Genomic DNA, 54441 nt, shown 5'->3' on the forward strand with positions numbered 1-54441 from the left:
GGGCTGAGGGGGTGGGAGGAAGCCGCACAGTGTCCCACCCGCCCCAAAGCGTTCTTCTGGCGGAGGACGATCAGAACCTCCGCCAGGGCCTCGCCGAGCTTCTGGCGCTGGAGGGCTTCGCCTGTCTTTCCGCGCCCGATGGGGACACGGCGCTGGCGCTTGCTCGCGATCACGCGCCGCTCATCGCCATCGCCATCGTCGATGTCACGATGCCGAAACTGGACGGCTTCGCCCTCTGCCGGAAGATCCGCGAGCATGACCCGGCCCTACCGATTCTGATCCTCTCCGCGCGGGACACGGAGACCGATCGGGTGCTCGGTCTCGAATACGGCGCCGACGATTTTCTGACGAAGCCGTTCGGCGCGCGCGAGCTTCTGGCGCGCATCCGCGCGCTCCTGCGCCGCGCCGCGCTTTCCCCAGCGCGGCCCCCGCCCACGGCCCGTTTCATCCTCGGCGACATCGAGGTGGCGCCGGAGGAACTGCGCGCCTACCGGGGCAAGCGGCGCATCGACCTCACCAAACGCGAGGTGACGCTGCTCAGGATCCTTCACGACCGCAAGGGCCTGGTCGTCTCACGCAACGACCTCTGCGACCTCTGCTGGGGACGGGATTACATGCCGAACAGTCGGGCGGTGGATCAATACATCTCGGCGCTCCGCCGGAAGATCGAGCACGATCCGGCCAACCCGCGGATCGTCCGCACCGTGCACGGGTTCGGCTATCGCTTCGACGGGTAGAAGGACCCACCCGTCGTGCATATTTCTTGAAATCGGCAGACTTGCGCCTGACATCCCGATGCCAGCGCACGTGTAACATCCCTTCATCTGCCATGACGAGGAGGACGCGATGATGTTTAGACGCGCGAACGCGCTCATTCTGCGGGCGACCCTGCTGGGTTTCGTTCTAGCGGCTTCGGCATCGGAGGCCTTCGCCGGCGATACCGTCGTCGATGACCACGGCGTGCTCAATCCGCAGGAATTTTCCATGGACGCCGTGATGCGCCGCATTGAGGAGAAGCGCGCCACCAATTTCGACTGCATTGCCGGATACGAGGCAGCGAAAGCGGGAATGCACGTCTACGCCGAGCGCATCTTCGCCTACTGCGCCGAAAAGGGTGTCACGGGCGCTCTCCCGTGGATGGCCTGGATAGAGGAGAATGGTTATACGCACCCGTCCAACCCGGCAGCCGCTGCGGAGTGGGACAGGCGCAGCGCCGAACTGGGCTCTTCCGTGGGAGAGCTCAATTTCGGTCTCGACCTGTTGCGCGGACACGGCGTCGCGCGTGATCCCCTCCTCGGCCGCCGTTACATTGATCGCGCCGCCGAGCACGGAGACGAAACGGCCCGCAGGCTCATCGAGAACGGCTACGATCCCGATTTGGTGACGCCGGATGCCGACAAGGCGCGCTACCGTAAGCCTGTCTTCTAGGGCGGGTCGGCATCGCCGCAGATAACGGCGCCAAGTGTCCTCCCGTCGGCGCCCGAAGGAAAGGTGGGAGGCGCTCGAGCACTGCGTCGGGGACTTTCCGCAGCGGGAAATGGCCGACGCCCGGCAGAACGTGGTGGCTTTAGGCACCGCTGAGGCCGGCCTCAAGCTCGGGACGCCGGGTCGGGCTGACACCGGCGCGCTTTCAGTTGGGCGAGACCGACATCCAGGGCAAGATCAGCCGATGCGGCGACGAACTCGCCCGCACGGCGCTCTATGAGGCGGCGCATACGCTGCTCGTGAGGAGCCAGAAATGGTCGAGCCTGCGGGCGTGGGGAATGAAGATCGCCAGGCATCGCGGCATGGCCCGCGCCCGCGTCGCGGTCGCCCGCAAGCTCGCCGTCATCCTCCACCGCATGTGGAGCGACGGTTCGCAGTTCCGCTGGGGCAAAGACCCCGCCAATGGAGCCACGGCCGCTGCATGACGCCGCAGAGCCGAAACGGGAGGGCCAGACACCACGCATGACCCCGCAAGGGTGAACCGGATCGTTCCCGTGGGGACGATGGGCAAGGCGATCTCGTTGAGAGTCCAGAACCTGGGCAAACCCAAGGTCGTGAAACAGATTGAGACGCCTCGCCCTCCTGACCCCATCATGCGGCGGCCCAGCGCCGACCGCGAAGAGAAGCGTGTGACCCATGGGGCGACACGAGCCGGAGAAGCCAAGACGGGGCGACCAGAACGAGCAGCTTGACCTCAACGACCCCAATCAGAGAAGGGCTCTTAGCCGGTTCTTCGAGGTGTCCGCCCGGGACGAGAGGTGCGTAACTCGCGGCGCGAAGGATCTGGAAATAAACAAGGTCAACCGAACGAGGCGTGGCTTGCTTTCACATCCACCTATCTGAGATGGTTTCTGTGGTGGATGTCGCGCTGAGGTCGGAAATGATCCGTTCGAGACGCTCGGTATCGCGAGCGTCGAGGAAGGCGCAGGCCGTCTGTACCATGGCCGCTTACCGCCTGTTCCGATTCATTCACGTATCTTGCTGCGAACGCGCTGAAACTGTACCTTTAGGCAATATCCGTCAAGGCTCTTTCGTGCAAACTACCAGTGCGCAGGGTTCAACCCGCGCAAAAAATGGAAAAAAAAGCAGCCCTAAACAGATTTAGGGCGCAGGGATGAACGCAAGCTAATTGAGGCGCTCACGGCCGCTCTGATGCGTTAGGGGCCCGCGTAGTGACGCTGGGCGAACTCGCTTGGGCGGTTCCCAGAAGATTCCGACATGGCGGAAGCAATCGCGCAAGACCGCAGAGCGCGGCCAGCGTGGGTCATAGCAGGGATGCAGGAGGACTAAGAATGCAATCAGTAAAGCCGAGCGGCCACAGCATTATGGAAAATACGAAGCGCGCAGTCCGCGCGCCGACTTCGGTCGAGGCTCAGGAAGTCCATCGCTATCTGATGGATTTCAAGTGGGAGTTTGAAAAAAACCGTACAAAATACGGCACGAAGTATGAAATGGCGAATTTGACCAAGGAACAGTTCAAGCTTACCGCTAAAGAATATGCTCGGATGGAGGCAATTAAAGAGGAGCGGCAGTTCGGAACCCTGCTCGATGGGCTCGACCGTCTCGACGCCGCGAACCGGGTCCATCCCCGATGGGCGGAAGCGATGAAGGTTTTCGCCAACTTTCTGGAATGCGGTGAGTACAATGCGATCGCAGGCTCCGCCTTGCTCTGGGACTCCGCACAGTCTCCCGAGCAGAAAAATGGATATCTCGCCCAGGTGATCGACGAAATTCGGCACAGCAACCAGACGGCCTACGTCAATCACTACTTTTCGAAACACGGCTCTGACGCTGCCGGGCACAACAATCCTCGTCAGTTGCGCAGCGTTGGCCCTGCCTTCCGAGGGATCAAGCGCGCGTTCGGCGACGGGTTCAATGCCGGCGATCCGGTCGAATGTTCCATCAACCTTCAGTTGGTGGCTGAGGCTTGCTACACTAATCCGTTGATCGTCGCTTTGACGGAGTGGGCCGCCACAAACGGCGATGAAATTACGCCGACCGTCTTTACGTCGATCCAGACCGATGAGATGCGCCACATGGCGAACGGGTATCAGACGATCGTGTCTGTGATCAATGACCCGAAAGCCAAGCTGCATCTCAACACCGACCTCAATAACGCTTTCTGGACTCAGACGAAATACTTCACGCCGATCTTGGGCTATCTGTTCGAATATTTCAGCAGATACAAGGTGGAGCCGTGGTATAAGACTTGGAATCGGTGGGTGTATGAAGATTGGGCGGGGATCTGGCTTGGCCGCTTGGCCAAGTATGGAGTCACATCGCCGCCCAGCCTGCGAGAGGCGAAGCAGGACGCCGTCTGGTCGCACCATGATGTCGCCATTCTCGCGTATGCCCTCTGGCCGTTGCACCACTGGCGGCATGAGCTTCCAGACGAAGTCGACATGGCTTGGTTCGAGGAGAATTATCCTGGCTGGTACGACCGTTACGGGCGCATTTATGACGAATGGCGTAAGCTAGGCTTTGAAGATCCGAAGAGCGGATTTCTGCCGTCGGCTTGGCTGATCGAGAATGGCTACATTCCCTATGTGGACCACGTGTCTGGCGTGCCGTTCTGTCCGAAGCTCGCGAAGGGTGCGTGCGATCTTCGCATCCTGGAGCGCAATGGCCGGCGTTACGCTTTCTCGGACACCTATGGCGAGCAACAATTCCTGCTCGAGCCCGAGCGCTACGAGGCGCAGGATTTCCTCACTCAGTTTGAGGGGTGGGAACTTTCCGAGGTCATCCGCGCAGGCGGCGGATTGCGCAGTGACGGCAAGACAATGATAGCACAGCCCCATTTGCGCTCGGACAACATGTGGACCATTGATGACATTCAGCGAATTGGGATGAAGATTCCGAATCCTCTGAAGATGCACTGACGCGGAACTGCACCGGCGCCGTCAAAGGCGGCGCCGGTGCTCAGATCTGAAGAGAGGAAACCAAGATGAAGCAGGGGCAGTCAATTCGGGCGGCGTTCGAACCCGAGCGGATCATGGAAATCCGGAAAGTTTCGCCAGCGGAGCCGCTGGAGAAGCAGCGCACAATGAGTTATTATGTCGTGCCGGAAGGCAAGCGGTTGACCGAGTATGAGCAGTTGACGGCCTATGCGCAGCAGAGCGCCGACTATGCGGGCGGCGGCATTGAGGTCGGTGAGTATCAGCAAAAGCATGCCGGCGGCCGTGGCGCCTATGCGAACGAAACCACGGAGGTCATCAATCGCGACTGGTTCAAATTTCGGGATCCCGATCGCCGCTGGTTTTATCCCGCGGTCAAGGCCAAGGCGGAAGATGGGCGCACTGCAGACCGGTTCATGAAAGCGGCTTCCTCTGAGGGGCTTGTTCGGTTAATCGAACGTGACTGGATTGGTTTCCTCGATGTCGATTTTGGGGCGTTGACTTTTTACGAATACGGTTTGTTCAACGCGCATTCATCAGCCACGAAAGATTCTATTTCGGATTTCGTAAAGACCTGGGTTGCTCTAACAGCATTTGATAAGAATGACGCTGCGCAGATGGTGCAGACAGAGCGCGTGTTTCTGAGCAAGCAGATAGAAAACTTCGACGCCGACTTGGTGCGGGCGAAAGAAGTGTGGACCAAGAGCCCGATCTATGCCGGCATTCGCGAGGCGGTCGAACGCCTTTGGGGCGACACGTATGACTGGGGAGAAATCCTTTGGGCGTCGCATGCGATCATTGATGCTATTTACGGGCAGTTCGTTCGGCGGGAGTTCTTTCAGAGAATCGCGCCAGCGTATGGCGATAACATCACGCCTTGGTTTCTAAGTCAGGCGAGCGGCTACGCCCAAACCGCCAAGGGGGGTGTGCGGCGGCTGTTCGGAGACAATCTTGCGAACGATCCCGATTTCGGGTTGCACAACCGGGCGGTGATACGTGCCTGGACTGACAAATGGCTTCCGGTCACCCTCGCAGGACTTAGAGGATTTGTCGGAATCTATGCTCAACTTCCGAATGCTTCCGAGAAAGTCGCAGGGCGCAGCGTCGTAGAGGAAGGCGTTGAGCGCGTCATGCAGGATTGGGCGACCGACTTCGCTCACCTGATTGGATACGAGGCGGATGTCGCCGGTTTGGTGGCCGAAGTGATGAGCGGCATGGACCCAGCGCTGGCGTATCGATCTGACGCTACGAAGTCCATTCAACCTATTTCGTGATGTTACGGCGAAGGGGATACCGGCATGAGCGGACGTGGATCGAGCGAGGGCCTGAACTCTAAAAATGGGCAGGCGTTTATCGACGAATTCCTTGATGAAAAAAACATGACCGTCAAGGAATCGCGTGATGTTGTACTTGTTCTAATGAAAAGTGAGGAAATGGAAGTCGTCGTCGACGACATCATCCTTGGGGAGCAAAAGAAGTCGAATCCATCAATCGTGGTGGAAGATCACGCTAGTTACTACTGGATCAAAGCCGATGGGCAAATTGTCATTGATGTAGATATAGTGGCGGATATCATGGGGCGATCGTACAATGTTTACGACTTCCTGGTAAACGTGTCCTCGACCGTTGGTCGAGCATTCATTACCGGTAACGTGTTCACGCTGACGACGGAGCTTGTCGGGCTCGATGAAGCGTTGGTATAGGGAAGGAAACAAAATGGCGTTCACGAACCACTGCCTACGCGACGGAGACCGCAGTCTATACGACAATGATACGCGTCGTAGCTGGCGGGACCGCATCGCAGGGCTCAGCAATCTCGACGAAGCGGTAGCGCTTTTGACGGAGATCCGCACCAAGCACGTCGGGACCGAGCGCGAGACGTACGATTTGGAGTACGACTCATTGTGGATCGAAGCGGAGGCCGAAAGGCGCGTCGCTTCGCTCAAAAGCGAGAAATTTCACGGTAAGGATTTGCTCGACAGGTGCGTGTGTGGCGCTGCGGCGGCAGATGTTTACCGTGATTTGCGCCACCGCATTGACGCCGCTGGCGAATGTCAATTCACGCTAGAAGGTTTGGCTGCGGAATTTCGACGCAAGTTCAAACCTCCTGTGATGCCGGTCAACGCATGGCTCGAACTCGACAGCTACTTAAGCAAGCGGTTGCTCGAGACCAGGGCGAAGGTCGCGGATATCTCGGCCATCGACGTCGCCGAATGGCGCGCCAAGCGAGGCTTTCGTGTGCTTGTCGAGGGGCACGGGAACGCGATGACGGGTGAAACGACCTGACGCGGCAACAAGCGATATCCCGGAGGCGCAAATGCACAACGGCGAAACGGCTGATCTACCATTGTCGGAAAAGCAGAACGCGGAAACAGCCTTTCGAGGCGTGTGTACGGACTTTGGTTTTGCTTGGCAATGGCAGATCTTGCGTGGAGACGACGTGGTTCACGAAGGAGCCGCGTTGAGCGAAGCCGCCGCGTGGCGAGCCGTGAAATCAATGATACGCGTCTTCGGGAGCCTTGACAAAAACTCCGAGACCAACAGGCCGCAAACGGCCGTTTAGGGGGAAACTTATGCACCTGATTAGAGCGACGCTTGAGGACGGAGAGCACTTGCAATTCGAGTGCGATGACGCCGAGGACGTCCTTTCCGCGGCGTTGCGGAACAATATCATTCTGCTCTCGGAGTGCCACAAAGGGATTTGTACGACCTGCCGAGTGCATTGTTCAGATGGCGAATTTGAGTTGGGCAGAGGTGTAAGTGTTTATTCTTTGCCGCCTGAAGATCAAGACGAGGGCTTTACATTACTTTGTCAGACGTATCCGCGGTCGGATCTGGAAATTCAACTACCATACGGACTCGACCGCGTTTCGTTCGGCACGTCCCGGATCGAGGAGATCTACGAGGCAAGAATCGCGGTGATCGAGCGGTTCACGGAACATGTGGTCTCAATTTTCTTGGAACTGCGAGACGAGTTTGGCAAGCCTCGCGATTTTCGCTGGACTCCAGGGCAATATATAAAGCTCCGAGTACCGGGAACTGGCGAGTGGCGCAGTTATTCGATGGCCAATATCCCTGACGGAAGTGGGCGAGTCGAATTGATGGTGCGTTTGCTTGAGGACGGCGTCTTTTCCAATTACCTTCGAGAAAGAGTGAAGGTCGGGCAAGTCGTAGAGATAAAGGGTCCCTACGGAGAGTTTCAGGTCCACGCCAGTGTGAGTCCGCGCTACTTCGTCGGCGGCAGCACCGGTTTGGCTCCCCTGGTTTCCATGCTCAGAGGGATGGCCGAAGCCAACGATCCAGCACCCTGCAGACTGATTTTTGGGATGCGCAGCCAGGAATTCTTCTTTTACGCGAAGGAACTGGCGGCCCTGGCTGGGGCTCTGCCAGCGCTGTCGCTTGAACTTTCGCTCGAAACGCCGGATCCGGAATGGACTGGCCGCGTCGGTAACGTAGGCGAGGTGTTGTCGGTAATACTCAATGAAACTGGGGAAAAGCCCGATATTTACGTGTGCGGACCGGGACCGATGGTTCGGTTCGTAGAGGAGATTTGTCACGCTCGCGGAGTGCGGTCGGACCGTGTGTTCAGCGAGAAATTCTTGGCGTCAGGCTAAATGAGACGCGTAGGCCCCCTTCAGAACTCTACGGCAAGCAATTTCATGCGGGAAGTCGCGTGCGCGCTGGATGAGTCGCTGCGCGAAACCCGCGAGACGCAGGATCGTCTGGCGGCCGCGATAGGCGAGCAGAGGGTTGAGGAGCTACGAGAATACTGGCTTTCCGAACCGGACAGCGACGCAACTGCGGCTTTCCTTCAAAGAGCTGCCTACCGGGAAAGGCAGCTTGTGGCGGTCTGGGCCAAGCTCCGTAGGCTCGAGCATCTGAGGGTTGCGGCGGGGCGGGGAGTCATGAAAAGTTAGGTTTCGAGAAAACGGTTGGCAGTCTGAAGTGGGGAGCAAACCCTAACGGCGTGAGGCAATCATGCGATACGAAACGAAAGACAGGGAAGCAGAGCCGAGGAACGATAGAGAGGTGCGATGTTTTCTAAAGGACCTCGCGATTTCGTTCGACGACGCATGGAATAGTCTTCAGCGAAGAGAAGTAGAGTTGAAGAGCTGCCTCGGAGTCGATCGCGTCAGCGAACTTTGGAAGTTGAGGACCACTGAGCGCCGAGGAACGGAAGAGATCAACGAGCTATTGTCGGGCGCCACATATCGCGAACGCGATCTAGTGAATCTATGGAGCAGGCTGGAACGACTTGCGGCGATGCGGGCAAAAGCTGGACGAACCTCCCTCGTCATGTGCAGCGTTGATAGTGGGGAAGCTATCGCGCCGAGACTTCTCAGTGCAGAGGGGCCACGACCTTGAGCAGCATCGTATGTTATAACTCGGCAGCTTCGCGGGCGCTTTTGGGGGGGATGGGCGATCTTGCCAAAGCGGCAGCGAGTTCCCTCGGCCCGTGTGGGCGCACCGTTCTCATAGAGCACGTTGGTAAGCTGACCCCCAATGTTGTTAAGGATGGCTCGGCGATCTGCCGTGCAATCGAATATCGGGAGCCGGAAAAAGAGGTCGGGCGCAAATTGCTCGCGCTGCTTGGGAAGGAAATTGAACGCGATTTTGGCGATGGAGTTAGCGGAACGCTTGTCGCGACGGCCGCGGTTCTTGAAGCCGTAGTTCGGGCTCTCGCAGCTTATGTTGAGCCTAAATCGATTGTCGAAGGATTGCGGCTAGGCGTTGAAGATGCACGTGCTGCGCTAGAAGATTTGCGGCGACCGGTGACCGTAGATCGTATCAGGAGGATTCTCCCGAACGCGGTCTTTAGCGAAGGGGCAATTGCAGTTCTCGTCAGCGACGCCTTCCGCGAGGTCGGTGCCGAAGGAGATGTTCGCGCAGAGATTGCCGATACCATCGAAGATAGTCTGGAGATTGTTCAGGGCGCCCGCTACGAAAAGGGGTATCTGTCGTCGGCTTTTGTTACCGACAAGAGGAGCATGCGCGTCGAGTTTGACGCTCCGCTGGTGTTGCTGACTGACCGGGTGCTGGACGACTTTGGGGCGATTGCACCAGCGTTAGCGGTGGCGGCCGAGAAGGAACGGCCTATTGTGGTGGTTGCGGGGGGATTTGATGAAAACGTGCGGGCAGGTCTAATCATGAACAATGCCCGCGGGCGCGTTCGCTGTGCAGCGGTGCAGGCGCCTGCCTACGGCGAGACGCTGAGCGACTTCGTGGCCGATCTTGCAGTGTTGACGGGGGCTCGGGCGTTTCTTGAGGGACGAGGTGACTCGTTAGCCACGCTTGTCGCCGGCGATCTTGGTGGGTGCGAGCGAATCTTTATCGATGAAAGGTCCACTCTGATTCGAGGGGGTCAAGGGAGCGAAGAGGCTCTGCGTCAGCGCATCCACGAAGTACGCGCACAACTCGCTTTCCACGAACACAAGACCAAATCGTTCACCTCCAAGATGGGTTTGCAGGAAACAGCAGGAGATAGGATCAGGTTTCTTCAAGGAAAGTACGCGGAGATTTCCATCGGCGGGCGTAATGACCTTACAATTAAATACAGACTTGCGTTGGCAAACAAGGCAATCGGCGTGACACGCGTGTTGCTGCGAGGGGGAGCAGTTCCAGGAGGAGGTACAGGACTATCGGTAGCGGCCCGTAGACTTCGGGACCGGGCTCGAATATCGGTCGATCCGGGCGTCAAGAGCGGGTTATTGGCGCTTGCAGAAGGTTTGGCTAAACCGCAAAAAGTGATTCTGCGAAATGCTGGCGGCGAGACGGCGGGGGGCGAGTCGCTTGGACGCTGGTCCGGACTTCCTTGGGCTGGAATCGATGCGACAACGGGCAATGAAGTTGATCTATGGGCGGCTGGAATTGCCGATCCTTTTGAACTCGCGATCAAGGTCGTAGATTGCGCTGCAAGCCTCGCCGAGATGATTTGTCGGACAGGAGCGCTGCTCGTCAAGTCGCCGGTGGATATCGGGTTCTCGCCGGAAGAGGCGGCAGCCACCCGGGAGGTAATGTAGGGCTAAGCTCGCCCCGGCGGCCCTTTAGGGTTGCAGCCAGCGCGGTCCTTTATGTTGGGGCAATTTCGCCAAAGTGAAAGAGATTGAGGGAGAAACCATGAACAAGCCTGAATTCGTTCGTCCAACCGCCGCGCCTTTCAAGGAGCGCTATGGTAACTTCATCAACGGCCAGTGGACCGAGCCGGTCAGCGGGCGCTACTTCGCCAACCACTCCCCGGTGAATGGTCAGCTTCTTTGCGAGGTCGCCCGCTCGGAGGCCGCCGACGTGGAGTTGGCGCTTGATGCCGCCCATGCCGCCAAGACGGCCTGGGGCCGAGCCAGTGTCGCCGAGCGCGCTTTGCTCCTGAACAAGATCGCCCAGGTGATGGAGGACAATCTCGACCTCCTCGCCCGCGCCGAAACCTGGGACAACGGCAAGCCGATCCGCGAGACCCTGGCTGCCGACATCCCCCTCGCCATCGACCATTTCCGCTATTTCGCGGGCGCCATCCGCGCCCAGGAAGGCGGCATCTCCGAGATCGACCACGATACGGTGGCCTACCACTATCACGAGCCCCTCGGCGTGGTGGGGCAGATCATTCCGTGGAACTTCCCCCTGCTAATGGCCACCTGGAAGCTGGCGCCTGCGCTTGCCGCAGGCAATTGCGTGGTGATCAAGCCGGCCGAGCAGACCCCGGCCAGCATCCTGCTCCTCGCCGAGCTGATCGCCGACATCCTGCCGCCCGGCGTGCTCAACATCGTCAACGGCTTCGGCCTGGAAGCGGGCAAGCCTTTGGCCTCGTCCAACCGCATCGCCAAGATCGCGTTCACGGGCGAGACCACCACGGGCCGGCTCATCATGCAGTATGCCAGCCAAAACCTCATTCCGGTGACGCTGGAGTTGGGCGGAAAATCACCCAACATCTTCTTCGCCGACGTGGCGGATCAGGACGACGAATTCCTCGACAAGGCGGTGGAAGGCTTCGTCATGTTCGCCCTCAACCAGGGCGAGGTGTGCACCTGCCCGAGCCGCGCCCTCATCCATGAGAGCATCTATGATCGCTTCATGGAGAAGGCGCTCTCCCGCGTCGCCGCCATCAAACAGGGCGACCCGCTCGATCCCACTACCATGATCGGCGCGCAGGCCTCCTCCGAGCAACTGGAGAAGATCCTTTCTTACATCGACATCGGTCGCCAGGAAGGTGCCGAGGTGCTGATTGGCGGCGATCGCAGTGCGCTGCCCGGTGACCTCGCTGGCGGCTATTACGTTAAGCCCACCGTGTTCAAGGGCCACAATAAGATGCGGATCTTCCAGGAGGAGATCTTCGGCCCGGTGGTTTCGGTGACCACCTTCAAGGACGATGAGGAGGCGCTCGCCATAGCCAACGACACACTCTACGGCCTCGGCGCCGGCGTGTGGACCCGCGACGGCAACCGCGCCTATCGGGCGGGCCGTGCGATCCAGGCCGGGCGCGTGTGGACTAATTGCTATCACGCCTATCCGGCCCATGCGGCCTTCGGCGGCTACAAGCAGTCGGGCATCGGCCGCGAGAACCACGCCATGATGCTCGATCACTATCAGCAGACGAAGAACCTGCTGGTGAGCTACTCGCCCAAGAAGCTCGGCTTCTTCTGAGCGTTCTCTCACCTTAACAAAGAGAGCACGTGTCCGCTTAGTTAGCGACGCAAGCTAAGCGGGCCGGGGTCATGGATAAAGGCGCGGCCTTGGGGGCGCCTTTATCCTGCCCGGTGGGGCGAGACCCCGATCGTTCTGCCGGGCTCTGTTCAGTAAGCTGTCACCGGAGAATCAGATATGACCGACAAGATCGATCTAGAGCTGGTGACGGCCACCGATACTGCCCGCGCGCTGATCCGCGAGCTTAAGGTGCAGCACGGCCCTTTGATGTTTCATCAGTCAGGTGGCTGCTGCGACGGCTCTTCGCCCATGTGCTACCCGCGCGGCGATTTCATCGTCGGTGATCGGGATGTGCTCTTGGGCGAGATTGATGGTACGCCTGTCTATATTGGGGGCGACCAATTTGAGAGTTGGCGTCACACGCAGCTCATCATCGACGTCGTCCCAGGTCGAGGCGGCATGTTTTCACTCGATAACGGTACAGAGAGACGTTTTCTGGCCCGTTCGCGAACCTTTTCCGGAGACGAGATGTGTAGGGTCGATCGCGTCTCGAGATGAGGTGGATTCATTTACCTTCGTCGCCGATCCTGAAGCAACACATCAAAGCACCACCTGAACCGCCCCGAGTTTTCTAGACGCCTTCGGCTTTGGCTTTGTGCTGCCGTTCGAACTCGATTGGCGACAGCATCCCGTTCCGTGCGTGCTTCCGGGTGGGGTTGTAGAAGCCCTCGATGTAGCCGAATAGTTTCCGTCGTGCCTCGGCCCTTGAGGCATAAAGGCGATGACGGACCCGCTCGGTTTTCGGGGTGTGGAGGATGCTCTCGGTGGGCGCATTGTTCAAGCAATCTCCCTTGTAGGTCCTGGATGGCGAGATGTCCGCGGCGGTCATCGACGAACTCTACCTAAGTCTGAAGGAAAACCGTCGTCGCAAAGCGCTTGCTTGACAATTGTGGCTCTTCTATAAATAGTTATATTGGCTATTGAAGCGATAGGAGACTTTCGACCGCGATGGAAGGCAGGGGATGAGCTGTCGATTTGGAGACGGTTTCGGAGCGTCATCTCCATTTTGGGGCAAAGCCGAAACTCAGCGAAATTATAGCAAGTCTAAATGTTCTTCAATGTCAAGCCAAACAACAAATGACTATGGAAACAGCGAGGGCATCCAATGATAAAAGTCAGCCTCCCTGATTGCAGGTGGCAGAAATGTCTCGAACATGCAATGTACTTGACTTCCGTGGCCGGGCTTCTCGCCCTTCTCTCCGACGGGGCAGGCGCAGCGGACTTCCCGTCTGCGGTCAAGACGCCGGCGACAGACACCTGGAATCCCTGGCTTCTTCGTGTGCGGGCCATCTATGTGTTGCCGGAAGACGGCGGCTTGGTTAATGGTGTACCCTTTTCGGATCTCTCCTATTCTGATATGGTGGTCCCGGAATTAGATATTTCTTATTTCATTGATAAAAATTTCGCTGTTGAAACCATCGTCGGAACGACCGCACATACGATCTATGGTCAAGGCTCTCTTGCCGGCTTGGATGTGGGCGAGGTGTGGATCCTACCGTTTACAGTGACCATCCAGTATCATTTCGATGGATTTGGCAAATTTAAGCCATACGTTGGCGCTGGACCAAACTACACAGTATTTTACAATCAAAGCGAGCACAATGTCGCCGGTCTCGACGTGAAAAACGCATGGGGTTTTGCGTTACAGGCGGGATTTGACCTTATGATTGATCAACACTGGGGAATTAATGTTGACGTAAAAAAAGTTTTTGTAAAGCCAAACTTTGATGTCGTGGTTGGGGGCAGCCACTTGACCGGCACCGCGGACCTCAACCCCTGGCTAATAGGCACGGGCGTTAGCTACCGCTTTTAGCTGGCAGGCGAAGAGTCTGTAGCAGCGGCCTCTCTCCGGGTTCGATTCCGTGGATGCCGCTCCGTCCGGCATCCACCAGCGCGACATGCGGGTTTCGGCCGCGCCCTCAGAAGCTCCCGACCAGCGAGTCCAGCACGATCACCACCACGAGGGCGAGGAGCCATAGCTCGTGTCGCGCCCCACCCGCTCGCCCCGGATCTCCAGGACCCCCATCTGGTTGATGGAGCCAGCGAACGCTGGCGCGCCTTCAGCCTTTTCCGCCGGCATGGATTCGCCGGTGATGCGTGACTGGTCCACATAGGAATGGCGGCTGGCCACCGCCCCGTCCACGGGCACCTTCTCCCCGGGGCTCACCAGCACCAGGTCGCCCGCCACCACCTGTTCCAGCGGCAAGGTAAGGATCTGGTCGTCGCGCCTTACCTTGGCCGTCTTGGGCACGAAGTCCACCAGGTCGCGGATGGCGCTGCGCCCACGCGCCACCGTGAGGTGCTCCAGTTCCTCCGCCACCAGAACGAACGCCGTAACCACCAGAGCTGTGAAGATCTCGGCGATGGCGGCGGCGGCGAGGATGGCGATGCTCATGGACAGTTCCATGGTCATCCGGCGAGCCAGCAGATTCCGGATGGCCTCGCTCAAGATCGGCCAGGCGGCATAAGCCAGGGCGACAAGACCAACGATGCTGACGGAGGCAACGGGTTCGTACACCTTGAACCAAACGGCGGCTGCACCGAGCACGGCGACAACGATCCGCACTATCGCCAAGCGGTCAAACGGCTGATGCGTGCATACGGGGTCGCTGCATCCATTCGACGGCACAGTGGCCGCCAGTGCCCGTTCGAGATTCGCCGTAATTTCCCGGGCGTCCATCTTCCATTCCAGACTTGGTCAGTCGCGTCATATTTTAGAAAATTTCTAAACTAGATGGGGCGTCAAGCGCAATGGGCAAATGGTCGCCTCTGAGTCAGATTGAAGGGCGTCGGACGCATGAGGCCTCACGCCCGCATCACTGGACCGCTTTCCCGAAAGACAAGACGGATGCGCGCGCCGGCCCCGTGGGCATTCTCGATCCGCACCACGCCGCCGTGCAGCGTCATGATGGTGAAGACGATGGCGAGCCCCAGCCCGGCGCCTTCGGGCTGGCTCCGGTCAAGGCGGCGAAAGCGCTGCAGAACCTCGGTCCTGCGGTCTTCCGGTATGCCCGGCCCGTGATCGCGCACATCGAGCTGCGGGCCGGGGCCGACGGTGACCTCCACCCGGGTGCCCGCAGGGGTATGGGTCAGGGCGTTTTCCACCAGATTGCGTAGCGCTCGGCCGATGGCTTCGCCATGCCCGTGCACCGCCACAGCGCCCTGATCCATAAACGAGATGGAGTGCCCGCGCGCGAACGCCAGCGGGGTGAGTTCTGTCACCACCTCTCGGGCGATGGCGGCGAGATCGGCGCGCCGGTCCGGGTCAAGCTCCAGCGCGGTGGCGTGGGACATGTCGAGCATCTGGTTCACCAGCCGCTTCATGCGCTGGGCATCCACCTCCAGCTTGGCTTTCTCCGGGCTGTCCGGCAGCTTGCCGATGGAGAGCATCATCACGGCGAGCGGCGTACGCAGCTCATGGGCGGCGTCGCCGGCGAAATCCTTCAGTGCGCGTACCGAGCGCTCGATGCGCTCCAGCATGGCATTCACCGCGCTCACCAGCGCCGCAACCTCCCGGGAGGAGGCCTCCGCCTCTATGCGGGTCTCAACCTGGGCGGGGTCGATGGCGTTGATCGCGGTGATGGTCCTTTGCAGGGGACGCAAGGTCGATCGCACCACGGAGAAGTTGAACAACAAGAACATCAAAGACAGCAGCAGCAGCGGAAAGATCACGTGAAAGCGGATCTCATTGAAAATCACCGGCACGAACGGCTGGAAGCCGTGGCCGAAGATGGCCACCGTGATCCAGAACGGATGCTGCTCCACTGCGACCCGGCGGGTGCCGCTCAGCAGGAAGCGCTGGCCCCAGCTTTCCCGCTGGGTACGGATCACCAGGAACGAGGCGGGCGGCTCGTCAGCGATCTTCAGGTCGCCGTCATTAAAGCGGGCGATGACGCCGCCCCCGAGCTCATGGATCAGGAAGGCGCGGCGCGTTCCCGCCGCGATCGGCTGGCGCAGCGCTTCAGGCACCGCGCCATCGACCAGCATTTGAGGAATGTCGCCGGCGATGCGATCCGCCTCGGCGGTCACCAGCAGTTGGTCAAGCTCGTTGGGGTTGCGGACATACATCCACACCACGGCCGCCAGCTCCACCACCAGGAACACGAGCCCCACCAAGGCAAGTCGGACCGAAAGGCGGAAGAAAAGCGTGCGGGGCGTGCCGGAAGCCGGGCCATGCGTCATCGCGGGGCGCCCCGTTCCACCTGTCCTGTCTGCGCCGCCGATGCGAGCATGTAGCCGATGCCGTGGGCCGTATGCAGGACCACCCGCGCTTTCTCGGCGGCCAGGCGTCGCCGCAGGCGGGAAACCACCGCCTCCAAAGCATTGGGCGAGACCTCGCTGGAAAGGGCGTACATGGTGTCCTCAAGGCTGGCCTTGCTGACCACATGGCCGGCGCGGCGCATAAGGCGTTCCAGCAGGTCGCACTCGCGCGGCGGCACATGGATCACCCAGCCGGAAATCCGCACCTCCCGCGCGATGGTATCGAACTCGAGGTTCTCGACGTTCAAGGTCGTGCCGAGGCAACCGCCGGGGCGGCGCAGCAGGGCACGGCAGCGGGCCGCCAGCTCGGGCATGTCGAACGGCTTCACCAGATAGTCGTCAGCGCCCGAATCCAGACCTCCCACCCGGTCGCCAAGGCCGTTGCGGGCGGTGATCACCAGGATGGGCGTCGTGTTGCCCGCGCGCCGCACGGCGCGGACGAAATCGATCCCGTCCCCGTCCGGCATGCCGAGATCGATGAGGAAAAGGTCGTATCGGTCGAGTGCCACGCTCTCGCGCGCGGCACTCAAGCTGCCGAAGCGGTCGAGCACGAAGCCCTCCGCTTCCAGACCTTCCGCGATCAGGTTCGCGAAGCGGGGATTATCCTCGGCGAGCAGGACCCGCATGGTCGATGTCCGTTCCAGACGCGTGGCGTTTGCGCCCCGTAATCATGGCGAGAGGCAGGTTTTCCCGGTGGACCACGCTCTCGGCGATCGCCGAGAGCACGTGCACTGCCGCCATGGCGAGAATAAGATTGGCCGTGATCTCGTGCGCCTCCTGCACCCATTCCACGCCCCAGAAGATGTCGAGAGTCTGCATCCACCCGGTGAGGCAGGCGAGCGTGATGAGGCCCATGAGCGCCAGCGCCATGGCCCCGCCTGCCGGATTATGCCCCACATACCGCCGGTTGCGACGGGCGACGACGGCGCGCAGGTGGGACAGGACCGCCCATGGCGAGGTAACGAAATTGGAGAAGCGGGCGTGACGGCTGCCAATGACGCCCCACACGATCCGCACGGCCAGCGCCGCGGCGATGACATAGCCGACATAGCGATGGGCGCTCTTGCCGCCCTCCAGCGCAAAGCTGTTCAAAATGATGCCCAGCACCACCGTCCAGTGGAAGAGCCGCACCAGCGGATCCCACACCGGCACAGTGTCCGGGCCCGCACCCGCGGGTCCAGCGACGGTGCGAGAGGTGGTGGGCGCTTGATATGGGGAGGACATGGCTCAGTCCACGTTGTTCTCGACGATCTCGCTGGTCACTGGATTGAAATATACCTCTGCTTTCTTGCCGTCCTTGTTGTAGCCATAGATCTCGTAACATCCAGACGTTGTCTTTTTGAACACCTTGATATTCTTGAAACCCATCTCGGCAATCTTCTGCTTCATGACCTCCTCGCTCAGCCACTTTTCTTGCGGCTCCCTGGTGCAGGTGGGACTGGCCAGGGCGGCGGAGGAGAGAAGGCACAGACCGGCGGCGGTGGTCAGAAGTACATTGTGATACATCGGCTTCACCTCATGCTCTGGGAGACGGGACGGGGCCGGCCTCGCTCGGTGCCTTCTGTTAAAGAGTGGTGCTGACAAAAGCCTGACGAGAAGCAATGGCGCGCCGAACACGACAACACCCAGGATGAATGCGTTCGAATACTTATCGTCGTCAGGACTTGGTCAGGTCGCGCGCCTATTGAGGAGGTCGCCGCTCCGCTGGGCGACACCTTGATTTCCTGGGAGACCGATCCATGACAATCATTCGCAACCTTTTCGTCGCCGGTGCGCTCGTCGGCGCCTCGCTCGCCGCCGCCCCTGGCTTTTCGGCCGAGACGCTGAACCCGCAGACCCAGAAGAATCTGGAGGCGGCCATGCACGGTGAAGCCTTCGCGAACCTGAAGTACCAGGCCTATGCCGAGCAGGCGCGCAAGAGCGGCCATCCCGAGATCGCCAAGCTGTTCGACGAGAGCGCCAATGTGGAGGCCAACGAGCATTTTGCCCGCGAGGCCGATGCCCTTGGCCTCGTCAAGACCGACGAGGCAAACCTGCTCGACGCCTCGGCGGGTGAGCGCTACGAGAACACCGAGATGTACGTGAATTTCGCCAAGCAAGCGGATGCGGTGGGGGACAAAAAGGTCGCGGAACTGTTCCGGCAGATCGCGGCGGATGAAGGCGACCACTACGCGGCCTACAAAGCCGCGGCCGAGAAGCTGCGCGCTGGAAAGTGAACCAATTGAGCGGCGTCATATATCATGGCGCCGCTCGTATAAATTATCATCAATATATAATGACATATTGAGACGGATCATTTATTTGAAGGATAGATTTAAATACCGCGGCCTGCGACGGCCTCTGCAATCCACACCTTCTGACGAACGCGACACGCCGCCCGGAGCAAGATCAATACGGAACAGCACGTCGTCGGCCTTGAGCGGGGCGTTCGGCGCAACCGGCGCCTCGCCCGGCACGATCGCGACCGATCGGTGCCCAGCCGCTACCGGCTTACCATCGGTGTCGGAGCCGCTTGATCATCGCTGATCCTTCATATCTCGGTGCCGGCCACTGGCCGCTCCGCCAACGCAAAACTCTGAAGCTTTCGGGCTTTATTGCAGTCGACGTCCGCCGTGGTGATGACTGCCATGAACGCTGCCCTGACGATCTCTTTCCGTGTGGCCTCAGGGAATTCCTGTCGCACCGCATCAAACAGCTGCTTCGGACTAAGGTCAGGCGCAGCCAGCCGAACCAGTACGGCACAAATCTCCTGAACGCGTTTCGTAGCCATGAGAGACGCATCCTTCAACATCATGCTCGATGGCATGCAGAATGCCTTCCGAGCCCGCCGGGCGCAATGACCACTTTCGCGAGATCGGGCGCATGTCTCGTCCCACCAGGTGGCGCACACTTAAATCGAGCTTGGCGTAGCGCCTTCGGCAGCTACGGATCACTTTAGCTCTTTCCGAACGGATTTTGCTGCTTGAAATCGAGCGCGCGTGCGCTCGTCGGCGCCGGGACCTGGCCTGAAACGCAGATCCTCCGGGCCGACCTCCGCGCCATCTCTGTCAACCAGCTTGACCCTAGGCAACCGGCGACCACATTGGTCCGTCACCACCACAGGCGGGCGGTTCTCGGAGGCGAATTGGTCACCTCATTGCTGAAGGGCGACCAATGCCGGAGCAAGCGCGCGGCCCTTCTCCGTAAGGCTGTAGATCGGGCGCGCCAACGCGCCGCCTCGCAGCAAGACCCCAGCCGCACAGAGGCGCTCGAGCCGATCCGACAGCGTATTTCGCGCCATGCCAAGGCTGCGCTGAAACTCGGAAAACCTCTGCGCCCCCAGGAATGCGTCGCGAATGATGAGGAGTGTCCACCAGTCGCCAACGTCATTGAGCGCGCGGGCGAGCGAGCAGTTGAACGTCGCGAGATCGGTCTTTCCTGGCACGGTTGCACGTTGGAATTATTGCAGTTATAGTCTCAGTCTGCAACTATTTTAGAATTCGGACAAGCGCCATGACCGAAGGCAGGCAGGTCGAGACGAAAGATGCCGCCAGCGCCGCAATCCGGATTGGCGGCGCCGGGGTGGTGCTCGGCGCAGTCATGATTGCCGTCGTCAGCGGACTCTATGCGGCGTCGCCCACGGCGGCGACGATGCCCGTGGTGACGGCGCGGCTGCCGGAGGCGCTCGAAGCCCTGAGAGCGAGCGACGGCATGCAGCTGTGGTGGATTGGCGTGGTGGGCTTGACGGGGGATGTCATCTTCGCTGCGGCCGCAATGATGGTCGCCTTTGGTCTCGTACTGCGCGGGCAGCCGATCAAGGCGGCGGGATGGCTCGGGATCGCGCTCAGCAATATCATCTTCGTCAGTGTCGACGCGCTCGTTGGACGAACTTTGGTGGCGGCCGCTTCGAGCGGCACTTCGGAGGCCGGGTTTGTCGCGACCAAGAGTTTCTCCGATGCTCTGTTCATTTCGGGAACCTTCGCCTTCGGAGCGGGGACATTGCTCCTGTTCGGGCCAGTGCTGATCCGGAGTGGAACGTTTTCATCGCGCGCGATCTCGTTCCTCGGAATCGCCGTCGGATTGCTCGGTGTCGGTGCTGCGCTGATCTGCCTGTTCGGCGCCGACGCGGGCCAACTGCTGGGTCTTGTGATCGCCGCAGGCTCGGCGATCTTTCTGATTGTCGGCATGCGAGCGGCGAAAGACGCCCTTGCCTAGCCCGCATTATGCAGCGCTTTGAGCTTTGTGCCGCTTGCGGCGCAGTTTTTGGGTGATGCGATCGAGAGTTTTTGGTCACACCGACGCGCATTTCCGTCACCGGCGGCGTGGCCAGAGTTCGAAGAGGAAGGGTTTGCGGGTTGACGGGACAGGTTTGGTTTTCGGGGCGTGGCGCCGCGCCGCTCAGGTGGCGAGGCGCGGGATTTTTTCGAGTGCGAAACGCAAGATGTCCTGTCCGCAGCACGATGTCGGCAAATGAATCCTGATCATCGTCTTCATCTCGACGACGCGCGCGGCGATCTTGATCAGCCGCAGGCGCAGCGTGTCGAACTGCGCGACGCGCCACATCGATCGCCGCGGCATTGACTGGCGCAAGCCCCACATCAACCAGTAGGCGCCGGCGTGCAGGAACAAACGCAGCTGGTTGGCGCTGGCCTTCATGCAGGACGTGCGGTCCGCCGCCAGATGCGTCTTCCAGGATTTGATGTGATTCTCGGCCTGACCTCGTCGGCAGTACACGTCCTCGTAAAGCCTGCGCGCGTTGCGGGTCGTCAGATTGGTGACGACAAAGCGCGTATCGGGTCCGTCCGCGCTGGCCTCGACGCGGGCGATGATGCGCTCGACGCGGCTCCAGCTTTGTGCGCCGTCGAGGAACTCCTTGAAGCGTCGAACCTTGCCGTTTTTGGGCGTAGCCTCGAACGTCGCCGTCGCTTTGGCCTTGAGGGCCAGGATGTGCGCTCGCAACGTCGAGGTCGGCGCCACGCCGAAGACGAAGTCGAGACCGTTGGCGCGGCAGAAGTCGATCGTCTCCGGCGTGCAATAATGGCTATCGCCGCGCAGCAGGATTTCGGTCTTGGGCCAATGGCTGCGAACGGCGAGCAACAGGCGGCGCAAGAAGGCCCTGATCTCCTTGCCGCTGGGCCGGCTGGCGGGACGCAGAATGGCGGTGACGAAGCGACCGGCGCCGTCGAACACGACGATCGGCTGAAAGCCGTATTCGTCATAGTGCGCATTGAACAACCGCAATTGCTGGCCGCCATGGACGGCGTCGAACGTGTCGTCGATGTCGAGGGTGATGCGCTTGGGGACCTGCGTGAACGATTCGCAATAGAGGTCGACCATGGCGTGGCCCATGCGCAGCAGGGCGCGGGCGTCGGGCAGATTTTCCAGACGCGAGATCGTCGACTGCGAACACAGATCGCGGTCTGAGGGCGAAAGATCATGCGCCATCTTGAAGACGGGATCGACGCGAAGGCTGTTGGCGTCGTTGCCGTCCTCGTAACCCGCGGCGATCATCAGCAGGCGAAACCGGATGATGTCGGCGAGCGTGTGCGTGATCTGCTCCGGCGCGCGCGGATCGACAATGCAGGCGGCCATGCGTTCGGCGACGCGAAGACGTTGCTCGACCTCGCGCAACACCAGCACGCCGCTGTCCGACGACAACAATCCGCCGTCGAATTTGGCGACGACAGGCTTGCCGGAAACAGGTGACAGGCCTGGCAACGGCAGCATCGGATCAATCATGGCGGGTGTGGCCTTTTGAAATCGCGTTGATTGGCGTCGACAACCAAATCATACACGAAATCAGCTCGTTAAGCTGCATCCGCCTGCTTGCGCTGCATAATGCGGGCTAGAGCGTTTTCCGCTCATAATGGCTCATATCCTGCGGCCATGAAGAAGTTCTGGCATTCCTTTGGCGTGAAGCAGTCGATGAGGCGACCGATGGCGTCCCACAGGCCGGCGACGGAGCGCTCGGCGGCATTGCGCAGGAGCGCCTTGAGCTTTGAGAATGCCTTCTCGATGGGATTGAAGTCGGGGCTGTAGGGCGGCAGATAAAGCAGACCGGCGCCGGCAGCCTCGATGGCGGCGCGGACCTGAGGCCCCTTGTGGGAGCCGAGATTGTCCATCACCACCATGTCGCCTGGCGAAAGCTCGGGACTGAGAACCTGTTCCACATAGGCCTGGAATGCCACGGCGTTGATCGGGCCGTCGAGTACCATGGGTGCGACCATGCCGGTGGATCTCAGGCCGGCGACGAAGGTGGTCGTCTTCCAGTGGCCGTGCGGCACGCCGACCCGCAGGCGTTTCCCGCGCCGGCAACGGCCGTGGCGGCGCGCCATGTTGGTGGAAGCCCAGGTCTCGTCGATGAAGACGAGCCGCTCCGGGTCCAGGTCCAGTTGGCCGTCGAACCAGGCTTGGCGCTGTTTCAGGATATCGGGGCGGTCCTGCTCGGCCGCGTGCGCGGTCTTTTTTTCCAAGTGATGGCGTGACGGTCGAAGAAGCGCCAAAGCGTGCCGATGGCGAAGCGGTGCCCGTGGGCGGCCAGCTGATGCTGAAGCTCCATCAGGGTGATGTCGCCTGTCTCCTCCACCAGCTTCAGGATCAGGTCGGCCTGCGCCTCGATCCGGGCGGAGAGGGTGTCACCGCCGCGCGGCTTGGCCGCGACGCTTCCGGTTTCCCGTACCCTGGCGCACCAGCGCACGGCGCTGGCGATACTCACTCCGAAGCGCTCGGCCGCCTGCCGCCGCGACATCCCGCCCTCGACGGCGGCAACCACCCGCTCCCGCAGGTCCAAAGACAGCGTCCTGGCCATGCATGTCGGCCTCCCTCTCCGACACGAAGCTCGAATCAGAACGCCGCTGATTTGGGAATCCCAGCCGAATCAAAACGCGAGGAAAACGCTCTAGCTAGCCGGCACTGTCCGAAGTGCCAAGGAACGGCTCGGGCAGAGCGGTTGGCCGCACGCCAGGCTGAGCTGCTCCCGGTAACCTACTTCCACGTCGTGTTCACGCTGCCGGCACCGGTGGCCGTGATCGCGTTCCAGAACAAGGCGGCGGTCTATGCCATCCTGTTCAGAGCGGCGGCCGAGACGCTGCGCACCATCGGCGCCGATCCGAAGCATCTCGGCGCGGAGATTGGCCTTGTCGCCGTCCTCCACACTTGGGGCCAGAATCTGCGCCATCATGCCCGGTGGTGGCCCGTCGCCCGATGGCACGCGCTGGATCGCGTGCCGCCCCGGCTTCTTCCTGCCCCTGCGCGTGCTGTCGCCGGAAGGACTGTCGTCACCACGGCAAGGCGAAGGTCATGACCCTCGGTGCCGGCGAGTTCATCCGGTGCTGTCTGCTCCACATGGCGTATGTCTCCTTTTCAAATCATCGGCATGGCCCGAACAGCTCATCGAAGAGGTCGCCGAACCACGCCTCGAACACGTCCACCTTGGCCTCCGTGACGGGGATATGCTCGGGCCAGTCATCGGTGACGGTCCAGGTCGCGAGGTCATGTTACGGCGGTTGGCCCGGAAAGGGCCAAGGATAGCTGAGCAACGGTTCAAGCTGCTCGGATGCGGTCGGCGGGCGTTCCTTACGAAGTCTGGCCATTGCGCCAGAATCGCCGAACGAGGCCGCTGAAAGAATAGCCTTTTTCTACGCTGGAAGCCTCCGCGCGCCGTGGCGTAAAAATACTTGCACGCGGCGGCACGGGGCGGAAACGGCGTAGGAGCGGAGGCGATCGTCATGGTGATAGCAGGCTCAGCGCCGTCGCCATCGGCAGATAGAGGGTGCGCGGCCGCTTGACCAAATGCATGAAGCCAAAGACGGCATAGAAAGCGGCTGCGTTGTCGTCGATGGCGTCGGCGAAGATAGCGTGCGCTCCGATAGGCGCGGCCGCCACGGTTCTGATGGCGTCGAACAGCAGGGCTTCCCCAAGCCCATGTCCGGCGTAATCGCTATGCCGCCCAAGCCAGCCGATCAGCACCGCCGGGACGGTCGGATAGCGCGGCAGCTTCTTCGCCAGCGGCTCGGGAACCTCGTTCAACGGCACGTTGCTGGACGACAGGGTGTAGAAGCCCGCCACCCGGTCCGTCGCGATCTCCCTGGCGACGAAGCAGGTGGCGTATTTATTCTTCACGTCCTGCGAGACGGCCTTGCGGAAGTAGCTGTCGATCCGGTCGTTGCCGCAGGTGAAATCTGCCCGCTTGTGCGCCTTCGCCAGCGGCTCGATGGTGAAGTGGACGCTCACCGGCGTTCGATCAGCTCGGCATGGCGTTTCGCCGCGCGGGCCAGCCGCTCGTTCGGCTTGGGCGGATTGATCAGTGCCTCGGCGAAGCGGATTTGGTCCTCGCGCGCGAGGCGCATGATGTCGGCGTCCTCGACAACGCGTCGTGCGTCCTCGCCAGCGGTGGCGATGAGATAGCCGGTCAGGGTCAGGCCGCGCAGGCGAGCGGCGCGCTGAATCTGATCATAGACATGGACCGGGATACGCGCTTCCAATCGGGCGGTCTCGGCTTCAACTTGGGGCTTTGGCATAAGGGCCTCCTTTTGTCCCATCATTTACGGCAAAATGCCGTATCGTTCAAGATGCCACATGCCCCTCCTTGGTCGTTTCCTTCTCGGTATTGGAGTGCTTCCGCGTCCCAATCATCCTTACCTGCATGGCCACGTCGACACCACCTTCCCATCGGTCTGCACGAACAGCGCGGCGAGGCCGAGGCGGCGGGCGAGCGCCGGGCCCTCACTCGCCCCGCGCACCATCAAGGCGGTGGCCCAGGCATCCGCCGCCATGCAGGTCTCGCTGAGCACGGTGACGGCGGCAAGGTCGTTCTCCAGCGGTGCGCCGCGAAACGGGTCCATGGTGTGCGAGACCGCCCGCCCCGCCACCTGCCTTTGGTGGCGATAGCTGCCGGACGTGGCGACGGCGGCGCCGGACAGCTCCAGCACGCCGAGAATCTCCCGCTCCCCCGGCGTGGGCTTTTCATGGGCGATGGTCCAGGGGCGGCCATCGGGCTTCGTGCCCTCGGCCCGCATCTCGCCGTCGATGCCCACCAGCCAGGAGGACAGGCCCGCCGCCGTCATCTCCCGCGCCAATTCGTCCACGCCGAAGCCCTTGGCGATGCCGGAGAGGTCAAGCCGCAACGGCGCCAGCCGGCGCGCGCGACAGCCGGCCGGATCGAGCTGAAGAGTTTTCGGCGGCTCGAACGAGGGACGGCCGGCAATCGCGGCGATGCGCCCGCCATCGGGCACGCGCGCGCCGCCGCCGAAGCCCCAGGCCTGGACCAGATCGCCCACGCCGATATCGAACGCCCCCTGCGACAGGCGGCCGATCTCCAGGGCCGTGGCGAGTACATGCGCCAGTTCGCGGGGGATCTGCACCCAGGCGCCCACCGGCGCGGCGTTGAGCCGCTCCAGATCCGACTCCGGGCGCCAGGTGGACATCTGCTGCTCCACCCGCTCGACGGCGCCCTGGAGGCGGTGGGTCAGCGCCGCCTCGTCCACATCGCCGCCCGCATGGAACACGGCCGACCAGCGCGAGCCCATGGCGGGGCCGCTCAGGGCGTGGCGATGCGGGGCCTCAGTAGACATCTTCGACATAGCGCCCGCACGACTTGAGGGTGGCAAGATCGAGGCCGAGCGGGCGCACCACCGGCTCGAAGGCGCGGGTCACCGCATCGGCCATGTCGCGGCCGCCGCACACCAGAATCTGCGCGCCCTGCTTCAGCAGTTCCCGCAGGCGCGGCGCATCGGCGGCGATCCGGTCCTGGACATAGGCGCCCCCTTCCACATCCCGCGAGAAGGCGGTCTTGAGGGAGGTCAGGCGCCGTTCCGCCAGATGCTGGGCCAGTTCATGTTCGTACAGGAAATCGGAAGCGGCGCTGCGCCCGCCCCAGTAGAGATGCATGGGCCGCCCCGCCGCATTGGCGCGCACGAAGCCGGCAAGCGGCCCGATGCCGGCCCCGGCGCCGATCAGGATCAGCGGCGCGCGCCCCGCCGCCGGGCGGAACGCCGGATTCTCGCGGATGAAGGCGTTGATCGCGCCACCCGGGGCCAGCGCGTGCAGGAAGGTGGAGCACCGCCCGCCTTCCCGCAGCCGCACGCAGATCTCCAGCACCCCGTCGCGGGTGGACGAGGCGAGCGAGTAGAAGCGGGGCATGGTGTCCCCCGGCGGCACGATCCCCGCCAGGTCCCCCGCCGCGAAGGCCGGCAGGCGGCCGGGCGTGCCGGTGCGCGGATCACGCGGGGCCTGAAAGCGCAGGATCGCCACCGGCGTGCCCAGCGCCTCGCCATAAAGCTCACGCCCGGCGAGCACCAGCGGCACGGTCTTCGGCGGCTCGGCCACGTGGGAGAGCGTGAGGTCGTGCCCCAGCACGGCGCCGAGGTCTTGCCCCCATTGGGCGAATTCCTGGGCCGAGCGCCGGTCCACCCGCTTCAGCGGCAAGAGGCGCGGGCACCCTTTGGCCTCCAGCGCGTCGGCGACCTCCTGGGCGAACCGGCAGAAATGCGGGAAGTTGCGATCGCCGAAGCCCAGCACCGCCACCGGCGGACGCCCCGGCACGCGCGCGAGGCGGGACAGGAAGCCCTTGGCCGAGGCCGGCGCATCGCCTTCGCCATAGGTGGCGGTGAGGATCAGAAGCCGGTCGGCGGCAAGATGTGCCGCGCCCACCTCGTTCATGGCGGCGATGTGCACCCGGTGCCCGGCGGCAGTAAGGGCGGCATGCAGGGTGCCGGCGAAGCCCCAGGTGGAATTGCCTTCGCTGCCCACGAGAATCACCGTATCGGCGCCGCGCGCGGGCGCATTCGCGGTGAAGCGCGGACGGGCCGCCCGCCGGCGCGCCCACAGGATGATGCCGGTGGCGCCCAGCATCGGCACGGCGGCCGAGGAGAGCCCCAGCAGCAGGCCGAGCAGCCACGCGCCCCGCCCGGTGTGGAGGGTGCGGACAAGATCATTGATCCGCTCCAGCCCGGTGGCCGGGGCGAAGGCCAGGGCCGCGCCGGTGGCGGCGTCGATCTGCGTCTCGCCGGCGGCGGTGCGCAGGGTGAAGATGTCGGTGGGATCGGCGGGATCGGGGAAGCTCAGCTCGCGCAGCTCCGCCAGCGGCACGGATCGCAGCGCGGCGAGGGTGCCCACCGGCGCCGGCGTGCCGCCGCTCGCGGTGACGGCGGGGGCAATCCCCTGCGCCTCGGGGATGAGGCCGAAGGTGCCGGCGGACATCCACAGGCCGGTGAGGGAGGACAGCACCAGCCCGGCGACGGCCAGCCGCCCCAGTTCGCCGTGCCAGCGCTGGGCCGGCGTGCCGCGGATCGGCCGCAGCAGCGCCCCCGCGCCGCCGAGCCGTCGCGCGAGCAGCAGCATGCCAGACACGCTCAGCGCCAGCATGGCCAGCGCGCCCAGCCCGGCCGCGGCCCGGCCCGCGTCGCCGGCCAGGAAGGAGCGGTGGAGACTGGTGATGAAGCGCGTGGTCTCAGGCACCTGATAGGGTCCCAGCCCCGTGCCGGTGGCCGGATCGACCCGCTCCACGCCGCGCGCGTCGCCGTCGTCGAAGGCCACCGTGAGGCTGCCATCCGGCCGCTGGCGGATGGCGCTGATGCCCGGGTGGCGCGCGGCGACTTGCGCCGCGAGGCCCGCGACGCTGGTGCCCGCAGGCACCGCTGGAGCCGCCGCGCGGTCCAATGCCGGCTGAAGCGAGAGCACGGCACCGGTGACGGCGACCACCGTGAGGCCGAGCGCCAGCACGACGCCCGGCAGCCCATGAAGACGGCGCAGCATGTTGATGTCCGTTTCGGTCAGAAGGTGACGGTGAGGGACTTGACGTAGCCCTTGCCGGCAAAAGGCTTGCCGGACGCGGCGGCCGCGAGCGGCGCCACCACCTCGGAGGGATTGTCCATCCCGTCCTCGACCGAGGTATCCACATGCACCTTGTAGCCGGCGTCGATCATGGCGTCGGCGAGGTCGAGGGTGATCTTCAGCGTCTTGCCGGAGCCGATGCTGGCGCCGGTGATGCCGTCGATCTCGGTCGCCCGCCCGCCGGAGGCGCGCTGCCAGTCGGAGAGGTGGCGGTAGTATTTCGCCTTGCCGCCGGCCATCCACAAGGTGCCCTTGTAGGCCCCGGCGGCGTCGGTGACGTAGAGCACCACGTAGGCGCCATTGCCGCCGTAGCGCTTCAGCGCGGTCTCGAAGGTGACCTGCCTGGCTTCGGCGAGGGTGGGGGCCACCAGCGCGGCGGTTGCGGCCACGGCGGGGAGAACGAATTTCATCGGTCGGCTCCTGGAAGGGAAAAGCGGGGAGGGGCTCATTGCACCTCGACCTTGGGCCGGGCCTTGCCGTTGAAGAGGCCGTTGTCGGGCACCGGCGCGCTGGGATCGGCGGGGCCGGTCTGGGGCAGGGCGTTGCGACCGCCGCGGCGGTCGTCGTCCTCATCATCGTCGTCGTCATCCTCGCGGTGACGGCGATTGTGGGCGCCATCGCGCTTGTGCTCGGACTTCGAGTCCGCAAAGCGCATGGCGCCGTCCGGGCCGGAAGCCTCCCGGCGCTCGTGCCGCTCGTGCCCGGACAGCGACAGGGAATGGAGGTCCGACGCCGCCAGGGCGATGCCGATGCCCGTGGTGGACAAAAGGAGAGCCGCTCCGATCAGGGTGCGCGTTTTCATGGATGCCTCCCGGCTGGTTGGTGTTGACCGGGCTCACCCTCGTGCGTGCACCTGACGGCGACCTGAAGCGCGAGCGCTATTACGTTCAGCTTCCCGTCAGGATCGCGGTCGGAAAGCGCACGGTGACCTGGAAGCCGTCCGCCTCCCCCGGGATCGGCGAGGCGAGATCGAGCCTCAGCCCGGCGCCACGGCACACGGCGGCGGCGATGGCGAGGCCGAGGCCGGAACCCTCGGCCTGGGTCGGCCCCCGCTCGAACGGGCGCAGCAGCGCCGCCAGCCGGTCGGCCGGCACCACCGGGCCGCGATTGGCGACCTCGAAGCCGTCAGCGCTCAGCCGCACATGGATGGGGGTTTCGGGCGCGCCGTGCTTCAGGGCGTTCTCGATGAGATTGCGGGCGAGGACCGCGAAGGCATCCGGGTCGAGATCGCTGACCGGGCCGCCGTCCGGCGGGATCGCCACCACAAGGTCTGAGCCCCGCTCGGTCTGGTGGTCGAGTTCGGCGATCACGTGGCGCAGCACCGGGCCGAGCGGCGCCGGATGCTCGGCCAGCAGGCCGCCGCCTTCGGCCTTTGCCAGTTGCAGCAGCTTCTCGGAGAGGCGGGTCAGGCGCCGGAGCGCGCCGGCCACGTCCCGCGCCCGCTGGCGGGTGGCGCCTTCGGGCAGTTCGGCCAGCAGGCGCTGGGTCTGCGCCAGCGCGGCGGCGATGGGGGTTCTCAGCTCGTGGGCGCTGTTGGCGGTGAAGCCCCGTTCCGCCTCCAGTGCGCCGCGCAGGCGCTCCATCAGCGCGTTGACCGAGGCGGCGACGGGCGCCATCTCCTCCGGCAGGCCGTCCGCCGACACCGGCGTGAGATTGCCGCGGCCGCGCGCCGCGATGGCCCGGCGGAACGCCAGCACCGGCTTGAGCGACAGCCGGACCGAGAGCCAGACGCCGGCCAGCGCGATGGGCACCAAGGCGACGAGGGGCCAGATCAGCGCCATCACGGCCCGCCGCACCGCGGCGGCGCGGTGGCCGAGTTCCTCCGCCGTGGTGACAACGATGGTGCCGCGCACCGCCGCCTCGGTGTAGGTGCGCAGCCGATCGGTGGTGTGGAAGCCCGGGGCAAGGCCCGGCGGGATCGCCATCAGCTCCGCGTCGCTGGACTGGAGCAGCACGCGCCCCGCGCCATCGCGCACCACATAGGTGATGTACTCCCGATGGACCCCGATGGGCGCCATGTGCTGCGGGGCGTCCCCGGCCTCGCGGGAGAGCAGCTCGGAATAGGCCAGCGGCAGCACCCGCTGCGCCACCTCCTGGAGCGCGCTGTCGAACACCTCGCCGATCTCGTGCCGCAGCACCAGTCCCGCCACCGTGGCCGCGGCGAGCCACAGCGCCGCGACCGAGGCCGCGAGCCACAGCCCGAGGCGCCGGCCCAGGCTCCACCGGCGGGACTGGCGAGGGCCGCTCACGCCCCCGCTCCCGGCGTGCCGAGGCGATAGCCCATGCCGCGCACGGTCTCGATCATGTCGGCGCCGAGCTTCTTGCGCAGGCGGGCGATATAGACCTCGATGGTGTTGCTCTCCACCTCCGCGTCGAACGAATAGAGCCGTTCCTCCAGCTGCGGCTTCGACATGAGCTGGTGCGGCCGCTGCACGAACGCCTCGAACAGGGACCATTCCCGGGCGGTGAGCGCCACCACGCGCCCCGCCCGCCGCACCGAGCGGGCGGCGAGATCGACCTCGATGTCGCCGAGGGTGACGAGCGGGTTGGGATTGCCCGCATAGCGCCGGCCCACGGCGCGGATGCGGGCGCTCAGCTCGAACAGGTCGAACGGCTTCACCAGATAGTCGTCGGCCCCGGCGTCGAGGGCCGCGATGCGATCGGAGATCTGGTCGCGCGCGGTCAGCACCATGACGGGCGTCACGTCGCCAGCGCTGCGCAGCCGCTTCAGGAAGTCGGCGCCGCGGCCGTCCGGCAGCATGAGGTCGAGCAGGACGAGCTCGAAGGCGGCGGCGTGAAGGGCGGCGCCGGCCTCGTCGAGGCGCGTCACCCAATCGGCGCAATGGTCGTCCGCGACCAGCTGGTCACGCACGGCCATGCCCAGAACGGGATCGTCTTCGACCAGCAGGATACGCATCTGTCACCTCGGCACGCCAACTTATACCAACGGCCTTTTGTCTTTGACCGCTGCCGAGAGGGGCTCGCTCAAGCGCCGCGCGGGCTTGCACCTGCGGCCGGTGAGTCAAACTCATCGGCCCCTGATCTTAGCGCGGCCGGTTGATGATGGGGCGGCAGAATGTATCCCGGCGTTCAGGTGGGCGTCAGCTCCGCGTGTTTTACCTGAGCGCGGGGCGTGCGGAGGAGAGCGACAAGGTGAAAAGTACATGGCTTGCAGGCTGCCTGCTCGCCGTCTGTCTCGCCGCAGGGCCGGCGGCGGCCGACCGCGACTGCACTGTGCCCCTCGCCGACTGGCAGCCCCGCGACGTGCTCCAGAAGAAGCTCGAGGCGGAGGGCTGGACCGTCCTGTCCATTCGCTCCGACGACGGCTGCTACAAGGTCCGGGCGACCAACGGGCAGGGCGCGCGCCTCAGGGCCAAATACAACCCCGCCAGCCTTGAGCGCATCCGCCACGGGCGGGACGACAACGACGACGATTGAGAGGGTGATCTGGGAGAGCTGGCGCATGCGCAACGGGATCATATTCATCCTCAATGAGTCCGACCGTCGGCGGCTTGACGTTCCGGTCTCGGATCGCAATACGCCCCGGAAACACGTCTGGCGCGCCCGGATCATGCTGATAAGCGCGGACGACGTCGGCACCCATGCGGTCGTGGCTGAGACCGGCACGGCGAAGATCAACGTCTGGCGCTGGCAGGCCCGCTTCATGGCGGAAGGCGTCGAAGGGCTGCTGCGCGACAAGACGCGGCCGCCGGGCCAGCCGCCGGTGGCGGCAGACAGGGCCTCGGCCGTGGTCGCCATGACGCTGAAGCCGCCGTCCCATGAGGCCATCCACTGGACCACGCGGGCCATGGCCAAGGTCGCGGGGCTGGCGGTCTCCACGGTGCAGAAGATCTGGAAGGCCCATGGCCTGGCCCCGCATCGCCGGCGGCAGTTCAATCTCTCCAACGATCCCGCCTTTGCCGAGAAGCTCAACGACGTGGTCGGGCTCTACGTCAGCCCGCCGGCCCATGCCCTGGTGCTGAGCCTCGACGAGAAGTCGAAGATCCAAACGCTCGACCGTACCCAGCCCGGACTGCCGCTGAAGAAAGGCCGCGGCGCCACCCTGACCCACGATTACAAGCGCAACGGCACGATCACGCTGTTCGCCGCGCTCGATGTCCTGACCGGCGCGGTATTCGGACGCAACATGCAGCGCCATCGGCATCAGGAGTTCATCCGCTTCCTCAACGCCTTCGAGCGCGACATCCCGGCCGGCAGGCTGATCCACGTCGTTCTCGACAATTACGCCGCCCACAAGCACGACAAGGTGCGGGCCTGGCTTGATCGCCATCCGCGCTGGACGTTCCACTTCTCGCCCACGTCCAGTTCGTGGCTGAACGCGGTCGAGGGCTTCTTCGCCATCCTGACCCGCCGCCGGCTGCAGAATGGCGTCTTCCGGTCCGTCGTCGATCTCCAGGCAGCCATCAACCGCTTCATCGGAGAACACAACCAGACCCCAAAGCCCTTCATCTGGCGCGCTGACCCCGATGCCATCATCACAGCGCGAAACCGAGGGTTCCAAGAGTTGGAGTCAATCCAATAGCATCCGGGCATTTTGCAAAGACGAGCCTGAATCAGAACGATCTCTCCAATGGACGTCGGCGGACAGTGTTTCGAGAGCTTTCGTTACGACGATCGAGTGGCTAATAAAATTAGTGTGTCAGTTGGATAGTGGAGTGTTACCTGTGTCTGTTTTCCTATCAGAGGCATCGTTTTACCACAATCGACCGACTGAGATTGTGGACATTCTGTGTGGCCAACTCGCACAATTTGGATCAATAGTTTTGTATGACGACAGTTATGTCCTTAATTTTGAAGTGGGGAAAGCAAAGCTGAAGGCGATTGAGAATATGATTATGATACGAGTTGAGTCCGGTGATCTAATAAGTTCGTATGCGATCAAAACACTTATAGAAGGGCATCTAGTAGAAGTTGATGATATCAAGGAAACGGCGATATTATGGATTCCAGTCAAGGTCGAGCCATTTGCCTCATTGGCAGATTGCACCAGTCTGATGAAAAAAAAGTGATGGAACGTGGTTTCACAGCGGTGGAACCGATGAGGGTGGTAAGTGATCCCCATCGAGTAGGTGGCGGCCCCTGCCACGTACAACTGAAGAGTGGGTCGCGTCCGTCCGGAACTTGATTTAGCAACGCGCCCATGTACTCCCCCGCAATAAAAGTTATTCATCTTCTCCATGATGCCGGTGTGGGTCGAAATAGACCTCCGTCACCCGAAAGCGCCCACCTATTCGCTTACACTGAACGATGACGTCGATTGCTATCTTCAGCAGATCCCGGATATCGCCGCGCTCCAGGTCGCGGCCGCCGTCGGATTCTTTGACGAGCAGGGTGAGCTGCTCAAACGCGAGCCGCGTTGAATTCGCGTGCACCGTCGTGATCGAGCCCGGATGGCCGGAATTCACGTTGCGGATGTAATAGAACGCCGTTCCGTCTCGAAGCTCCTGGAGCAGGACGCGGTCCGGACGCATGCGCAGCGAAGCCTCGAGGAGCTCCTTCGGGCCGACCTTTGCGAGTCCCTGGTCATCCTTGGAATAGAACAGCCGTACGTGATTATCCTGAGGGATCACGAGCTCTCGTGTGTCCTCGATCGTAATGAGGCGCTCGTCCTCCGGGATTTGTTGGATCAATGCCTTTGAGAGCGTCGTCTTGCCCGACCCCGTCGCTCCCGAGATGATGATGTTCTTCCGGGCAAGAACAGCCTCCCGGAGGAAGGCCATGTAGCTTCCGGCCTGGTAGAGGCCGAGCAGCCGCACGTCGGTGGGGGAGAGCTCGTCGGCTAGCGGGCTAACCTCCGAGAAGAGGCCCCCTGTTTCTAGATCGCTGAGCGTCAGCGTCACCGCCGAGGGGTTGCGGAGCGTGATGCTCACCGTGCCCTTCGTGGTGGCGGGCGGAATGACGATCTGGATGCGGTGTTCGTCTGGCAGCGTGGCGGACAAGAGTGGGTGGGCCTCGTCGATGGCCTGGTGCGAGTAGCTGGCGACGGCGCGCGCAAGGCGCATCAGCTTTTCGAAGGTGAGTGCCGGCGCGTCGTGCGTGCGCCATCCACCGGGACCCTCAGTCATCACTACGCCTGGGCGATTGATCACGATCTCATAAAGCGACTCGTCCTTCAGAAAGTGCCCGAGGGGAGAGAGCAGCTCACGGACAACGCCGACGTCGGCGGCATCGCTCATCCCCTCCCCTCGCCTATTTCGTGACCAGCGTGGAGCGGCGACTGAAGTCTCCGAGCACGCCGCGATCGTAGATCGTGTTGCGAGGCTCGGTGACGCGCAGGCCGTAGACGCTGGAGAAGTCGAGGTCGCGGGCGACGAAGATGGAGACCATCTCGCCCTGGTGCTTCTCCAGCGTCGGCGGAATGTTGATGGACTGCTCGACGGCGATGGCGGCCGCCTGCTGGCCGGCATTTGCGCTGTTCTGCACCTGAATGTCCCCCTGCTGGAGCTGGCCCTGTGCGTAGTTGGCGGCGTCGCCGACAATTGAAAGCAGCAGGGCGCTGCCGAAGCGCTCCCACCAATGGGTGTCGACATAGCCGTCCATGCCGGCCCGGCCCAAAGCGTCGGTCGCGGGCGAGGCGAGCGTGATGATGATGCCCTTCGGGGTCTTGGCCCGATTCCACAGCACGAAGAGGCGAGCCTGTCCCCGGCGCAGGCCGCCGCGATACTCTCCGATGACCTGTGTGCCCTTCTCCATCAGCACGACGCGGCTGTTGTCCGACAGCACGTCGCGATTGATGACGCAGCTGGCGAAGCCCGGCTGGTCAGAGGATAGGGCGGTCTCCAGGATGCAGGGGATCGACGTGCCCATGGCGATGATGAAGTCTCGATTTCCCAGCGTGCCGGCGCGTGACCCTTCGAGGCGTGTCGGCGTCATCATCCGGCCGAAGCGCTGGTCCTCGTTCTCGCCGGGACCGTTGAAGCTGCCGCGAGCGGCATTTGGCGGCACATAGCTGGTGCTGGCGTCGGCCGGAACGCCGGCAGTTTGTGGCCGATTCTGTGAGCCGCGCTGTGCGCCGAACGCCATCACCGGGGCGCGACGGGCGGCATCGAGCATCGGATCCTCCGGCGGGGCAGATTGCGGTGCGACGACTGGTGTCGGCAACTTCACCTCCGGCGCGGTTGCGGGCGGGGGTGCGGGCTGACGGGCTGGCTCGAAATCCGTCGTCTGCCGGATGACGACACGCTCCGGCTTCTCGGCGTCCGTCGGCGGTCCTCGATCTCGCATCGACCACATGGCAAAGGCGACGAATGCGATGACGGCCAGCACCACGGCGCCGCGCTTTAGCAGCGGATTATCCTGCCGCCGGCCGGTGACTGCCTGCCCTCGCTCTCCCGGCACGCCGTTATCAATTTCGTCCGCCATCGCCAGCCCCTATTGCGCTCTGGGCGCCGCTTGTGGCTTCACAACCCGCTCAACCGAGGGAGAGGTCGTGTTGGTACCCGGGTTGATCCCGACCTGGTCATAGGCCTCGTTGAAGATGCAGAGCACGTCGCCACCGCGTCGCAGGATGAACTTGCGGCTGATGGCCTGGACGAGCACTAGGTCACCCTCGACCGATTTCGGCACGAGGCTCTCGGTCCCGTCCGAGCTCTCCATGTAGATCGCCGGCATCTCCTGATTGCCGGTGAAGGCAAAGGTCGTGAGCTTGCCGTTGTCGTAGACCGCTTCGGGCTCGAGGGCGGGGGAGCCCTGCGCCGAATAGCGCCAGTTTCGCGGGCCATATTGCTCGTGGAAGGTGAGCACCTTGTCGGCATAACCGGCCTGGGCTGCCTGTGCCCGCGCGGCTGCGTCCCGGCGCCTGCGCTCCGCATCGTCGGCCGGATAGCGGAATTTCACATAGAAATAGGTGGGCTGACCCGAGGCGACCGAGCCGTCGCGCACCGTGAGCTCCATTTGATAGCTGCGCGTTGCCCCATTGCGCCGCGTTGTCACCACCGAGATGTTGGTCACGGGTTGGTTCTCGCGCGGCTTCAGGAACAGGATGTTCCCGGCGGGCGCGACCTCCCAGGCGACCGTATTGCCGAGCGCCACATGGGCGATCTCCTCGTCCTCGGCGAACTCCACCTGAACCGAAGAGCGCAGCGAGCCCACGATCCTGGTGATGTTGTAGGGCTCGTAATCAACGAATCGAACCCGGTTGTCCTGAGGCGCGCTGGAGGGCGTCTCGAGCGCTTGTGCGGCTGAGGCGAGGCACACCGAGACCACTGCGGCGAAGAGTACGGCGCGCTTCAATTGATGGCCTCCGGATCGGCCCGGTATTCGCTCACGACGAACCCGAGGGGATTGACCAGGCGATCCGTCGAGGACATGGGCGCGTTGACATAGGCGAAGGTCAGCGTCGCCACCCAATGGGTGGTGCGCACATCCTCTCCGCGGGTGACCGTGCGGATGTAGCGGACCGACACCACATGCGGATTGATCAACGAGATCGAGACGATGTTGACCCGGGCGGTGGCCTTGCGCCCATAGATATTCTGCGGCGATTCCGGGTTGCTCCCGCGGTAAAGTGCGGCGAAGCGCTGCTGCTCCGCCTGGGTGGACAGCAGGGAAGCGGTGCGGAAGTTTTCTTCCGCCTCGCTCCAGACATAGGCTTCCCGTGCCCGGACGTATCGCGCCGCGAAGTATTTGGTGACGGCCTCGTCGTAGGCTCCCGCCGTCGAGGTCAGCGCCGAGACCACATCCACGATGCCCGTGGAATTGTCGACCCGGACAACGAAGGGCTGAACGGTCTTCAGCGGGGTCAGGCCGGCGACCGCGAAGACCGCGGCCGCCGCCAGGATACTGGCACAGATCGCCACGAACCAGGCGACCCGTGCCGACCGCTCCGCTCGGATCATCCGGTCCTGATCGAACCGCCGCGCCTTCTCAAAATAGCTTTTGAGGCTGTCGTTGGTCACCATCATCCCCGCCCCGTGCAAGATCGGTAGGAACCTGCGACGTCAAGATACGCAAACGGACCAGGCGGCGATGTCGGCCGCTCATCGGCAAATGCCGTTGCACGGCTCGGCACCAGAGGCGCAGCGTCAGATTGCGCCTTCACACCGGCGCTGCCCTCCCACTGCCACATGGCGCGGTTGAGCGGCCGGCGTGCGTAGCCGTCGCACTTGGGCAAGGGATAGGACAGCGATGCGCATCCGCTGAGAACCGACGCCACGCAAAGCAACAGGGACATACGCAACATGCACCACCCGCCTTTGAATTCTGCTCTCAGGAAACGGCGTCAGCCGGCTCCGCCCGATCGGAAGCTGCGCCCCGCGGCGCGGAAGCCTCGGCCGACGGCGCGGGCCGCATACCTGGTGCTTCGGGCGACCGTGCCTTCATGCGCATCGCGCGCGGCGCCATAGCCGTAGGTCAGCGACGCCCCACCCGCGGCAAGCGCGGACGCGATCCCGGGCAGTTGGTAAAAGACGTAGAGGGCGGAAAGCGCGATGGCGCCGAGCGCGATCGGCCGCATCAGCACGTCGGCATACGAGTCCATGGTGGCGAACGTGGCATCCAGGCAGGTCACCAGCAGCGACCCCACGGCGATGACGAGGACCTGCAGGATGACGAAGTTTGCCATCTGGCCGATCCACGCCTCGGTGAACCGGCGGGTCGACTGGAACATGGCCAGGACGACGAAGATCGGACCTATGGCCAGGACGATCGCGAGCGCGACCCGGGCATAGAGCGACACCACATATCCGATTGCCGCGACGACGAAGGTCATGACGATGACCACCAGCCCGGCCGCGCCGGTCAGGACGTCGACGGGCCAAGACCCTTTCGCCCAGATGTCGTTCGCTGATTTCTGGCCCTTGTCGAGCAGGGAATCGAAGGCAGAGGCGCTCGGCGCCGACCCGGTGTTGAGAGCCCCGGAGATCTCGGTGGGCAGGTCCTCGAAGAACACCTTCGTGACATAGGTCTGATAGTTCGATGCGTTCTGCACGAGCATCAGGATGATGGCGAGCTTCATCGCCCGGAACGCGAACTCCATGATGGGCTCGGGGATTGAGCCGCGCAGGACGAGGAAGCCGTAGATGACGACGTAGAGCGTCAGAGCGACGGTCAGCGGCCCAGTTACCCAGGACGCGATGCCCGAAGTCCCCGAGCTGATGAAGTTCTCGAGCGGGGCCTTGAACTGGTCGTCGAGGAACGAGAAGACCTGGTACATGCCCTACCCTCCGAGCGCCTTGTTCATCCGCTGGAGGCGGGCTTTGCCGTCGGCTTCGGTCGCATTCTCGCAGTTCGGCGTCTCGGCGAGCGCGCCAGGATTCTCCCGGCACTTCGCCAGCTGCGCGGCGCGCAGCGCCTCGTCGCCGAGGTAATCACTGACGGTGCGGGTCCCCTCCCCCGGCTCAAAGCACCCGGCGAGAGGAAGCAACAGGAACAGGGCCACGATCCTCCTCATGGCAGCGCCGCCCTCATCGTATCGACGCGCCGGCGCCAGTCCTCGGCCTTGCGCTGGTCGTCCACCTGTGCCTGGGCCTGCTGCACCATGCGCAGGCCCTGCATGCGCACCACATCGATCTGAAGGAACGCCGCCTCCGCCTGGAGCCTAGCCTGCAGGTCGGCCACGTCCTTCGAGGTGCCGGCCGAGGAGATCTGCTGCCGGAGCTGATCGATTCCGTCGATCCGCTTCGTGGCGGCATCGTAAATCTGCTGGCCAAGGCTCATCTGGCCGGCGTTCTTGTTCTGGATCCGGGACAGCTCCTGTGCGTAGAAATCGTTCGCGCTGGTCTGATAGGTGGAATTGGACTGCAGGAACTTCGAGGCGGACTCGCCGAAGGCGCCTGAGCCCGCACCGCTCAGCAGGCTTTCGATCGCATTAAAATCCTGGGGAAGCGCCTTGCGGATCGAGGGGTCGTTGAGCACGCTCGCGACGTCCGCCATGTTCGTCAGCTTGTTCAACGAGCCGTAGAGCTGCTGCGCCTGCTGAAGCTGCTGGTTCAAAGTGTCGAGCTGGGATTTGAGTTGCGCAATGCTCTCCAGCTGCTTGGCAAGGGCGGCTTGGTCGATCACGGGGATGCCCTGCGCATCGGCCGCGCCGGCGGAGATACAGAGCGCGGCCGTGGCCGCCAGCAGCATGGTGCGTGTGGACATCAGCCGGCACTCCTTCTTTGCTGGAACAGGGAGAGCCAGGTCTCGCTGCTGCCGCCCTCGGCGCGGATCGCGTCGGCCAGTTCCACATTGGCGGTGCGGCCGGAAAGGATGGCGAGCTCGTCGTCGAAGCCGGTGAGGTTCAGCTCGGCGACGACGCTGTTGTGCCCCTGTTTGACGATGAAGCGGCGGCTCTCCGGGGACAGTTCGCGCGCGACGAGCTGATATTCCCGCTCGGTGAGATTGAAGCCATCCACGTAGTCGACATGACTGCCGCGTGGGTTCGGCATGAAGATCTGCGTGGGGCATTGTTCGATAATGGTGTGGGCGATCGGCGAGGCGATGGCGTCGCGCGGGCTCTGTGTCGCGAACAGCATGAGACCGCCCTGCTTCCGGATGGTCTTGAGCTTGTTCTGGGCGAGATCGCGGAAGCCCTCGTCGAGCAGCGCCTTCCAGAATTCATCGATGACGATGATGATGCGGCGGCCGTCAATCAACTGCTCCACCCGGTGGAACAGGTAGGCCATGAGTGGCGTGCGGATCTCCTCGTTATCGAGGAAATCCGTCATGTCGTAGCCGAGGAACTTGGCGCCGATGCCGATGTCGTCGGTCTCATTGTCGAAGACCCAGCCGAGGGGCCCTCCCCTCTCCCAACGCCGCAGCCGGGCGGCAATGCCCTCCGGGTCGGTGTTGTTGAGGAAGGTGCGCAACGCGCCGATGGTGCGCCGCTGGACCGGGAGGTCCGCGAGGCCGTCGACGGCGCCGGCGATGTCGCGTAGGTCGCTCACGGAAAGCTCACGCGACTTCGAACCGACAAGCTTGGCGATCCATTGCGCCAGGAACACCTTGTTCTCCGGTGTAAGCTGGAGCCCCTTCAGCGGCGCGCAGCCGGTCGGCACACCATTCTTCAGCGGCAGATACGTGCCACCGGCGGCCCGCACGAAAAGGTCGGCGCCACGGTCCTTGTCGAAGAACACCATGTGGGGATCGTGCTTCTCGAGCTGCGAGAGCATGAAGTTCAGGATGACGGTCTTGCCGGATCCAGAGGGGCCGCACACGAAGGTGTTGCCGAGATCACCATGGTGGAAGTTGAAATAGAACGGCGAGCCCGAGGCCGTCTTCAGCATCGCGACGGCCGGTCCCCACTCGTTGCCTTCCTTCCTGCCCACCGGATAGGAATGAAAGGGTGACAGCGCAGCGAAGTTGCGCGACGTGATCGCGCCGGAGCGGGCTCGATAGCGGAAGTTGCCCGGCAACTGTGCCCACCAGGCTGCTTCGAGCCCGAGGTCCTCGCGCGCCACAACGGCACCGCCGTTGGTCAGATGAGAGCGTGCCTTCGCCAGATTGTCGGTGAGGTCCTTCACCGAGGGGGCGAAGACCGACAGCGTTAGGTGATGCTCGCCCAGCACGAAGCGATTGGATTCCAGATCGTCCAGCGCGCCATCGAGTTCTTCGACCTGCGAACTCGCCTTGTCGCCGGCGCTCACCATCTGGTTTTGCTTGCGTCCGAGAATGATCCGGGCATCGGCCTTCGAGGCGAAAGCGAAGGACTGCGTCAGGATAAGCTCGAACGGCGTGGTCAGGATGCCGGCGAGCATGCCGGGCCTCGTCCGTGCGGGATATTCCTTGAAGCTGAACACACCCGCATAGCGGGTCTCGGCCTCGTGGCGGATCTCCACCGTCTCACGCCCGATGATGACGCGGTCGGAATAGATCGCGGATGAAACCCGTCCCTCCGTGAGGGGCACCCGCTCCCGCCGGCCTCCGATGATCTGGTGCAGCACCTCGCTCGGCTCTGAAAACAGCAGGCCGTCGTGCTCGTAGAGAGAAAGGACCCGCGGCTGGAAACGCTTGAGGCCGGCGGTCACGTCGGTGACCTTGTCGTGGAGCTGCTTCAGCGCTTCTTCGTCGAGCTCCCGTCCCGCCCTGCGCGCCCTGCGAAGGCGGGACAGGAGCTTCGTCATCTTCTCAGCGGGATCGCGGGTTGGATGCCAGAGCAAGGTCAGATAGAGGTCGTTGCGAAACAGGTCCTCCTCCACCATGCGGGCGCGATATTTTGCGTTCAGGGTCGCGGAGAAGGGATTGGCGAACGCTCCATCGGGATAGTCGTTGTCGCGGCGGCGGATGATGTGGGTCCACAGCGCAAGGCGTTCGTCGGCGAGATTGCGGTAGAGGGTGTTGAGATCGCGGTGAAGATCGTTGAGGTCGAGCGGATCGGCGGTCTCGAACGACACGCCGTCGAGGGCAATCATGACCATCATCGCTCGGGAATCGAGCGCGATCGTCGTCTCGTCCACGTGGCGGACATACGGGATAAAGGTTTCGGGCTCGAGCTCCCGGGCTTTGACGATGGCGACGCTAGGCAAGGCCGAGGTCCTTTTCGTTGTAGCGTCTCACGAGCTTGAGGGGCGTGAGGGTCGTGCCGGCCCAGAAGGCCCCGTTGCGCGAGCGGCCGCGGGTTTCAACCCAGGCCAGCAGGACGCGGAACATGTTGTGGTCGTGCTTCACCAGGGTCTTGAACACGAGGTGAAACACGACGCCGACGAGGGCGTAGGCAATGGAACCTGCGAGGATGTAGAGCAGCGTGGTCAGGATGACGTTGACGCCCATGGCCTCCATGGTCACGCCAGCGACCATCGCCGGCCGTGTGCAGGCCAGGAACAGTGTGTCCTCCTCGAGGGGCACCGTCTTCGTCATGGCCGTCAGCCGCCTGAGATCGTGCTGACGAGCTGAGCTGCTCCGAAGATGATGCCGATCCCCAGCACCACATAGGCAGCTTTGCGCAAATCCAAATAACCAAACATCCAGGCGATGCCGACGACGATCACGGCGATCGTCGCCAGGAGCTTCGCGACATTGCCCGTGAGCAGGGTGACGATGTTCTGCAGAACGGTCTCGATACCGCCTCCGGTTGCCTGGGCGGCGGCCGGTTCCGCCATCCCGATCGCAAATACGGTCGCCACCAGCATGATGGCTGCGCCTGGGCGAACGCGCACTCTCTTACTCATTCGGCTCACTCCGATTGTTCGTTCTGGAAGACGAGAGCGGAGGATTTCCGCGCTGTTGCAAAAACATCCCAGGACGCCGGTTTCGCTTCACGGCGGGCGACTGGTGGTGCGGCAGCCGGAGGCGGCAGTGCCGACCCCTCCCCTGCTCGATCTCTTGTGGTGGACCGGCCAGCGGAGCCGATCGTGAGTGAAGCAAGCTTCGGCGCGAGACGCTTTGCCTCTTCATGCACTTGCTTGTCGTAAGCGGCCATTTCGCCGACCGAGGCGTCGCCGCGGCCGTAATAGGCCTGCAGCATCACAGTGACCGCCGCGGCAGGGCGGACGCCACTGCCGATCGCCACCCGGTAATAACGGTCGAGCAGACGGGCGGTCGCCTTCAGGTTCAGGCAGGGGTCGAACGCATCGGCGACTGTGAGTTCGAGGCGGCCAAGGTCATCAACGTTGATGCCGCCAAGGCCAAGGTCGACGTCCAGATGCTGGGCGATCAGCGTGCTGGCAACCTCGATCGCCTCCGCCTTGCTGTTCGGCGGGTCGCGCAGGGGCGTGCCGCTGTTGATGCGGATGGCAAACGGCGAGAAGCCACTTTCGAGGCTCACGACCGCCGCGAGGGTCTCCACCTGAACGGTCGGGGCGCAAGTCTGCGCAAGATCGGCGAATGCGACGGGCATGACCTAGAACCACACCCGCTGAGTGGCCATGCCGTCGATCGTCACGTCGACAAAGTGGGGTTGCGAGCGCACGCTTGGCCGAGCCGTTACATAAGCCATGCATTGGCGCTGGCCGCTGCTCGACACCCAGCGCGCGGTCCCATTGCCAGCCCCTGATGTGCATTGGCTGGTGTCGACCACCTGGCGTGTCGCCGACACACGGGCCGCTTCTTGCCCCTGGGGGCCGAACCGTGCGGTCACGCGGTAATCAGCCTCGCATGAGTACGGTTCGTATCCAGGCGTGGACGCTTGGAATCCGATTCCACTGCAGGTTGGAAAGGGGCGTCCTCTGGCGAGTTCGTTCCAAAGCCTCTGAACAGGAGGGACGCATTCGGCGAACTGCATCGGACCGCCCGGGTTCGAAAGGCAAAGGAGAACCTGACAGCCCCAATCGTCCGCGCGCGCTTTACTGCTGGAAATGCAGTAGGATGACAGCAATACGAATGCGCAGGAAAGCGCCCTGGCAGTAGGGGAATTCATGCCTTCCACCCTCCCGAAACGACCCCGGAAAGGCTTGTCAGCCGCAATCTCATATCCGGTTAACTATCATATATAGAGCAGTTAAGCCGATGCCAAGAGCCCTCGACGCCGAATGGCACAGCCTCTCGTTCTCGGCGCTTATCTTGCGGCTGATCCTCGACAATCCGCTCGACGATGAGACCCCTCAGTCGCGCCTGAAGCAAATCGGAATGATGAGCGTCCTCTATTATATGCATCAGGGCAATCAGCGCCTGACGTTAACCAATATAATTGAGTTGACGTCGCTAACACGAGGCGGCGTCACCGAGACGATTGATCAGCTCGTTAGCCGTAAGATCTTGACGGAGACGATGGTGAAGAATTCGATGGGGCGTGGACAGGCGCGCGAATTCAAGATTGCGCCCGATATCTTCAAGAGGCTCCGCAGCCTACAGGGCGGTTGATGGGCCGGGCGACACAGCTGCCGAGAGCCGGTGCCGTCTCATACTATCGAAATTTAGACAGTATGACGCCTCTGGTCGAGTTCGGTCCGTGCCCCGTGATCAGGTCGAATCGCACGTAGGCAGCTCTTGGCGGGCAAGTCGTAGGGTCGTCTGGACCGGGGGGCACCTAGGCCCCTCCCCTCCCCTTCCCTTCAGTTCCCGCTTCGAGCAGCGCCCGAGGGGACGGACGGCAGGTTGGTGCTTCTCGTTGCGCGTCCGGTATCTCCCCGGGGGGAACGCGGCTCCTGCCTCGGCGCTCGCATTTGATTGCACGTTGAAAAACCCACGCCGGCCATATATGGTTATATTAGTCATTATGGTCATTGTGGGGGAGCTCATGGCAACGCTCAGAAAGTCCGCACCCGATCAATCGGAGAGCTGGACGGTCGCCGATGCCAAGGCGCGCCTGTCCGAGGTCATCGAGCGCGCGCAACGCGACCCCCAGGTCATTACACGGCACGGCAAGCCGAGCGTCGTTGTCGTTTCGGCGGAGGAATGGTCCCGCAAGACGGCGCGCAAAGGCACGCTGGCCGAGTTCCTGCTTGCATCACCGCTGCGAGACGTCGATCTCGATCTCGAGCGCGTCCGTGACCAGCCGCGCGACCCAGACCTGTGAATGTTCTGCTCGACACCAATGTTTTGTCGGAGGTCCGGCGACCGGCGCCCGACCCCAGGGTTCTTGCCTGGCTCGATGCGATCGACGAGGACCGGACCTACATCAGTGTAGCCTCGATCGCCGAGCTCAAGCGTGGGATCGCATTGATGGATGACGGCCGGCGGCGCACCGCGCTCTCCGATTGGCTTGCACAGGATCTCCCAGAGCGCTTCGCTGGTCGTATCCTGCCTATCGACCCCGCGATTGCCGGACGATGGGGGGATCTGATGGCGGAGGCCCGCATGAGCGGCCTTTCGCTCTCCGTGATGGACGGGTTTTTCGCCGCTACGGCACTCGACCGCAATCTCGTGCTGGCCACCCGCAACACTAAGGACTTTGCGCCGCTCGGCGTGTCGCTTTTCAATCCCTGGACCGATGGCGGCCAATCGAGATGATGGCCTCTGTTCGTATACCCGACGTCGCATCGCTCGAAACCGTGCTGGCCGGGCTTGATCCGGCGTCGGCCGATTCGGCGCTGGTCCCTGCCCTCACCCGAGCGTTCCCGGGTTTTGAATTCAGTCTCGCCCAGATCGATGACGACTATTGGCGCGATGCTCGCAGCGTCATCCAGCCGGACGGCACTCGGATGGGCGAGCTACAAACGTGGATGACGGCAGAGGTTGCCAGGGAGCGTGGCGACATCGGAGCGCTGTGGCGCCGTCTAAAAGAGACCGAGCTGCAGATTACCGAATGGCGCGGCACCAGCGCGGTTGTGTTCGCACCGACAGGTCCGGGGTCCGCCGATTATTTGCAGATATGGGAATAGTTTCCGCCATAGCGACACTCGGTTCCCAGGTTTCTAATTATCGATAACTGTCCCTTATCGGCTGTCATGGACAGCCGCCGGCAAATCGGCGATCTCGTGGCCTGGAGCCCAAATATTCGCGCCCGCCGGCGCCGAGATCGACGAGAGGACGCCGCCTGCACGCCTCCTCCCCGCTTCCGGACGAGATCCGATCCGCCTTCTCGGCCGCGGAGCTCGCCGTGGCGCGGCGGGCCTATGCCCGCCAGATGCTGGCCATCCTCGGCGTCGACAACGCCGCAATCGAAACCGCCTTTGCGACCGTGCCGCGCGAGGCGTTCCTGGGGCCGTCGCCATGGACGGCATCGTCGCCCTTCGACGGCTACCGGCCCATTCTCGGCACTGATCCGGTGGTCCTCTACCAAGACCTCGTCGTCGCCCTCGACCCCGCCCGGGGCGTCAACAACGGCAGCCCGTCGCTGCACGCCAAGCTCCTCAAGGCGCTCGGGCCGAAGCCCGGCGCGCACATCGTCCATGTGGGCGCCGGCGCCGGTTACTACAGCGCGGTTCTGGCCGAGCTGGTGGGTCCCGCCGGCCAGGTCACGGCGGTCGAGTTCGACCCCGCTCTGGCCAGGCGCGCCGCGGCGTCGCTGTCCGGTCGCCCGAACGTGCGCGTCGTCTGTGGCGACGGCAGCCGCTGGCCCGAAACGTCGGCCGACGGGGTTTACGTGAACTTCGCGGTTTCCCGTCCCGCCGACCGCTGGATCGAGGGCCTGTCGCCAGGGGGACGCTTGGTGTTCCCGCTCGGGGTGCCCGGTCCCCAGCGGCCCAATTCCGGCGGCCGGCACAGCGAGCGCGGCGCGGCGCTGCGGATCGAACGGCGCGGCGTCGGCTTTGCGGCGCGCGCCATCAGCCCGGCCTACTTTGTGTGCGCCGAGGGGGCGGTCGGCGCGGGCGATGCGGCAGACGTCGCGCGCCTGCGCCAGAGTTTTGCCGCGGGGGGCATCGACGCCGTGCGCAGCCTCATCTGGAAGGGCGCGCCGGATCCGGAGGCGTGCTGGTTCGCCGGCGCGGACTGGGCGTTGTGTCGCGACGAGGCGCCATGACGCGCCACGCGGCACATCGGCCGCCGCGCTGCTCATACCAACGGCCCTTATGAATGACCGATGTGCGCCCATTGGCGCCTGCCGATGGATGTGATGGTTTCTGGGTTTTCGGTGAGACAGCGCCAAGCTTCACAGGCGGCATCGACGATGTCGGCGTAGGTCTCGAAGACGCTGTTGGAGAGAAAGTTCGATCGCAGATACTGCCAGATCTGCTCGACCGGGTTCAGCTCCGGCGATCGCGACGGCAGGAAGATCAGCGTCATGTTCTTCGGGATGCAGAGCATCCTCGTGGTGTGCCATCCGGCGCGATCGAGCAGCAGCACGCCGTGCGATCCCCGAGCCACCATGGTCGAGATTTCGTCGAGATGCATCTGCATGGCCTCGGTACCGATATAGGGCAGGGCCAAGGCGGCACCGACGCCGCGCGCCGGGCAGATCGCCCCGAACAGCCAGGCATTGTCGTAGCGCTGGTCGGCGGCCTGGCGGGGCCGCGTTCCCCGCCGCGCCCACTGCCGGACGATGCCGTTCTTCTGACCGATCCGGGCCTCGTCTTATGGGATGGTTCGCCTCCTCCCTCTGGCGGATAATCAGTCCGTCCAGCAACGGAGGTACATCATGCAGTTCAAGCAGATTGGCATTGATATCGGGAAGGCCACTTTCCATCTGGTCGCATTGGGTCTTGACGGCGATATCGTCTTGCGCAAGCAATTCACGCGGTTAGGGCTGATCGCCTTCTTTCGAGATCGGGCGGGGCAGTACTTGAACGTTGCATTCGAGGCGTGCTCGGGTGCTCACTGGCTGGCACACCAACTCATTGCAATGGGACATGCCGTCCGACTTCTTACCCCGGAAAGCGTCCGACCATTTGCGAAAGCCCAAAAGAATGACTGGAATGATGCACTGGCGATTGCCGAAGCGGCTCAGCGCCCAGGCCGTCACGCGGTGGGCGTTAAGTCGCAGGAGCAGCTCGATATCCAAGCTCTTCACCGGGTACGACAGCGTCTCGTCACGGCGCGTACAGCGATCGTGAATCAGATCAGAGGCTTGCTTCGCGAACGCGGATTGGTGTTCGGTTCGGGCAGGATGCGTTTCGAACGGTTTCTCGACGACTTGCAAGCCAAAGAGGAGATCCAACTCAACCCTGTCTGCCGTGCATTGTTTGCAACCTTGGCCGCCGAATATCAGGCGCTCGATGCGCGTGTCGAGTCAATCGACGCGGAACTCGCTGAATTCGCCAAAGCCAATCCCATCTGCAAAGCCCTGCTCTCAGTGCCCGGTATCGGCATCATCGTCGCCACTGCCTTGTTCAGCGCAGTCGCCGACATCGCCGATTTCCGAAGTGGGCGCGATCTCGCCGCCTTCCTTGGGTTGGTTCCAAGGCGGAAGTCGACCGGGGGAAAGACGACGTTGCTCGGTATCTCGAAACGCGGCAACACCTACGTCCGAACGTTAATGATTCATGGCATGCGATCAGCGTTCTACAACCGGAAGAAACGAGAGAACGGGATCACCGTGTTCATGGACCGTCTGGTCGAGCGAGGAATGCATACAAACAAGATTGTTGTCGCATGTGCAAATAAGGTCGCACGTGTCATTTGGGCACTTTTAACCCACAATACGATTTTCGAACCGCGCCCTGCATAAGGCTTGTTCGAATGACTTGCGAGAGGAAAACGATGGCACCGTGGATATGATCGGATGCGCAACCTGATGGTTCCAGTAGATTGTTTCTCTGCTTCAACTGGATATGCGAAACCTGGTAGTGGCAGGAGATCAAAGGATCTGGTCGTCTTGTAAGGAACGCATCCCAGCGGCTCCCATTGTGGCTCGGGCATGATCTGCCCTCAAACAAGCCGGATACGCTGAAGCAGGGTCTTCTGGGCCGTCGTTTCTTCTTGCAAACCGGAGGCGAACCATACACTGGAACCAGACCTCGATGCGGCGCCCCTTCGGCAGGTGCCCGACGTGGGCGTTCAGGGTCCGAAGGAAGTTTTTTTGAAGTCCTCCATGACCTTGGGGTCCTGTCCGGGATGACGGGGGCGAGCGCTGATGTGCGAGAAGCCGATCGCCTTGAGGATCTTGCCGATGGTTCGCTCGTGGTATGCGACGCCGAAGCGGTCCGCGACGACCTTCCTCAGGTCGAGGCGCCGCCACCGGACGACGCCGTGGACCCTGCGATCGGGGCCGGTCTCGACGATCTCGGCGAGTTCGGCCAACTGCGCCTTCGACAGCCGGGGCGGGTGGCCCTTGGGGCGGATGTCGCGCAGCCCGTCGGGGCCGAGCGCGTTGAAGCGGTGAACCCAATCGCGCAGGGTCTGACGATCCGAGCCGCCTCGGCGCGATCCATCCCATCAAGGACCGCTGCCAGCGACAGCAGCCGCCGGCTCTGGCTGGCGTGTTTCGAAGCTGCGGCGAGCCGCCGCAAATCCGAAGCCGAGTAGTCCGTCCGAAGCTTCACCGCAGAGGCCATGACGCGAATCCTCCCCGCACCATGGAATCAGAGATCGCACTCAACCGAAAGCCCCTGAGAGTCACCCTCAATGGCCGTTGGTATCAGTCGGTGCGCGGCACGCTGGCGTGCCGCGTGGTCGCCACCTCGCCGCGCGCGATCGCCACGAAGCGGCGCTTCACCTCGGCAAAGAGCCCGGGCGTCAGCGCGCCGAAATAGCCGCTGTCGCTCTCGACGGGGCGCAGGTCCGGACCCGGCCAAGTGAAGCGGTTGCTTTCGGTCAGCACGATCCAGGAGCGCTCGGCGTCGAGCCGGAGGCGGCTCTTGACCTCGGCCGGGATTTCGATTGCGTCGGCCGGATCGGCCGGCGGCGTGTGGGTGATCGGCAGGACGCGCACCACCGGTGCGCCCTCCTCGGTGGTCATGACGATGGCCAGCACCAGGCAGGGGCGGTCCTTGTCGCCCTCCTCCCGGCCCTCGCGGTGCTGCCGGTCCCAGAGATAGGCGTAGCGGAAGATCCAGCCGACCCTGACCTCAGTCGGCAGCATGCGTGCCGGGGGTGTTGAGATGGTCGGGCTCCGGCGTCATCTCGGCCGCCTCGACTGCGGCGATCTCGGTGTCGTTCAACTCGGCGGTGCGCTCGACTCGGCGGTCGCGCTTCGACAGCCGCACGAAGTCCTCGTAGGCCAGCAGCACGGTGCGCGGGCGGCCGTTCTTGGTGATTACCACCGGCTCGCGCACGGCGGCGTCCTGATAGGCGCCGAAGTTCTTGGAGACTTCGGCCGCGGTCACAATGGAGGCCATGACGCATTCTCCTTTGATCCGGAATATACGGAAATCCCGGAAATCCCGCAAGAGGTCGTTCCATGACCCCTTCCCCCATCCGCCTCCCCGACCCGGCATCGCTTGAAGCGATTCTGGCCGGCCTCGATCCCGCTTCCGCGGACGCGGATCTTATACCCGCCATCAGCGTGGCGTTTCCCGGTTCTGATTTTAGCCTGGCGCCCATCGAAGACGACTACTGACGGGACACCCGCTCGGTCATCCGGGCGGACGGCACGCGCGTCGGCGAACTGCGGCCGTGGATGACGGCCGAGATCGCCAGCGACGGCGGCGATCTCATCGCGCTCTGGCGCCGGCTCAAGGACACCGATCTGCAAATCACCGAATGGCGCGGAACGAGCGTCACCATCTTCGCGCCGACCGGACCGGGCGCCGGCGACTATATCCAGATCGCGCTCCATCGCGAGATTGAATGGCGTGCGGGTCCGATCGTCAACCCGGGCTATCGCCCGTGGCGCGAAAGCGAACTCCTCGAACCGAGCTTCCCCCGGCAGCATCCCCTGCCCGACACCGACCGGCTCGCCGGCCCGGTCCATCGGTTGCGCGGCCGCGCCGGCGGAGCTGTTGTGCATGTGCGCGGCTTTCTCGGGCGCTGCGCCCGCCTGGAGCGCGAGAGCCGCGAGGCCCGCCGGCCGGAGATAGAGCGCAGGCGGATCCAGGAGATCGATCCGGACGGGACGCGCGAAACGCCGTTCCTCGAGGCGGTGCCCGACGGGTTCGAGCACGTGCCGCGCGAGGTGCTGTTCTTTCAGGACTGGGACGCGTCCAGCGCGTCAGGGTCGCGCGTGTTCACCCATTGGGCGCTGGACATCCGCGACTATGAAGATCACGGAAAGCGCGAGATAGGCTTCATTCCGCGACCGCTGCGCGTCCCCAGCGAGCGGCTGCAGATGACCGACGGTCTGTCGGTTCACATTCTCAGGGACCGGATCGAGGCGATCGACCGTGAAGTCGGGCTTCCGTTCGGATGGTTCTTGCTGAAGACCGCGGCAATTGGGCCTCCCCCGATGTTGGCCACGCCATCGCCCTGGGCTTGAAGGCTCAGCGAGTGCGTCTGCCCGATCTCGACGCCGGCGTGTTGATGCACTGGGCGGGTCAACCGTGCAGCTTCTGATCTCCGAGACGACGACTCTGTCTAAGGTACGGGGACTTACCGGCCCGCTCTCTCATCTGTCGTTGTTGGTGCGACAGGCTGGCCGACGGGTCCACGAAATGTGCTCCAAGGCCGCATCGGCACGAATGGCTCATCTATTGGCTGCCGTTGGGTGCCTGCGGCGAGAGAAGTGACTATCGTGGAAACGGAGTGGGCTTGTCTGGAGATCGAGTTGCCACCTGGCAACTCGCCCTGGTGTCATAGCGGTAAACCGGCGTTAACGTTAAATCCCTTGCCAATAGGCCCGACTCGGTTTCATTCTGCCTACGATTAAATGCCGTAGTTGGAATGGGCATCGTAGTTATGCAGAAAGCACGTAGCTCAAAGACTCTTACATCGGGGCCGAAGCCGCTGATGACGGATGTCATCGCCGGCGACGGCGCCGCGCTGTCGGCGGAGCTGCTCGCTATGCGCGAGGCTCTTTTCCCGCCGGTCTCGAAGAAATCCCTCCGATCGTTTTCCTCGGTAGAGGCTGCGAAGCTGATTGGAATCGCCGACGCCTATCTGCGGCAGCTGTCGCTGGGGGGCAAGGGGCCGCAGCCCTCGCTCGGGGCTGGAGGACGACGGTCATATACACTCGAGCAAATCAACGAGCTACGCGTAACGCTAGAGGAAGGGTCGAAGGGAAAGAGGTACGTGCAGCATCGCCGTGAAGCGGAGCACTGCCAAGTGATGGCGGTGGTGAATTTCAAAGGTGGTAGCGGAAAGACCACGACCGCCGCGCATCTGGCCCAGTATCTCGCCCTCCATGGATACCGTGTCCTGGCGGTCGACCTCGATCCCCAAGCGTCGCTGACAGCGCTCCACGGTTATCAGCCGGAGTATGATATTCAGCCGAACGAGACCATGTATGCGGCGGTGCGATATGACGAAAACCGTCGACCGCTTAGGGACGTCATTCGCAAGACTTATTTCGCTGGTCTCGATCTGATTCCAGCCAATCTTGAGCTGATGGAATTTGAGCACGATACGCCGCGGGCGTTAGCCGAGCGCGACGCGGAGCCGTTCTTTGGCAGGGTTGCGACGGCGCTTGGAACAGTCGCGGACGGGTATGACGTGATGATCCTAGATTGTCCGCCTCAGCTCGGCTTTCTAACGCTTGGCGCGCTCTGCGCCGCGACAGGGCTTCTAATCACAGTGCATCCTCAGATGCTCGATGTGATGTCTATGTGCCAGTTCCTGCTGATGGCGTCGGACATCCTGAGTGTGGTGCAGGAGTCCGGCGGGGATCTTGATTACGATTTTATTCGGTATGTCGTCACCCGATTTGAGCCCGCGGACGCGCCCCAGACGCAGATGGTTGCTTTCATGCGGTCGCTCTTCAGAGAGCGCGTGCTCAACAGCACGATGGTGAAGTCGACAGCGATCTCTGACGCCGGGCTTTCAAAGCAAACGCTCTATGAAGTCGGGAGGGAGAATTTCGGAAAGCAAACTTACGACCGCGCGATGGAATCGCTCGATGGCGTGAATGGCGAGATTGAGAGCCTGATGAAGCTAGCGTGGGGACGCGAGACATGAGCCGCAAGGACACGCTGAAGGCGATGCTGACCCGCCGGACGGAAGAGTTGCCAGGTGGCAACTCGGCCGCAGATCCGGCTGCGCCGACGCCAGTGGCGCATGTGAGGTCTGGCGCCGTCGGGGCTATGGGCCGTTCGCTCGGACAAATCGCGACTGCCGCTGAACGTGCAAGAGCGCTCGTGGCATCAGGCGCGGCAGTCGTAGACATTCCCGCTGAGAAACTCTCGGGATCCTTCGCACAAGATCGTCTCGACGACGATGGCCCCGAATACGAGACACTCTTTAACGCTATCAAGGAATCGGGTCAGAAGAGCCCTATTCTTGTCCGTCCACATCCCGACAGGCCGGATCATTTCCAGATCGCCTATGGTCACCGGCGCGCAAAAATACTCGCCAAGCTCGGACGGCCAGTGCGCGCGGTGGTCCAGGATCTGACCGACGAAGAACTCGTCGTCATTCAAGGCCAGGAGAACTCGGCCCGGAAGGACCTCAGCTACATCGAGCGCGGTCTCTTCGCCCTCACACTCGAAGGTCAGGGCTTTGATCGCGCCGTGATCATGTCGGCGCTGAGCATGGAAAAGACCCAGCTGTCGCGCCTTCTGGCATTGACGAAGTCGATTCCGACAAATCTCATCCACGCAATAGGGCCTGCTCCAAAGGCCGGCCGCCCGAGATGGACAGCGCTTGCCGAGCGTCTGTCGGAATTCCCAGATATGTCACGGCTGGATGACGTGTTGACCGACCCGAAATTTCAGCAGGCTGATACGGATCAGCGGTTCGTGCGCCTGTTCAATGCCACTGCGCCCAATAGGGAAGCCACCAAGCCGCGAAGGGTCGCGGTAAAAGCAGCGGCGGGCAATAAAATCGCGACGGTCGAACGAGCGGGCGACGCGGTCACCATCATCGTGGACGCCGACGGTGCACGGGATTTTGGAGAGTTCATCGCGGCAAAACTGCCGGAACTCTACCGGCAATTCGAAGAGAAAAAGGAGGCGCCAATTTAAGCAGCAGCCCAATCCCTTAGGCAGCAAAAGAAAAAGGCCCCCGAAACAGCGTCCCGGAAGCCCTTCTCAGTCCTTAAGCAAGCAGAGAATCGCACTTCCGCGAATCGCAGTCAAGAGTCCCATCGTGGGACGTGCCGTTTCGGCGAGCGGATTTCTTTTGCCTCAACACAGGTAAAAGGAAATGCATACCCACTTGCCCACGACGCCCTTTGGGCGGCGGTCGATGTCGCTTGGCCTGATGGCCAGCCAAGTGACAGCTCAGGCCGTCACGCCCGATGTGGTGGTTCATAAATGGAAGGTCTTCCAGCATATCCGGGAGGCGCGGGAAGCGATCGGCGCGACCGATCGGGCGCTCGCGATCCTCAGCGCACTACTTTCGTTCCACCAGGAGACGACGATGTGCGCAGATGGCGATCTCGTCGTCTTCCCGTCCAACGCGCAGCTCAGCGATCGAGCGAACGGCATGTCGCCGGCGACGCTTCGCAGGCATATCGCCATCCTTGTGCACTGCGGCTTGGTCATTCGCAGAGACAGTCCGAACGGCAAGCGCTTCGCGCGCAAAGGACCGTCGGGTGAGATCGAGCAGGCTTACGGCTTCGACCTGGCGCCCATTGTCGCCCGGGCGGATGAGTTCAAAAGACTCGCGGAGACCACCCAGGCGGAGAAGAAGGCCTTCCGCATCCTGCGCGAGCGGCTGACGATCGCACGGCGGGACGTTGTGAAGATGATCGCCGCCGGCATCGAAGAAGGGGTCCCTGGCGACTGGCGAGGATATCGCATGGCCTATGAGGGCCTTATGGAGCGGCTCCCGCGGTCAGCATCGAAGGCAATGGTGGAGATTATCCTAGCCGAACTCAGCGTGCTTCGCGCGCTTGTGCATAAGGCGCTGGAGGATTTCATAAAATCTCAAAATTCAAGCGCCAATGAGTCTCATAATGAGCGCCACAAACAGAATTCAAAACCAGACTCTAAAAATGAATCTGAATATAGCCACTCAACTGAAAAGGAAGGCGAAGCCTGTGGTTCTGATAACGTCCGCATGCTCCCGC

Annotated in this window: 57 protein-coding genes and 6 pseudogenes (1 of these 63 only partly in view); 28 read left to right on the top strand and 35 right to left on the bottom strand. The window is 62.9% G+C overall.

The window, feature by feature from the left end:
* The 11 genes and pseudogenes from K9U41_RS01565 to K9U41_RS01615 all read left to right on the top strand — a co-directional run.
* Positions 1 to 737, top strand: a 737-nt coding sequence (locus K9U41_RS01565) for a response regulator transcription factor (protein ID WP_282639099.1), incomplete at its 5' end; no start/stop codon positions are given.
* Positions 738 to 846: 109 nt separating this feature from the next.
* Positions 847 to 1428: a tetratricopeptide repeat protein gene (locus tag K9U41_RS01570; protein WP_282639100.1), complete on the top strand. Its 582-nt coding sequence runs from the start codon at positions 847 to 849 to the stop codon at positions 1426 to 1428.
* A 176-nt stretch (positions 1429 to 1604) separates the two neighbouring features.
* Positions 1605 to 1910, top strand: a pseudogene (locus tag K9U41_RS01575) (transposase); the annotation flags it as partial.
* An 867-nt stretch (positions 1911 to 2777) separates the two neighbouring features.
* Positions 2778 to 4364, top strand: a complete 1587-nt coding sequence (locus K9U41_RS01580) for a methane monooxygenase (protein ID WP_349237818.1) — start codon at positions 2778 to 2780, stop codon at positions 4362 to 4364.
* Between the two features lie 65 nt (positions 4365 to 4429).
* Positions 4430 to 5653 carry a methane monooxygenase gene (locus K9U41_RS01585; protein WP_282639101.1) on the top strand — a complete coding sequence of 408 codons (1224 nt, stop codon included), beginning with the start codon at positions 4430 to 4432 and terminating at the stop codon, positions 5651 to 5653.
* Between the two features lie 24 nt (positions 5654 to 5677).
* Positions 5678 to 6082, top strand: a complete 405-nt coding sequence (locus tag K9U41_RS01590) for an MmoB/DmpM family protein (protein ID WP_282639102.1) — start codon at positions 5678 to 5680, stop codon at positions 6080 to 6082.
* Between the two features lie 13 nt (positions 6083 to 6095).
* On the top strand, positions 6096 to 6665 hold the full coding sequence (locus K9U41_RS01595) for a hypothetical protein (protein ID WP_282639103.1): 570 nt from the start codon (positions 6096 to 6098) through the stop codon (positions 6663 to 6665).
* A gap of 326 nt (positions 6666 to 6991) precedes the next feature.
* Positions 6992 to 7993 (top strand): 2Fe-2S iron-sulfur cluster binding domain-containing protein, encoded by a 1002-nt coding sequence (locus K9U41_RS01600; protein ID WP_282639104.1) that lies wholly within the window; start codon positions 6992 to 6994, stop codon positions 7991 to 7993.
* An 801-nt stretch (positions 7994 to 8794) separates the two neighbouring features.
* Positions 8795 to 10399, top strand: a complete 1605-nt coding sequence (locus K9U41_RS01605; RefSeq protein WP_282639105.1) for a TCP-1/cpn60 chaperonin family protein — start codon at positions 8795 to 8797, stop codon at positions 10397 to 10399.
* A gap of 97 nt (positions 10400 to 10496) precedes the next feature.
* Positions 10497 to 12014, top strand: a complete 1518-nt coding sequence (gene adh / locus K9U41_RS01610; RefSeq protein ID WP_282639106.1) for an aldehyde dehydrogenase — start codon at positions 10497 to 10499, stop codon at positions 12012 to 12014.
* A gap of 177 nt (positions 12015 to 12191) precedes the next feature.
* Positions 12192 to 12572, top strand: a complete 381-nt coding sequence (locus K9U41_RS01615) for a DUF779 domain-containing protein (protein ID WP_282639107.1) — start codon at positions 12192 to 12194, stop codon at positions 12570 to 12572.
* 73 nt (positions 12573 to 12645) lie between these two features.
* Here K9U41_RS01615 and K9U41_RS01620 read toward each other — a convergent pair.
* Positions 12646 to 12888 (bottom strand): annotated as a pseudogene (locus K9U41_RS01620) (IS3 family transposase); the annotation flags it as partial.
* Between the two features lie 345 nt (positions 12889 to 13233).
* On the opposite strand from K9U41_RS01620, the gene K9U41_RS01625 reads away from it, so the two are divergent.
* Positions 13234 to 13887, top strand: coding sequence for an OmpW/AlkL family protein (locus tag K9U41_RS01625; RefSeq protein WP_282639108.1), 654 nt, complete (start codon positions 13234 to 13236; stop codon positions 13885 to 13887).
* Between the two features lie 138 nt (positions 13888 to 14025).
* Here K9U41_RS01625 and K9U41_RS01630 read toward each other — a convergent pair whose 3' ends face one another.
* The 5 genes from K9U41_RS01630 to K9U41_RS01650 all read right to left on the bottom strand — a co-directional run bounded on the left by K9U41_RS01630 (position 14026) and on the right by K9U41_RS01650 (position 17840).
* Complete coding sequence (locus K9U41_RS01630; protein WP_282639110.1) at positions 14026 to 14469, bottom strand: hypothetical protein; 444 nt, start codon at positions 14467 to 14469, stop codon at positions 14026 to 14028.
* Positions 14470 to 14879: 410 nt separating this feature from the next.
* Positions 14880 to 16256: a sensor histidine kinase gene (locus K9U41_RS01635; RefSeq protein ID WP_282639111.1), complete on the bottom strand. Its 1377-nt coding sequence runs from the start codon at positions 16254 to 16256 to the stop codon at positions 14880 to 14882.
* Positions 16253 to 16960, bottom strand: coding sequence for a response regulator transcription factor (locus tag K9U41_RS01640; RefSeq protein WP_282639112.1), 708 nt, complete (start codon positions 16958 to 16960; stop codon positions 16253 to 16255). Before K9U41_RS01640 ends, K9U41_RS01635 begins: the two co-directional genes overlap by 4 nt.
* A complete protein-coding gene (locus K9U41_RS01645) occupies positions 16935 to 17480 on the bottom strand; it encodes a cytochrome b/b6 domain-containing protein (protein WP_349237819.1) in 546 nt (181 codons plus the stop codon). The genes K9U41_RS01640 and K9U41_RS01645 overlap by 26 nt, the downstream gene beginning before the upstream one ends.
* A gap of 81 nt (positions 17481 to 17561) precedes the next feature.
* Positions 17562 to 17840, bottom strand: a complete 279-nt coding sequence (locus K9U41_RS01650; protein ID WP_282639176.1) for a PepSY domain-containing protein — start codon at positions 17838 to 17840, stop codon at positions 17562 to 17564.
* A 233-nt stretch (positions 17841 to 18073) separates the two neighbouring features.
* Here K9U41_RS01650 and K9U41_RS01655 point away from each other — a divergent pair, with 233 nt between their 5' ends.
* Positions 18074 to 18550, top strand: a complete 477-nt coding sequence (locus K9U41_RS01655; RefSeq protein ID WP_282639115.1) for a rubrerythrin family protein — start codon at positions 18074 to 18076, stop codon at positions 18548 to 18550.
* Between the two features lie 314 nt (positions 18551 to 18864).
* Here K9U41_RS01655 and K9U41_RS01660 read toward each other — a convergent pair whose 3' ends face one another.
* The gene (locus tag K9U41_RS01660) at positions 18865 to 19104 is read right to left on the bottom strand and encodes a hypothetical protein (protein ID WP_282639116.1); all 240 of its coding nucleotides are present in this window, start codon (positions 19102 to 19104) and stop codon (positions 18865 to 18867) included.
* Between the two features lie 363 nt (positions 19105 to 19467).
* Entirely contained in the window at positions 19468 to 19758 is a 291-nt protein-coding gene (locus K9U41_RS01665) for a winged helix-turn-helix transcriptional regulator (protein WP_282639118.1), read from the bottom strand.
* A gap of 68 nt (positions 19759 to 19826) precedes the next feature.
* Here K9U41_RS01665 and K9U41_RS01670 point away from each other — a divergent pair, with 68 nt between their 5' ends.
* Entirely contained in the window at positions 19827 to 20528 is a 702-nt protein-coding gene (locus K9U41_RS01670) for a hypothetical protein (protein WP_282639120.1), read from the top strand.
* Positions 20529 to 20711: 183 nt separating this feature from the next.
* On the opposite strand, the gene K9U41_RS01675 is transcribed toward K9U41_RS01670, so the two are convergent.
* Positions 20712 to 22052: an IS1380 family transposase gene (locus tag K9U41_RS01675; RefSeq protein ID WP_282639121.1), complete on the bottom strand. Its 1341-nt coding sequence runs from the start codon at positions 22050 to 22052 to the stop codon at positions 20712 to 20714.
* A gap of 122 nt (positions 22053 to 22174) precedes the next feature.
* Positions 22175 to 23121, bottom strand: a protein-coding gene (locus K9U41_RS01680; RefSeq protein ID WP_282639122.1) for an IS630 family transposase whose coding sequence is annotated in 2 segments (ribosomal slippage) — positions 22175 to 22782 and positions 22782 to 23121 — 948 coding nt in all. Because the reading frame shifts where the segments join, the coding sequence is not laid out codon by codon here.
* A gap of 84 nt (positions 23122 to 23205) precedes the next feature.
* Here K9U41_RS01680 and K9U41_RS01685 point away from each other — a divergent pair.
* Positions 23206 to 23575, top strand: a pseudogene (locus K9U41_RS01685) (IS91 family transposase); the annotation flags it as partial.
* 463 nt (positions 23576 to 24038) lie between these two features.
* Here K9U41_RS01685 and K9U41_RS01690 read toward each other — a convergent pair.
* The 8 genes from K9U41_RS01690 to K9U41_RS01725 all read right to left on the bottom strand — a co-directional run bounded on the left by K9U41_RS01690 (position 24039) and on the right by K9U41_RS01725 (position 31062).
* The gene (locus tag K9U41_RS01690) at positions 24039 to 24545 is read right to left on the bottom strand and encodes a GNAT family N-acetyltransferase (protein WP_282639123.1); all 507 of its coding nucleotides are present in this window, start codon (positions 24543 to 24545) and stop codon (positions 24039 to 24041) included.
* A complete protein-coding gene (locus K9U41_RS01695) occupies positions 24542 to 24832 on the bottom strand; it encodes a DUF1778 domain-containing protein (RefSeq protein WP_282639124.1) in 291 nt (96 codons plus the stop codon). The genes K9U41_RS01690 and K9U41_RS01695 overlap by 4 nt, the downstream gene beginning before the upstream one ends.
* 117 nt (positions 24833 to 24949) lie before the next feature.
* On the bottom strand, positions 24950 to 25894 hold the full coding sequence (locus K9U41_RS01700) for an FAD:protein FMN transferase (RefSeq protein WP_282639125.1): 945 nt from the start codon (positions 25892 to 25894) through the stop codon (positions 24950 to 24952).
* The gene (locus K9U41_RS01705; RefSeq protein ID WP_282639126.1) at positions 25875 to 28067 is read right to left on the bottom strand and encodes a PepSY domain-containing protein; all 2193 of its coding nucleotides are present in this window, start codon (positions 28065 to 28067) and stop codon (positions 25875 to 25877) included. Before K9U41_RS01705 ends, K9U41_RS01700 begins: the two co-directional genes overlap by 20 nt.
* A 17-nt stretch (positions 28068 to 28084) precedes the next feature.
* Positions 28085 to 28555, bottom strand: a complete 471-nt coding sequence (locus tag K9U41_RS01710; protein ID WP_282639127.1) for a DUF2271 domain-containing protein — start codon at positions 28553 to 28555, stop codon at positions 28085 to 28087.
* Between the two features lie 35 nt (positions 28556 to 28590).
* Positions 28591 to 28947, bottom strand: a complete 357-nt coding sequence (locus K9U41_RS01715) for a hypothetical protein (RefSeq protein WP_282639128.1) — start codon at positions 28945 to 28947, stop codon at positions 28591 to 28593.
* A gap of 85 nt (positions 28948 to 29032) precedes the next feature.
* Positions 29033 to 30394: a sensor histidine kinase gene (locus K9U41_RS01720; RefSeq protein WP_282639129.1), complete on the bottom strand. Its 1362-nt coding sequence runs from the start codon at positions 30392 to 30394 to the stop codon at positions 29033 to 29035.
* The gene (locus tag K9U41_RS01725; RefSeq protein ID WP_282639130.1) at positions 30391 to 31062 is read right to left on the bottom strand and encodes a response regulator transcription factor; all 672 of its coding nucleotides are present in this window, start codon (positions 31060 to 31062) and stop codon (positions 30391 to 30393) included. Before K9U41_RS01725 ends, K9U41_RS01720 begins: the two co-directional genes overlap by 4 nt.
* Positions 31063 to 31298: 236 nt before the next feature.
* Here K9U41_RS01725 and K9U41_RS01730 point away from each other — a divergent pair, with 236 nt between their 5' ends.
* The 3 genes from K9U41_RS01730 to K9U41_RS01740 all read left to right on the top strand — a co-directional run bounded on the left by K9U41_RS01730 (position 31299) and on the right by K9U41_RS01740 (position 33175).
* Positions 31299 to 31583: a PepSY domain-containing protein gene (locus K9U41_RS01730; protein WP_282639131.1), complete on the top strand. Its 285-nt coding sequence runs from the start codon at positions 31299 to 31301 to the stop codon at positions 31581 to 31583.
* Positions 31584 to 31608: 25 nt separating this feature from the next.
* The gene (locus tag K9U41_RS01735) at positions 31609 to 32688 is read left to right on the top strand and encodes an IS630 family transposase (protein WP_282639132.1); all 1080 of its coding nucleotides are present in this window, start codon (positions 31609 to 31611) and stop codon (positions 32686 to 32688) included.
* A 133-nt stretch (positions 32689 to 32821) separates the two neighbouring features.
* Complete coding sequence (locus K9U41_RS01740; RefSeq protein WP_282639133.1) at positions 32822 to 33175, top strand: hypothetical protein; 354 nt, start codon at positions 32822 to 32824, stop codon at positions 33173 to 33175.
* Between the two features lie 153 nt (positions 33176 to 33328).
* Here the strand turns inward: K9U41_RS01740 and virB11 are convergent, their stop codons facing one another.
* From virB11 to K9U41_RS01805, 13 genes are read right to left on the bottom strand one after another with little or no spacing between them, the layout of a single operon-like run.
* The gene (virB11, locus tag K9U41_RS01745) at positions 33329 to 34342 is read right to left on the bottom strand and encodes a P-type DNA transfer ATPase VirB11 (protein WP_282639135.1); all 1014 of its coding nucleotides are present in this window, start codon (positions 34340 to 34342) and stop codon (positions 33329 to 33331) included.
* Positions 34343 to 34355: 13 nt separating this feature from the next.
* Complete coding sequence (virB10, locus tag K9U41_RS01750; protein WP_282639136.1) at positions 34356 to 35528, bottom strand: type IV secretion system protein VirB10; 1173 nt, start codon at positions 35526 to 35528, stop codon at positions 34356 to 34358.
* A gap of 9 nt (positions 35529 to 35537) precedes the next feature.
* The gene (virB9, locus tag K9U41_RS01755; protein ID WP_282639137.1) at positions 35538 to 36398 is read right to left on the bottom strand and encodes a P-type conjugative transfer protein VirB9; all 861 of its coding nucleotides are present in this window, start codon (positions 36396 to 36398) and stop codon (positions 35538 to 35540) included.
* Positions 36395 to 37066 (bottom strand): virB8 family protein, encoded by a 672-nt coding sequence (locus K9U41_RS01760; RefSeq protein ID WP_282639177.1) that lies wholly within the window; start codon positions 37064 to 37066, stop codon positions 36395 to 36397. The genes virB9 and K9U41_RS01760 overlap by 4 nt, the downstream gene beginning before the upstream one ends.
* A complete protein-coding gene (locus tag K9U41_RS01765) occupies positions 37066 to 37347 on the bottom strand; it encodes a hypothetical protein (RefSeq protein WP_282639138.1) in 282 nt (93 codons plus the stop codon). Before K9U41_RS01765 ends, K9U41_RS01760 begins: the two co-directional genes overlap by 1 nt.
* Before the next feature lie 39 nt (positions 37348 to 37386).
* Positions 37387 to 38319 (bottom strand): type IV secretion system protein, encoded by a 933-nt coding sequence (locus K9U41_RS01770; protein ID WP_282639139.1) that lies wholly within the window; start codon positions 38317 to 38319, stop codon positions 37387 to 37389.
* A 3-nt stretch (positions 38320 to 38322) separates the two neighbouring features.
* Positions 38323 to 38544 carry an EexN family lipoprotein gene (locus K9U41_RS01775; protein WP_394107490.1) on the bottom strand — a complete coding sequence of 74 codons (222 nt, stop codon included), beginning with the start codon at positions 38542 to 38544 and terminating at the stop codon, positions 38323 to 38325.
* 8 nt (positions 38545 to 38552) lie between these two features.
* Positions 38553 to 39248, bottom strand: a complete 696-nt coding sequence (gene virB5 / locus K9U41_RS01780; protein WP_394107489.1) for a P-type DNA transfer protein VirB5 — start codon at positions 39246 to 39248, stop codon at positions 38553 to 38555.
* Positions 39248 to 41611, bottom strand: a complete 2364-nt coding sequence (locus tag K9U41_RS01785; protein WP_282639141.1) for a VirB4 family type IV secretion/conjugal transfer ATPase — start codon at positions 41609 to 41611, stop codon at positions 39248 to 39250. Before K9U41_RS01785 ends, virB5 begins: the two co-directional genes overlap by 1 nt.
* Positions 41604 to 41942, bottom strand: a complete 339-nt coding sequence (locus K9U41_RS01790; protein WP_282639142.1) for a type IV secretion system protein VirB3 — start codon at positions 41940 to 41942, stop codon at positions 41604 to 41606. The genes K9U41_RS01785 and K9U41_RS01790 overlap by 8 nt, the downstream gene beginning before the upstream one ends.
* Positions 41943 to 41947: 5 nt before the next feature.
* The gene (locus K9U41_RS01795; protein ID WP_282639143.1) at positions 41948 to 42253 is read right to left on the bottom strand and encodes a TrbC/VirB2 family protein; all 306 of its coding nucleotides are present in this window, start codon (positions 42251 to 42253) and stop codon (positions 41948 to 41950) included.
* 5 nt (positions 42254 to 42258) lie between these two features.
* Positions 42259 to 42921: a lytic transglycosylase domain-containing protein gene (locus tag K9U41_RS01800; RefSeq protein WP_282639144.1), complete on the bottom strand. Its 663-nt coding sequence runs from the start codon at positions 42919 to 42921 to the stop codon at positions 42259 to 42261.
* A gap of 3 nt (positions 42922 to 42924) precedes the next feature.
* A complete protein-coding gene (locus tag K9U41_RS01805; RefSeq protein WP_282639145.1) occupies positions 42925 to 43440 on the bottom strand; it encodes a hypothetical protein in 516 nt (171 codons plus the stop codon).
* Between the two features lie 89 nt (positions 43441 to 43529).
* Here K9U41_RS01805 and K9U41_RS01810 point away from each other — a divergent pair, with 89 nt between their 5' ends.
* The 5 genes from K9U41_RS01810 to K9U41_RS01830 all read left to right on the top strand — a co-directional run bounded on the left by K9U41_RS01810 (position 43530) and on the right by K9U41_RS01830 (position 46425).
* A complete protein-coding gene (locus K9U41_RS01810; RefSeq protein ID WP_282639146.1) occupies positions 43530 to 43883 on the top strand; it encodes a MarR family transcriptional regulator in 354 nt (117 codons plus the stop codon).
* Between the two features lie 376 nt (positions 43884 to 44259).
* Entirely contained in the window at positions 44260 to 44538 is a 279-nt protein-coding gene (locus K9U41_RS01815; RefSeq protein WP_282639147.1) for a type II toxin-antitoxin system Phd/YefM family antitoxin, read from the top strand.
* Entirely contained in the window at positions 44535 to 44972 is a 438-nt protein-coding gene (locus K9U41_RS01820) for a type II toxin-antitoxin system VapC family toxin (RefSeq protein ID WP_282639148.1), read from the top strand. The genes K9U41_RS01815 and K9U41_RS01820 overlap by 4 nt, the downstream gene beginning before the upstream one ends.
* A complete protein-coding gene (locus K9U41_RS01825) occupies positions 44969 to 45343 on the top strand; it encodes a hypothetical protein (protein ID WP_282639149.1) in 375 nt (124 codons plus the stop codon). Before K9U41_RS01820 ends, K9U41_RS01825 begins: the two co-directional genes overlap by 4 nt.
* A gap of 218 nt (positions 45344 to 45561) precedes the next feature.
* Complete coding sequence (locus tag K9U41_RS01830; RefSeq protein WP_282639150.1) at positions 45562 to 46425, top strand: protein-L-isoaspartate O-methyltransferase family protein; 864 nt, start codon at positions 45562 to 45564, stop codon at positions 46423 to 46425.
* Between the two features lie 47 nt (positions 46426 to 46472).
* Here the strand turns inward: K9U41_RS01830 and K9U41_RS01835 are convergent.
* A pseudogene (locus K9U41_RS01835) lies at positions 46473 to 46976 on the bottom strand (IS630 family transposase); the annotation flags it as partial.
* Between the two features lie 64 nt (positions 46977 to 47040).
* On the opposite strand from K9U41_RS01835, the gene K9U41_RS01840 reads away from it, so the two are divergent.
* Complete coding sequence (locus K9U41_RS01840) at positions 47041 to 48069, top strand: IS110 family transposase (protein ID WP_282639151.1); 1029 nt, start codon at positions 47041 to 47043, stop codon at positions 48067 to 48069.
* A gap of 222 nt (positions 48070 to 48291) precedes the next feature.
* Here K9U41_RS01840 and K9U41_RS01845 read toward each other — a convergent pair.
* The 3 genes and pseudogenes from K9U41_RS01845 to K9U41_RS01855 all read right to left on the bottom strand — a co-directional run.
* Positions 48292 to 48895, bottom strand: a pseudogene (locus K9U41_RS01845) (helix-turn-helix domain-containing protein); the annotation flags it as partial.
* An 83-nt stretch (positions 48896 to 48978) separates the two neighbouring features.
* Positions 48979 to 49422 carry a plasmid maintenance toxin (PemK-like) gene (locus tag K9U41_RS01850; RefSeq protein WP_282639152.1) on the bottom strand — a complete coding sequence of 148 codons (444 nt, stop codon included), beginning with the start codon at positions 49420 to 49422 and terminating at the stop codon, positions 48979 to 48981.
* A complete protein-coding gene (locus tag K9U41_RS01855) occupies positions 49409 to 49678 on the bottom strand; it encodes a type II toxin-antitoxin system Phd/YefM family antitoxin (protein ID WP_282639153.1) in 270 nt (89 codons plus the stop codon). Before K9U41_RS01855 ends, K9U41_RS01850 begins: the two co-directional genes overlap by 14 nt.
* 62 nt (positions 49679 to 49740) lie before the next feature.
* Here K9U41_RS01855 and K9U41_RS01860 point away from each other — a divergent pair.
* The 4 genes and pseudogenes from K9U41_RS01860 to repC all read left to right on the top strand — a co-directional run.
* Positions 49741 to 50831, top strand: a pseudogene (locus K9U41_RS01860) (hypothetical protein).
* Between the two features lie 393 nt (positions 50832 to 51224).
* A complete protein-coding gene (gene repA, locus K9U41_RS01865) occupies positions 51225 to 52388 on the top strand; it encodes a plasmid partitioning protein RepA (protein ID WP_282639154.1) in 1164 nt (387 codons plus the stop codon).
* The gene (gene repB / locus K9U41_RS01870; RefSeq protein ID WP_282639155.1) at positions 52385 to 53392 is read left to right on the top strand and encodes a plasmid partitioning protein RepB; all 1008 of its coding nucleotides are present in this window, start codon (positions 52385 to 52387) and stop codon (positions 53390 to 53392) included. Before repA ends, repB begins: the two co-directional genes overlap by 4 nt.
* 181 nt (positions 53393 to 53573) lie before the next feature.
* Positions 53574 to 54441, top strand: the 5' portion of a protein-coding gene (gene repC / locus K9U41_RS01875) for a plasmid replication protein RepC (RefSeq protein ID WP_282639156.1). It continues 398 nt past the right edge of the window; 868 of the gene's 1266 nt are visible here — the first part of the coding sequence; it begins with the start codon at positions 53574 to 53576; its stop codon lies beyond the right edge, outside the window.

The organism is Xanthobacter autotrophicus (assembly GCF_029991245.1).
Taxonomy (GTDB): Bacteria; Pseudomonadota; Alphaproteobacteria; order Rhizobiales; family Xanthobacteraceae; genus Xanthobacter; species Xanthobacter autotrophicus_C.

Bases quoted from the DNA above. Each gene is read 5' to 3' on its own strand.
- K9U41_RS01570 (WP_282639100.1), top strand. From the start codon at position 847: ATGATGTTTAGACGCGCGAACGCGCTCATTCTGCGGGCGACCCTGCTG.
- K9U41_RS01580 (WP_349237818.1), top strand. From the start codon at position 2,778: ATGCAATCAGTAAAGCCGAGCGGCCACAGCATTATGGAAAATACGAAG.
- K9U41_RS01585 (WP_282639101.1), top strand. From the start codon at position 4,430: ATGAAGCAGGGGCAGTCAATTCGGGCGGCGTTCGAACCCGAGCGGATC.
- K9U41_RS01590 (WP_282639102.1), top strand. From the start codon at position 5,678: ATGAGCGGACGTGGATCGAGCGAGGGCCTGAACTCTAAAAATGGGCAG.
- K9U41_RS01595 (WP_282639103.1), top strand. From the start codon at position 6,096: ATGGCGTTCACGAACCACTGCCTACGCGACGGAGACCGCAGTCTATAC.
- K9U41_RS01605 (WP_282639105.1), top strand. From the start codon at position 8,795: ATGGGCGATCTTGCCAAAGCGGCAGCGAGTTCCCTCGGCCCGTGTGGG.
- adh (WP_282639106.1), top strand. From the start codon at position 10,497: ATGAACAAGCCTGAATTCGTTCGTCCAACCGCCGCGCCTTTCAAGGAG.
- K9U41_RS01615 (WP_282639107.1), top strand. From the start codon at position 12,192: ATGACCGACAAGATCGATCTAGAGCTGGTGACGGCCACCGATACTGCC.
- K9U41_RS01625 (WP_282639108.1), top strand. From the start codon at position 13,234: ATGTACTTGACTTCCGTGGCCGGGCTTCTCGCCCTTCTCTCCGACGGG.
- K9U41_RS01630 (WP_282639110.1), bottom strand. From the start codon at position 14,469: ATGAGCATCGCCATCCTCGCCGCCGCCGCCATCGCCGAGATCTTCACA.
- K9U41_RS01635 (WP_282639111.1), bottom strand. From the start codon at position 16,256: ATGACGCATGGCCCGGCTTCCGGCACGCCCCGCACGCTTTTCTTCCGC.
- K9U41_RS01640 (WP_282639112.1), bottom strand. From the start codon at position 16,960: ATGCGGGTCCTGCTCGCCGAGGATAATCCCCGCTTCGCGAACCTGATC.
- K9U41_RS01650 (WP_282639176.1), bottom strand. From the start codon at position 17,840: ATGTATCACAATGTACTTCTGACCACCGCCGCCGGTCTGTGCCTTCTC.
- K9U41_RS01655 (WP_282639115.1), top strand. From the start codon at position 18,074: ATGACAATCATTCGCAACCTTTTCGTCGCCGGTGCGCTCGTCGGCGCC.
- K9U41_RS01660 (WP_282639116.1), bottom strand. From the start codon at position 19,104: ATGGCTACGAAACGCGTTCAGGAGATTTGTGCCGTACTGGTTCGGCTG.
- K9U41_RS01670 (WP_282639120.1), top strand. From the start codon at position 19,827: ATGACCGAAGGCAGGCAGGTCGAGACGAAAGATGCCGCCAGCGCCGCA.
- K9U41_RS01675 (WP_282639121.1), bottom strand. From the start codon at position 22,052: ATGATTGATCCGATGCTGCCGTTGCCAGGCCTGTCACCTGTTTCCGGC.
- K9U41_RS01695 (WP_282639124.1), bottom strand. From the start codon at position 24,832: ATGCCAAAGCCCCAAGTTGAAGCCGAGACCGCCCGATTGGAAGCGCGT.
- K9U41_RS01700 (WP_282639125.1), bottom strand. From the start codon at position 25,894: ATGTCGAAGATGTCTACTGAGGCCCCGCATCGCCACGCCCTGAGCGGC.
- K9U41_RS01705 (WP_282639126.1), bottom strand. From the start codon at position 28,067: ATGCTGCGCCGTCTTCATGGGCTGCCGGGCGTCGTGCTGGCGCTCGGC.
- K9U41_RS01710 (WP_282639127.1), bottom strand. From the start codon at position 28,555: ATGAAATTCGTTCTCCCCGCCGTGGCCGCAACCGCCGCGCTGGTGGCC.
- K9U41_RS01715 (WP_282639128.1), bottom strand. From the start codon at position 28,947: ATGAAAACGCGCACCCTGATCGGAGCGGCTCTCCTTTTGTCCACCACG.
- K9U41_RS01725 (WP_282639130.1), bottom strand. From the start codon at position 31,062: ATGCGTATCCTGCTGGTCGAAGACGATCCCGTTCTGGGCATGGCCGTG.
- K9U41_RS01735 (WP_282639132.1), top strand. From the start codon at position 31,609: ATGCGCAACGGGATCATATTCATCCTCAATGAGTCCGACCGTCGGCGG.
- virB11 (WP_282639135.1), bottom strand. From the start codon at position 34,342: ATGAGCGATGCCGCCGACGTCGGCGTTGTCCGTGAGCTGCTCTCTCCC.
- virB10 (WP_282639136.1), bottom strand. From the start codon at position 35,528: ATGGCGGACGAAATTGATAACGGCGTGCCGGGAGAGCGAGGGCAGGCA.
- K9U41_RS01760 (WP_282639177.1), bottom strand. From the start codon at position 37,066: ATGGTGACCAACGACAGCCTCAAAAGCTATTTTGAGAAGGCGCGGCGG.
- K9U41_RS01765 (WP_282639138.1), bottom strand. From the start codon at position 37,347: ATGTTGCGTATGTCCCTGTTGCTTTGCGTGGCGTCGGTTCTCAGCGGA.
- K9U41_RS01770 (WP_282639139.1), bottom strand. From the start codon at position 38,319: ATGTACCAGGTCTTCTCGTTCCTCGACGACCAGTTCAAGGCCCCGCTC.
- virB5 (WP_394107489.1), bottom strand. From the start codon at position 39,248: ATGTCCACACGCACCATGCTGCTGGCGGCCACGGCCGCGCTCTGTATC.
- K9U41_RS01790 (WP_282639142.1), bottom strand. From the start codon at position 41,942: ATGACGAAGACGGTGCCCCTCGAGGAGGACACACTGTTCCTGGCCTGC.
- K9U41_RS01795 (WP_282639143.1), bottom strand. From the start codon at position 42,253: ATGAGTAAGAGAGTGCGCGTTCGCCCAGGCGCAGCCATCATGCTGGTG.
- K9U41_RS01800 (WP_282639144.1), bottom strand. From the start codon at position 42,921: ATGCCCGTCGCATTCGCCGATCTTGCGCAGACTTGCGCCCCGACCGTT.
- K9U41_RS01805 (WP_282639145.1), bottom strand. From the start codon at position 43,440: ATGAATTCCCCTACTGCCAGGGCGCTTTCCTGCGCATTCGTATTGCTG.
- K9U41_RS01810 (WP_282639146.1), top strand. From the start codon at position 43,530: ATGCCAAGAGCCCTCGACGCCGAATGGCACAGCCTCTCGTTCTCGGCG.
- K9U41_RS01815 (WP_282639147.1), top strand. From the start codon at position 44,260: ATGGCAACGCTCAGAAAGTCCGCACCCGATCAATCGGAGAGCTGGACG.
- K9U41_RS01825 (WP_282639149.1), top strand. From the start codon at position 44,969: ATGATGGCCTCTGTTCGTATACCCGACGTCGCATCGCTCGAAACCGTG.
- K9U41_RS01840 (WP_282639151.1), top strand. From the start codon at position 47,041: ATGCAGTTCAAGCAGATTGGCATTGATATCGGGAAGGCCACTTTCCAT.
- K9U41_RS01850 (WP_282639152.1), bottom strand. From the start codon at position 49,422: ATGCTGCCGACTGAGGTCAGGGTCGGCTGGATCTTCCGCTACGCCTAT.
- K9U41_RS01855 (WP_282639153.1), bottom strand. From the start codon at position 49,678: ATGGCCTCCATTGTGACCGCGGCCGAAGTCTCCAAGAACTTCGGCGCC.
- repA (WP_282639154.1), top strand. From the start codon at position 51,225: ATGACGGATGTCATCGCCGGCGACGGCGCCGCGCTGTCGGCGGAGCTG.
- repB (WP_282639155.1), top strand. From the start codon at position 52,385: ATGAGCCGCAAGGACACGCTGAAGGCGATGCTGACCCGCCGGACGGAA.